This window comes from Rhodococcus sp. 06-1460-1B (assembly GCF_002258475.1).
Classification (GTDB): domain Bacteria; phylum Actinomycetota; class Actinomycetes; order Mycobacteriales; family Mycobacteriaceae; genus Rhodococcoides; species Rhodococcoides fascians.
This window is the reverse complement of record NZ_NOYS01000041.1, coordinates 229,437-284,391: the sequence shown is the minus strand read 5'-3', so window position 1 is coordinate 284,391 and position 54,955 is coordinate 229,437. Positions and strand designations below refer to the sequence as shown.

The following is a 54,955-nucleotide window of genomic DNA, read 5'->3' as shown; positions in this document are numbered from 1 at the left end:
GAGCATCTTCGGAGTTGCTGCCTACTCCTACCTGATCTTCACCCCGAATCTTCCGTGGACCCACGTGGTGCAAGCGATTCAAATGGTCATCCTGCTGGCGGTCGCAGTGCTGCTGTTCACGCCTCGTGTGCGGGCCTACTTCGCGGGCGCGTCGGTGGACTAGATTGGCCCCGTGCACAACATCTTCACCACCGCTTTCGTGACGGTCCATCGGCTCTACATCAACAAGGTCGAGCGAAAGGGCCGCACTGCAGCGGAGGTCGACGAGATCGTCCGGTGGTTCACCGGATTCGACCAAGCCACCCTGGATCGACATCTCGAGGCCGAGACGACATTCGAGGACTTCTTCGCGGCGGCGAACCTGAACCCGAACGCGATACTGATCACCGGAGTTGTCTGCGGCATCCGCGTCGAGAATGTCGAAGATCCCCTGATGAAGAAAATCCGATTGCTGGACAAGCTGATCGACGAGTTGGCCAAGGGCAAGAAGATGGAGAAAATTCTGCGTGGGTGATCCCGTTAGAATCACGCTGAATCGAACTGTGGTCATTGCTTCGACGCGGGACTTCACTGTGCGTCATGACAACTACCGAAAATCGTGCACTCGCCAAGAACTGGCCCGACGCTCCGACCACTGCCGCCGGATGGATTTCCCGCGCAGGTGAGGTAGCGCAGCTTCTCGCTGTCGACGCCGTTGCCCGTGACAAGGGTCGTGAGCTTCCGTCCGCAGAGGTTCAGTTGCTCAAGGACGCCGGGCTCGTCACGCTGCTCGGTCCCGTCGAGCACGGTGGCGGCGGCCAGGATTGGCCCACGGCCTACCAGGTGATTCGCACCGTCTCGAAGGCCGATGGCTCGATCGGTCAGCTGCTGGGCTACCACCTTCTCTGGTTCTGGGCCGCGCGTCTGGTCGGTACCCCCGAGCAGATCGAGGCCGTCGAAGCCGATGCCACGAAGAACAAGTGGTTCTTCGGCGGTGCTGTCAATCCCCGCGACAACGACGTGTCGGTCACCGACGAGGGCGACACCATCGTGTTCGACGGTTCCAAGACGTTCTCCACCGGCAGTCGTGTCTCGGACGTGACCGTGCTCGAAGGTGCGCTCGAGGGCAGCACCGATCACGTGTTCGCAATCGTGCCGTCGAACATCGAGGGTCTGTCCTTCCATGACGATTGGGACAACATCGGCCAGCGTCAGACCGAAAGTGGCAGTGTCACGATCGACAAGGTTCGCGTCGACTGGGCAAGTGCAGCGGGGTTCGTGGACAAGGTGTTTCAGCCCCGCGTCTACAACACCCTCAACGTGCCGACCATTCAGTTGGTGTTCGTCAACTTCTACCTCGGAATCGCGAGGGGTGCTCTCGAGGAGGCCGCGTCGTACACCAAGGACAAGACTCGCGCGTGGCTGCACAGCACGGTGGACAAGGCCGTCGACGAGCCGTACATCATCGACATCTACGGCGATCTGACTGCCAAACTGTGGGCCGTCGAAGCGCTGGCCGACGCAGTGGCGTTGGAAGGCCAGAAGATTCACGACAACGCGTGGAACGTCACCGCCGAGGAGCGCGGTGACCACGAGGTCCGGGTGGCCGCAGTCAAGGCTCGCGCCACCGACGTCTCGCTCGAGATCACCTCGACCGTGTTCGAGGCCCTCGGTGCCCGCGCCACGGCCAGCAAGTACGGGTTCGATCGCTTCTGGCGCAACGTCCGTACCCACACCCTGCACGATCCGGTTGCCTACAAGCGACGCGAAGTCGGCCGCTGGGTGCTCACCGGTGAGCTGCCCGAGCCCACCTGGTACTCGTAATCCCGACATTTTCGGCCCCGATCCGACCCCCGATTTCCGGATGAATGTGCCATCCACGCCATCTGAGTGCGTGGGTGGCACATTCATCCGACAAAGGATGACGCACACATGAGCACCGAAAAAATCGCCGACGCAATCAAGTTCGCATACTGGGTTCCCAATGTTTCGGGTGGCCTGGTCACCAGTACCATCGAGCAACGGACCAGTTGGGACTACGAGTACAACAAGAAGCTGGCGCAGACCGCCGAGAACAACGGCTTCGAGTATGCCCTCAGTCAGGTCCGTTACGAGGCGAGCTACGGGGCCGAGTTCCAGCACGAGTCGACGAGCTTCTCGCTCGCGTTGCTGTTGGCCACCGAACGTCTGAAAGTCATTGCCGCCGTGCATCCCGGGCTCTGGCAGCCTGCCGTGTTGGCCAAGCTGGGAGCGACGGCAGACCACCTCTCGAACGGCCGTTTTGCGGTCAACGTCGTCAGTGGCTGGTTCAAGGACGAATTCACCCACCTCGGTGAGCCGTGGCTCGAGCACGACGAAAGATACCGTCGCAGCGCCGAATTCCTGCAGGTGCTGCGCAAGATCTGGACCGAGGACGACGTGGATTTCCGGGGCGACTTCTATCGGATCCACGATTTCACGCTCAAGCCCAAGCCGCTCAACACCCCGGAACGGCCCAATCCTGAACTCTTCCAGGGTGGTAACTCGTCCGCCGCGCAGGAGAATGCCGGCCGGTACTCGGATTGGTACTTCAGTAACGGCAAGGATTTCGACGGCGTCACCGAGCAGCTCGACAACCTGCGTCGGGTCGCGCGCGATCACCGACGTGAGGTCAAGTTCGGGCTCAACGGCTTCATCATCGCGCGAGACAGCGAGAAGGAAGCGCGAGATACGTTGCGAGAGATCATCGACAAGGCCAACAAGCGTGCCGTCGAGGGTTTCAGAGGTGCGGTGCAGCAGGCGGGCAATTCGACGGCCGACAAGAAGGGGATGTGGGCCGACTCGACGTTCGAGGACCTCGTTCAGTACAACGACGGGTTCAAGACGCAGTTGATCGGCACCCCGGAGCAGGTTGCCGAACGCATCGTCGCCTACCGACGCCTCGGCGTCGACCTCGTTCTCGGTGGCTTCCTGCACTTTCAGGAGGAAATCGAATACTTCGGAGCGAAGGTGCTGCCGCTGGTGCGGGAGCTCGAAGCGGCCGAATCGAACGACCACGAGTTGGTCACGTCCCACTGACCTGGAGTTCCTCGAGCGGTCGGGTCCGTGCAGTAGCGTGAGATCTCGGACCCGACCGACCTGGGTACGGCACTATCAGGATGAGGAGACGCGATGACCTACTCGCCCGGCAGCCCTGACAACGGGGGCTCCAACTCTGGTGGCTACGGCGGAGGCGGACCGTCCTACGGCCCCCCGTCCACGCCGAATCAGTCCACGCCGAATCAGCCGTCGTCGGGTGCCTACCCCCAGTCGGGTCAGAACCAGCCGTTCCACCAGCCGTCGGTATCCAACCCGTTCGGCCCGCCCGTGCCAGGAACCTCCGCACCGAGCGGGTCCGCGCCGGGCACGTCCGGGCACTCGACGAAGTCGTCCGGTGCCGGGCTCGCACAACTGCCGAAGATCCTGACCTTCGTGGTGCTCGGTCTCGGTATCGTCAACTTCCTGCTCGGCCTGCTCGATTTCGTCACCGCCGAAGTGTCGTCGTCCGAGCAACTGCCCAGCGGCATCCAGACCTCGTTCAGCACCAACTTCTTCGAGTCCGGCGGAAGTGCGGCGTCGATCGCGTTCCTGCTCGCCGCCGGTCTGATCGCAGGTGCGTCGCTGCTGCAGAAAGACGCCCGGAACCAGGCCGTGATCGCGGCACTGGCCATCGCCGGATTCCTGGTGCTCGTCTTCCAGTCGTTCAGCCTGCCCAGTGCCGAGGGCAACGAGTTCGCCAGCACCAGCAGTTCGCTCGGAATCGGCGCGATCCTGGTACTCGTGTTGGGCTTCGTGCAGGCAGCGGCCGCTGTGGTTGCGCTGCTGCTCGATGCAGGCATCGTCAAGGCCCCGGCACCCAAGCAGTCCGGCTTCGGGAACCAGGGTCAGCAGTCCGGTTACGGCCAGCAGAATCCGTACAACGCGCCGACGACGTCGTTCGGTGGACCGTCCGGACCGCAGAACTACAGCAACCCGCCGGCCTACGGTCAGGCCCCGTCGAACACGGCAGGCTCGTCGAATTTCGGACAGGCGCCGAGTGGACAGGCGTCCGGCCAGCATTCCTACGGTCCCGGCGCACAATCGCCGTACGGCAATCAGCCTGCGCCCAACACCGCACCGCAGGGCGGCTACTCACCGCCGCCGTACACCGGTCCGAGCGGTCCGCCCGCCGGCCAGGCGTACCCGCCGAACCAGTACCCGTACGGCGGCCAGCCGTCCGGCTACGGTCAGCCGTCGAGCACACCCGACGAGTCCGAATCGGGCGCACAGTCGACGCCGTACGGCGCGCCGACTCAGTCGTTCGGTGCCACTCCCGCGGAAGACGACAACAAGCGCGACTGATTTCGCACGTCACACTCGACTTCGCGGCGCGCCTGACCGGCGTGCCGCGTCGTTGATGCGAATCTCGTAGTGATGAGCGATCTATTGAACCGAGATACTCGACGCGCGGCCGCACGCAGTTCCCGTGTGAGCACCGGGCCTACGCCCGATCAGTCACGAACGCTCGCTGCAGTGGCCTTCAAAACCTCCGGGTTGGTGGTGGTCATCGCCACGACGCTGGTCCTGATCACCCTTGTCTCGGTCAACAGTGATCTCACCGGAACCCTCGGTGCCATCGCCGGTTCCTGGTTCGCGGTGCACCTGGTGCCGCTGAGTATCGGTGGCACGTCGATGGGCGTCGCCCCGATGCTTCCCACCCTCGTCGTCGCCTGGTCCGTCGCACGCACGGTTCACCACGCGGTGGACGAGACCACCGACCGTCGCATGGTCAGGTGGGTGTTCGCCGCGTCGATGGCCGGACCCCTCGCCGTCACGGCCATCGCTCTGGCCGTCGCCAAGGATGCGTCGACGGTTATCGGATTGTCGAGCCCCAACGCACTCGTTGCTTTCTCGTGGGTGGCCGGAGTACACGCAGCGGCTTCGGGCACCGGCTTGGTCCTGGCTCGCTGGGACACTCTGGTGATCGATCGACACCTGCCCGACTGGGTACGCGCACTCGTCGCACCACTCGTGCGGTCCGTTGCGGTGCTGACGGCAGGCGGCTCCGCCATCGTGCTGCTGGCTCTGCTCGCCTCCTGGGACACCGCCGGTTCGCTGCTCGACAACGGACGCACCCTCGTCGGCATGCTGGGACTGACCGTGCTGTCGGTGCTGTACCTGCCGAACATCGTCCTCGGTGCCCTCGCCGTCGCGACGGGGTCCTCGGCGAGCTTCGGAGACGCAACGGTCAGCCTGTTCTCGACGACGGGCGGGCCGCTCCCGCCGCTTCCGATCCTCGCCGTCCTCCCCGAAGGATCCGCGCAGACGATCTGGATCGTCATGCTCGTCGTTCCCATCGCAGCCGGGCTACTCCTGGGACGCGACTGCGCGATCCGAAGCGTGGACGTCCAGGTCGCGGTCTCCTCGGTGTGGGCCGTCGCTGCAGTCATGGGAGCCCTCGCCGCGGTGTTCGGCTACGCCGCAGGCGGGAACCTGGGCACGTTCGGCACAGTCGAAGTCACCGTGTGGAGCTTCGCACTGCTGACCTTCGCCTGGCTCGGCGTCGTCGGATCCGCCTCGGCGGCCCTCGTCGTGTGGCGTCGAGCAGACCCGGAACCCGACCACGAACCCCACGACCGATCCGGTACCGAGCAGCCCGTGCCGGCGACCGTGCCCGCAGCAGAACTGGCCATTCGAGCGCCTGCGTCGGAGCCGGACGAGGCTGTCGCGGACACCGTCGTCGAGGCCGAGGTCGTCGACGAGAAGCCGGTCGCGACAGTGGAAGCAGACGATCCGATCGCGGCAGACGCCGAATCCGAGGAACCGCTCGAGGCCGAGATCGTCGCTCCGCCCCCGGCCCAGGACGACGCGTCGAGCACTGCGGAGGACGGACCTGCCCGGTAGGGGCGCGGGTCGGAGCGACTAGGCTTTCTGCTGGCTCGAACGATCCCCTCGATACCTCAGGAGTAGTGCGCTGACTGCCTTGCGTGAGACACCCGCGCGGGTCGTCGTCCTCGCGTCGGGGACCGGCTCGCTCCTGCAGTCGCTCGTCGCCGCGACAACTGCCGAGGACTACCCGGCACGCATCGTGGCCGTCGGAGTCGATCGAGAGTGCGCGGCCGCTCGTCATGCCGACGATGCCGCGATCCCACATTTTCGTATCGGCTTGCGAGACTTCGTCGATCGGTCGGCCTGGGATGCGGCGCTCACCGACGCTGCACTGGGGTTCGAGCCCGATCTGATCGTCACCGCAGGGTTCATGAAGATCCTCGGCCCTCGATTTCTCGACGCGTTCGCCGGCCGGATAGTCAACACGCACCCCGCGCTGTTGCCGTCGTTCCCGGGTGCGCACGCCGTTCGCGACGCGCTGGACCACGGCGTCAAACTGACCGGTTCGACGGTGCATCTGGTCGATTCCGGCGTCGACACCGGGCCGATCCTGGCTCAGGAAGCCGTGCCCGTTCTCGACGGCGACGACGAAGCGGCATTGCACGAACGCATCAAGACTGTGGAACGACGGTTGCTGGTCGACGTGATCGCAGCGGTCGCAGCCAAAGGTGTCACCTCCGATGGACGAAAGGCTCAGATAATCCGATGAGTGAACGTAAAGCGGTGCGCCGCGCACTGGTCAGTGTCTACGACAAGACCGGACTGATCGAACTTGCGACCGGTTTGCACGCCGCGGGCGTCGCTCTGGTGTCCACCGGATCGACGGCGAGCAAGATCGCCGACGCCGGAATCCCGGTCACCAAGGTCGAGGACCTCACCGGATTCCCCGAAACCCTCGAGGGCCGCGTCAAGACGCTGCATCCTCGCGTCCATGCCGGGGTCCTTGCCGACACCCGCAAGCCCGAGCACCTGGCTCAGCTGGATGAGCTGGGCATCGAGGCGTTCGAGCTCGTCGTGGTCAACCTGTACCCGTTCACCGAGACCGTCGCCAGTGGTGCGACACCCGACGAATGTGTCGAGCAGATCGATATCGGTGGCCCCTCGATGGTGCGCGCCGCAGCCAAGAATCACCCGTCGGTCGCGGTTGTCGTCGACCCGAGCCGGTACGACGACGTACTCTCCGCTGTCTCCGGTGGCGGATTCACGCTCGCCGAGCGCACATCTCTTGCCGCGCAGGCATTTCAGCACACCGCGGCGTACGACGTCGCAGTGGCGTCGTGGATGTCGAGCGTCCTGACCCCCGACACCGAGACGGTATTTCCCGAGTGGATTGGCGGCACCTGGGACCGCTCCGCAGTACTTCGGTACGGCGAGAACCCGCACCAGAAGGCCGCCCTGTACGTCGACTCCTCCGCTGCTGCCGGCATCGCGCAGGCTAAGCAGCTGCACGGAAAAGAGATGTCGTACAACAACTTCACCGATTCGGATGCGGCCTGGCGGGCAGCGTTCGATCACTCGGAGCCCACCGTCGCGATCATCAAGCACGCCAACCCGTGCGGAATCGCCGTCGGCACCGACATCGCCGAGGCGCACCGAAAGGCGCATGCGTGCGATCCGGTGAGCGCCTACGGCGGCGTCATCGCGGCCAACCGTGAGGTCACCGTCGAGATGGCCGAGCAAGTCGCCGAGATCTTCACCGAGGTCATCATCGCGCCCTCCTACGCCGACGGTGCACTGGGAGTGCTGCAGCGCAAGAAGAACATTCGAGTTCTGCTCGCAGAAGCGCCGCCCACCGCGGGTGTCGAACTCAAGCCGATCTCCGGCGGGGCACTGCTGCAGCAGCGCGACGTCATCGACGCCGACGGCGACGATCCGGCCAACTGGACCCTGGCCGCCGGCGAACCCGCCGACGAGCAGACCCTCAAGGATCTCGAATTCGCTTGGCGCGCAGGACGAGCCGTCAAGTCCAACGCAATTCTGCTCGCTCACGACGGCGCGTCGGTCGGCGTCGGAATGGGCCAGGTCAACCGCGTCGACGCCGCCCACCTCGCTGTCCAGCGTGCCGGGGATCGCGTCGTCGGTTCGGTCGCGTCCTCCGATGCCTTCTTCCCGTTCCCTGACGGCTTGCAGGTCCTCATGACCGCGGGTGTCAAAGCCGTTGTGCAGCCCGGTGGTTCGGTCCGCGACAACGAAGTGATCGCGGCAGCCCAGGATGCGGGCGTGACGCTGTATCTGACGGGTTCGCGGCACTTCGCCCACTAGCTGCTCCGTCGAGATCGCAGTTGTGCAGCCTTTTACACCATTTCCGCTCGCATAATTGCGATCTCGACGATCTGTGGATGAACGAAACCATAATCCACAGATTGGCCTGCCGGCCGTTTCGAGGAGCTCGACCCTGCCAGGGTTGAGCGATGGGGATCGAGTCAGGACCGTTTCGTGGGTCGGTTGCAGTGCAGTCGGGAGCACTGAGTCGTCATCGACTGAGCCGCGACTATGTACGAGTGTTCCGTGACACGTATGTGCCCGCGGGAACCACCATGGATGCGCGGACCCTGGCTGTGGCGGCATCTGTGTGCGTCGGCAACAGCGCAATTGTCGCGGGTACTTCGGCGGCCGCCATACATGGCGCGCGATGGGTCGACGCCTCGGTGCCGCCCACTGTGCTTGCGCCGAAAAAATCACATCGAATACCAGGGCTGATCCTCCGGCGCGACTCGATCGAGCCCGCCGATGTGCTCGTTGTCGGCGGGGTGGCGGTGACCAACCCCGTACGAACCGCGTTCGATATCGGGCGATGGGTTTCGCCACCGCAGTCCGTGATCTTCCTCGATTCACTCATGGCCGCGACCGGCCTCGAGCGGGATGCGGTGAGTGCATTCGCGTCAGTGCGTCCGAGGTGTCGGGGTATCCGGGTGCTGCTCGACGCCCTCGGTCGTGTGGATGGAGGCGCGGAATCGCCGCAGGAGACGCGCACACGCCTGTTGCTGATCGATGCTGGACTCCCGAAACCCACCACCCAGATCGACATTCGAGATGCGCGTGGTCGATTTGTCGCGCGGATCGACATGGGGTGGGAGAGGTGGCGTGTCGGGGTGGAATACGAGGGCGTGCAGCACAGGCTCGACGAGCGTCAGCGAACTCGAGACATCGAAAGGTACGAGGACTTGCAGCAGTGCGATTGGCATATCGTTCGAGTCAATTCCGAACAACTCCGCCGTCGTCCCGACGAAGTCGTCCGTCGAGTTCGGGCCAAGCTTCGTAAGGCAGGAGCACCGGTCTAGCGAGATCGCAGTTGTGCAGGGGAATTGTCCAGTTTGGGTGGCATAAGTGCGAACTCGACGGAACCACAACGGACCACTAGATGGCAGCAATCGTCAAACGCTCGTAGCGTGGAGAAGTGACCTCCACCAAACCTGGCATCTCCACTCTCGGCGAACTCAAGGCATCCGGACATCGGCAGCGGTCGATCAAGGAAGAGCTCCGCGAAAATCTTTTGACGGCGTTGCGTGACGGCGAAGATCCGTGGCCGGGGATCGTCGGCTTCGGGTCGACGGTGCTGCCGCAATTCGAGCGCGCAATTCTGGCCGGTCATGACGTCGTTCTGTTGGGTGAGCGTGGGCAGGGCAAGACGCGTCTGCTGCGTACCCTCAACCTGCTGCTCGACGAGTGGGTGCCGGTGATCGCCGGTGCCGAACTGGGCGAGCATCCGTACGAGCCCATCACCCCTGAGAGCATTCGTAGAGCGAAGGAACTGGGCGACGACCTGCCCATCGAGTGGCGGCACCGCAGCGAGCGGTACGCCGAGAAGCTTGCGACCCCGGATACTTCGGTCGCTGACCTCGTCGGCGATGTCGATCCGGTGAAGGTCGCCGAGGGCCGCAGCTTGGGCGACCCGGAGACCATTCACTTCGGTCTCGTTCCTCGGAGTCACCGTGGCATCGTGGCCATCAACGAACTTCCCGACCTCGCTGAGCGCATTCAGGTGTCGCTGCTCAACGTCATGGAGGAGCGCGACATTCAGGTCCGCGGCTACACCCTGCGGCTCCCGCTCGACGTCATGTTGGTGGCCAGTGCCAACCCCGAGGACTACACCAATCGCGGACGCATCATCACCCCGCTCAAGGACCGCTTCGGTGCCGAGATCAGGACGCACTACCCGCTCGAGCTGGACGACGAGGTAGCCGTCATCGATCAGGAAGCAGACCTGCAGGCCGAGGTCCCGGCATACCTGCTCGAGGTGCTCGCTCGATTCACTCGACTGCTGCGCGAATCGCCGTCGGTCGACCAGCGCTCCGGCGTCTCGGCACGATTCGCGATCGCCGCTGCCGAAACGATCGCTGCCGCAGCGGTTCACCGCGCCGCGATACTCGGCGAAGCGGACGCCGTGGCGCGGCCGGTGGACCTGGGCACGATCATCGAGGTGCTGCGCGGCAAGGTCGAGTTCGAGTCGGGCGAAGAAGGCCGCGAAATCGAGGTCCTCGAACACATGCTGCGACGCGCGACGGCCGATACCGTCCGGGCACACCTGGGCGGCCTGAACCTCGCGGCGTTGGTGACGGCCGTGGAAACCGGCGAACCGATCGTCACCGGCGATCGCATCACCGCAAAGGCTCTGCTCGACGAGCTGCCCGACGTGGCCGTGATCGGCGACATCACCGAGCGGTTGAAGGCGACCTCGGACGGCGAGAAAGCAGCCGCCGTCGAACTGGCACTCGAAGGTCTCTACCTCGCGCGGCGAATCTCGAAGGATCCCGACGACGACGGCCAGACGGTGTACAGCTGATGCGTCGCTCCAGGTACGGGCGCTATCACGAGGGCCCGGATCCACTGGCTCCTCCCGTCGATCTGCGGGAGGCGTTGGATGCGATCGGCGAGGACGTCCTCGAGGGGGCGTCGCCTCGCCGGGCGTTGCAGGAGATGCTGCGGCGCGGAACGAAGAACATGCGCGGGCTCGACGACCTCGCGGCCCAGGCTGCCAAGCGTCGCCGAGATCTGTTGAAGCAGAACAACCTCGACGGCACGCTGCAGGAAGTGCGTGAGCTGCTGGACAAGGCGGTGCTCGAGGAGCGTAAGGCGTTGGCGCGTGCCCTTGACGACGATGCGAGGTTCCAGGAGATGCAGATCGGCGATCTGTCTCCGTCCACCGCCCAAGCGGTGCAGGAGCTCTCGGATTACGACTGGCGTTCGTCGGAGGGGCGCGAGAACTACGAGAAGATCAAGGATCTGCTCGGCCGCGAGATGCTCGATCAGCGATTCGCCGGCATGAAGCAGGCTCTCGAAGGTGCCACCGAGCAGGATCGTCAGGCCATCAGCGAGATGCTGAAGGACCTCAACGAACTGCTCGACGCCCACAACAAGGGCGAGAACACCGACGAGCAGTTCGACGAGTTCATGAACAAGCACGGTCAGCATTTTCCGGAGAATCCGAAGAATGTCGACGAGCTACTCGATTCACTCGCCCAGCGGGCTGCCGCCGCGCAGCGACTACGCAACTCTCTGACTCCCGAGCAGCGAGCCGAGTTGGATGCGTTGGCGCAGCAGGCCTTCGGTGATTCGAACCTGCTGGATCAGCTCGATCAACTGGATCAGAATCTGCAGCAGGCCCGGCCCGGTGAGGATTGGGACGGTTCGCAGAACTTCCGCGGCGAGAACGGAATGGGCCTCGGTGACGGTACCGGGGCACTGCAGGACATTGCCGATCTCGAGAATCTGGGCAATCAGCTCTCGCAGCAGTACAACGGGGCGGCGCTGGACGATATCGACGCCGATGCCCTGCTGAAACAACTCGGACCGGAGGCTGCGGCCGATGCCCGGATGCTCTCCGAGCTCGAAAAGGCACTGCAGCAGCAAGGTTTCATGGACAAGGGTGCCGACGGTCAGTGGCGTCTGTCGCCGAAGGCAATGCGTCAGCTGGGGCAGTCGGCGCTGAAGGATGTCGCGGGAAAGCTGTCTCGACGCGGCGGCGAGCGAGATACTCGCAAGGCCGGCGCAATGGGTGAGCCGACGGGAGCGTCGCGCACCTGGGAATTCGGCGACACCGAACCGTGGGACGTGACGCGCACGGTCAACAACGCCGTCTTGCGTACGGCTGCACAGGGATCGGGCTTTCCGGTGCAGCTGCAGGTGACGGATGTGGAGATCAGCGAGACCGAGACTCGAACGCAGGCTGCGGTGGCGTTGCTGGTCGACACGTCGTTCTCGATGGTGATGGACGGCCGCTGGGTGCCGATGAAGCGCACCGCATTGGCTCTCAATCACCTGGTGAGTACTCGTTTTCGCGGGGACGACCTACAACTCATCGGATTCGGCAGGCACGCACAGACATTGACGGCCTCGGAGCTCGCCGGCCTGGACGGTGCCTACGATCAGGGCACCAATCTGCATCACGCGTTGATGCTCGCAGTGCGGCATCTGCGTCGGCATCCCAATGCGCAGCCGGTGGTCTTGATCGTCACCGACGGTGAGCCGACGGCTCATCTGGAGCCGGACGGCCATGCATATTTCGATTACCCGCCGTCGTCGAAGACGTTGGGGTTGACGGTGCGTGAGCTCGATACCGTCGCGAAACTCGGTGCGCAGGTGACGATTTTCCGTCTCGGCGACGATCCCGGTCTGGCCCGGGTGGTCGACAAGATGGCCGAACGGGTCGGCGGCAGGGTCATCGCGCCGGATCTGGACGGATTGGGTGCTGCAGTGGTGAGCGACTACCTCAAGCGTCGACGGTCGTAGTCACTTCTCTGCTGCCTTGATGTCCACCGAGACTCCGCCCCAGAAGGCGAGTCCGGTGATGACCACTCGGGGCGCACCGGGGTGCGTGGCGCTGACGTGCTCGAATCCGCCCATGATCCCGGTGCCGCGGACCTCGACGCCGATGCCGGGCGGCACGGTGATCTCGATGCCGCCCATGATCGCGACGCAGTTGATGGTGGTTTCCTGGGCCGAGAACGTCGCTCGGCGTAGGTCGAGTTCCACTCCGCCCCAGAAGGCGAGGGCGTCGATGCGTGCGGCGACGGTCCATTCGCCTTTGCGAACCGAGCCGCTCATGATCGCGATGGCCCGATCGGTCTGGGGCGCACCGGTCTGCGTTGTCTGCGGAGGTGGGGTGAGGGCCAGATCGTCGGTCAACAGGTCCAAGTCGCCGTAGGTCTTCGCTCGGTACGCCGCGGCCGTCCGCTCGTCGTACTCGGTGACGGTCAGTTGACCGTTGGCGAACGCGTCGCTCAGCAGCTGCGCCACGAGGTTGCGATCGGCATCGGCAGCGCGCACCGTACTTCGATTTCGGTCGGGTCGTTGGTCGCTCACCGGTCGGACATTACCGGCGACCGGGTCAGGCCGCATTCAGGATTGCGCGATGACCCAGCGGCGACGCCAGCGTGATCTGCATGGTGGCGTAGACGGCAACCATGATGCAGGACTTGTCCTCGGCGTCCGGTCTGGTCCCGGTACGCAGTTCGATCGTGACGGCCGTATCGGTCTCGGTCACCGTCGCGTCGGCTCCATAGCACTCGGGCGTGCCGGTGACGAAGTGCACCGCGATGGTGTTGGGGGAGACCTGGCTCCACGACTCGAACGGAGTGGTCGTCGCGCGGATCAGATCAGGGGTCGACTCGAACATCGTGCCGACGTCGCCGACGGGAACCTCGTGGGGGACGGGCGGCGCGCTGGGTTGCTGGACGAACCCGATGGGGGTGGTGGAGTTCGTTGTCGGCGTCGTCTCGTCGTCGTCACCGGCGGCGGTGCTGCAGCCGGCCAAGAGCAGGCACAGCATGACACCTGCAGCGAGAAACCTCATGAACCCAAAGTAGCGCTGGGAGCTGAGGAGAACCTTTGTGTTCGTCTCATGCCAGCAGCACCGTGACGAGTGCGATGACGGGAATCGAGACCAGGGTCGTGACGAATGCCGTGTCGCGGGCCAGAACGACCCCTCGCTGGTAGCGGCTCGCGAAGACGAAGACGTTCTGCGCTGTGGGCAGTGCCGAGACGACGACGATGGCGAACAGGTCGTGCCCGTCGAGGCCGAAGACGAATCGGGCCATCAGATACCCGAGCAGGGGCTGCAGCGCCATCTTGAACAGGGTCGCCAGAGCCACGTCTCGTCGCGGGCTGATGCCCTTCTGCAGCACCCGCGCGCCGTACAGCGACAGTCCGAACGCGAGCAGTGCACCCGGAACGGACAGGTTGCCGACGAGTTGGAACGGCTGCATGAGCGCCTCGGGGAGCTCGAATCCGGTGATCGACAGTACGAGACCCGCTGCCCCGGCCAGCACGATCGGGTTTCGGAACGGCGTCGTGACCGTCTTGAACAGAGGGACCTCGTCGATTTTGGTGGAGATGTCGAGGACGGTCACCGCGATCGGCGTGTAGATCATGATCTGGAACAGCAGCAGGGGTGCGACGAAGTTGGCGTCGCCCAGAACGAACACGGCGATCGGGATACCGAGGTTCGCGGCATTGACGTAGGAGCTCGCGAGTGCGCCGACGGTCGCGTCGGGCACGGCGCGTTTCAGCGCGAGCTTCGCGATGAAGAAGTAGATGGCCCCGACGAGCAGTGCGGTGGAACCGGCGACGGCAAGAACGGGGGACAGGATGACCGACAGGTCCGACTTGGCCAACGTGACGAACAGCAGCGACGGCGTCGCCACGAAGAAGACCAGTCGGCTCAGAACGAATTGGCCGTGTTCGCCGAGGATTTTCAGATGGGCGAGCAGGTAGCCCAGTGCGATGACGACGAAGATGACGGTGAAGCCTTCGAGAACGCCGGACATCGTAGAACTGCTCGTTTCTTGCTGGGAACGACAGAAAGGCCACGTAGCCCAGGGCTACGTGGCCTTTCTCGAAAGCTGATTCAGCGGCTGGTGAACGGCAGCAATGCCATTTCACGAGCGTTCTTCACTGCGACAGCGACCTGGCGCTGCTGCTGCGGGGTGAGCCCGGTGACCCGGCGGCTACGGATCTTGCCGCGGTCGGAAATGAACTGACGAAGAAGGTTGATGTCCTTGTAGTCCACCGTGGTGACCTTGGCGGCGTTCAACGGGTTCTTCTTCGGTCGACGACCCGCCTCTGCGCGGACCTTCTTCGACGGTGCTCTCTTGACTGCCATCTCTACCTTTTCCCTTACCAGCTCGACTTGTGGACGCCTGGCAGCTCCCCGCGGTGAGCCATCTCGCGCATCTTCACGCGGGACAGCCCGAATTTCCGTAGGTAACCGCGCGGACGTCCATCCGCAGCGTCACGATTGCGCAATCGTACCGGACTCGAATCGCGTGGCAGACGCTGCAGTGCCGCCTGGGCCTGTGCGCGCTCGGAATCGCTGCTCGAGGGCTTGCGAATGATCTCTTTGAGCTCAGTGCGACGCGTTGCCCAGCGAGCGACGACGACCTTGCGTTGCTCGTTCTTCGCGATCTTCGATTTCTTGGCCACCGGTCAGCGCTCCTCTCGGAAATCGACGTGCTTGCGGACGACCGGGTCGTACTTCTTCATCACGAGTCGGTCGGGATCGTTGCGACGGTTCTTGCGGGTGACGTAGGTGTAGCCGGTGCCGGCGGTCGACTTGAGTTTGACGATGGGGCGGACGTCGGTGCTCTTGCCCATCAGACCTTCTCCCCACGTGCGCGGATCTTGGCCACCACGGCGTCGATGCCGTCGCGGTCGATGGTCTTGATGCCCTTGGCCGAGAGCGTGAGGGTGACGCGGCGTCCGAGGCTGGGGGCGTAGTAGGTCTTGCGCTGGATGTTGGGATCCCACCTGCGGCTGGTGCGCACGTGGGAGTGCGAGACCGACTTTCCGAAGCTGGGGGTGCGGCCGGTGACTTGGCAGTGCGCTGACATGAGCACTCCTTTCTTGCCGTTATGACAATCGTTTTCGACAAAGCGTTCAAGCGAATGTAGCGTGCATCCTCAGAGAATGACAATCGTTGTCGAGAAGAAAGGCGCTCGTGAACACATCACCGGACGATCGAACCCCGATGGTCCTCGTCTCCGGCTGGACCGGAGCCATGGACGCTGTCGTGACATCGCTGCTCGCGCCGGGAACTGTCGCAGTCCGCCACGACCTGAGCCGCGTCACTGAGGGCGTCGTACGCCGAACGTTGTTCGTCCTGGGTGAGAACCCGCGCGAGACGATCTTGGAACTGGCGCACGGCTGTGTCTCCTGCACGCTGCGCGAGGACCTGCTGCCGCTGCTACGTGCACTGTCGAGTCGCAGCAGTGTCGATCGCATCGTGCTCGTTCTGGACCCCGCGCTCGAGCCCGAGGCGTTGTGCTGGGCGGTGGACAACGTCATCGTCGCCGACGTGGTGGGGCAGATCGACGGACCGGCCTCGAGGGACGTACGTATCGAGGCCGTGATCGGCTGCCTCGACGCCGCAACCTGGTTGGCCGACGCCACCGGCGACGACACCTTGGCAGACCGAGGCATCGTCGCGAGTGGGGATGACGATCGAACCGTCGCGCAGTTGGTAGTAGGCCAGGTGGACTACTCCGACGCGCTCGTCGTCACCGCAGGTCCCGATGTCGACGCGTGGGAGCGCGCCAGGCTCGCGGCTGTCCTCGTTCGGTTGGCGCCGAACGCACCCGTCGTCTGGGTTTCTCAGGACTCGATGGTCGACGGCCCAGCAGTTCTCGCGTCCGTTCCCTTCGATGCCCGGCGCGGTGAGATCACCGACGCTCACTCGCCGCTGTTGCGGGGCCAGCCGCCCTTGTCCGTCGACTGCGGAGTCGCACTTGTGGAGTTCACTGCAACTCGGCCGTTCCATCCCGAACGACTGCACGAGGCCATCGATGTGTTGCTCGACGGCGTCGTCACCGCTCGCGGACGGGCATGGGTCGCTACGCAACCCGACGAAGCGCTGTGGATCGAATCGGCCGGCGGCGGTCTACGGGTGGCGAGCGCCGGAAAGTGGCTTGCGGCAATGACTCCGGTGGAACAGGATCGCGTCGACACCACCAGGCGAGCGATGGCTGCGCTGCGGTGGGACGAGCACTTCGGTGATCGAGACACGTCGTTGGTGATTTTGGTACATCAGGCCGACCCCACCGAGATCGACCGAACTCTGCAGTGGGCGTTGGTGTCCGACGACGAGATGACCGATCCCGCTCAGTGGGCCACGTGGACCGACCCGTTCGGCCAGTGGCACGAAGACCCCTGCGAGAGCAGCGAATCCCCGTACGCAGACCAGTCACGAGAGGCAACAGAATGAAGCCAGGCATCCACCCCGATTACCACCCGGTGGTGTTCCAGGACTCGAGCACCGGGAACAAGTTCCTCACTCGATCCACCGTCACGTCCGCCCGCGAGACCGAGTGGGAAGACGGCAACACCTACCCCCTGATCGTCGTCGACGTCTCGTCCGAATCGCATCCCTTCTGGACCGGGGCGACACGCGTCATGGACACCCAGGGACGCGTCGAGAAGTTCGAGAAGCGCTACGGCCGTCGAAGCCGAAAGGAGGCGTGAGACATGGCTGTTCCGAAGAGAAAGATGTCGCGTTCCAACACGCGTAGCCGACGGGCACAGTGGAAAGCCGTCGCCCCGGATCTGGTGACGGTGCGTTTTCAGGGTCGAGAGTTCCGAGTGCCGCGCAGGTTGGTCAAAGCGGTTCAGGCCGGCGTCTACGACCCGAGCTGACCCCCGCTCGTGCGCGTTGTGCGCCCTTCCAGGTACGCACAACGCGCACGAGGGCGGAGCCCGGTACGTTTGCTCGATGGACGGAACGGAACCTTCGTCGAAGGACGTCAAGCGATGGCGGCAGTACCTCGCCGACGAGCGGGCCGAGGCTGCCGTCTATCGCGACCTGGCGGGTAGGCGCAGCGGTGAGGAACGCGACATTCTGCTCGAGTTGGCCGACGCGGAAGGTCGCCACGAACAGCATTGGCGCAATCTGCTCGGCGATCGCGTCGGGATGCCGCTCAAAGGTGACATCCGTACCCGGATCCTCGGCGTGCTGGCGCGCCGCTTCGGATCGGTGTTCGTGCTCGCCCTCGCGCAACGCGCCGAGACCCGCTCGCCCTACGCGACCGACGCCGACGCAACGGACGCAATGACGGCCGACGAGCAAATTCACGCCGAGGTGATCCGGGCACTGGCTGCCCGTGGCCGAAATCGACTCTCGGGAACCTTCCGGGCCGCGGTGTTCGGTGCCAACGACGGATTGGTCAGCAACCTCGCCCTGGTGCTCGGCATCAGCGGATCCGGAGTGTCCAACCAGATCGTGTTGGTCACCGGACTCGCCGGCCTGCTTGCCGGTGCGCTGTCGATGGGAGCAGGCGAATACGTCTCGGTGCGCTCACAACGCGAACTGCTCGAGGCATCGTCGCCCGACAGCGCAGCGAATGAGGCCGTTCAACACCTCGACGTCGACGCCAACGAACTCGCACTCGTCTACCGCGCTCGCGGAATGACCCACGAGGAAGCCGACGCGAAAGCCGCGGACATCATCCGACTGCTCCCCGCCGTCGAAGAACCGGCCACTGACATCGACGAGCACGAATCCATCGGAACCGGACTCGGTGCCGCCGCAGCGAGCTTCTGCTTCTTCGCCTCGGGTGCGGTCATCCCGGTGTTGCCGTACCTGTTCGGTCTCGAAGGCTATGTGGCCCTTGCCGTTGCAGCAGTGCTCGTCGGACTGGCGCTGATCTGTACGGGCCTGATCGTCGGACTGCTCAGCGGCGGCCCGCCCGTCAAACGTGCACTGCGCCAACTCGCCATCGGATACGGCGCGGCCGGGGCGACGTATCTACTGGGACTCGTATTCGGTGGAAGAGTGTAGGTTCCGCTTCTTGGGCCGGAATGCACAATAGCGACGCACATCGACGGGATCCCGTCCGAGCGGCGTACTTCCGTGCATTCTGTCCCGTCTCTCGTCTTCGCCGGTCGAATCAATTCGTTCGCGTCGGCGACTTTTCGTTCGATAGGGTCATTGCCATGCGTGCTACTGCTCGGCCTTGTGCGGCTCTCTACTCGAGAGCCAGTCTGGGCATTGTGCTGCGCGCATATTCATCTGAGCTGTGTGCTGCTCTCACCGGCAAACAGCGACCCATCGAATAGCTCTCTCTCGACGAGGGGGCAGAAAGGAACATCATGCCCCCGAACAAGGTGGGCTTACGGCTGCTCAACTGGGCGTCACAGCTCGAGGACAAGACGCTCGAGCAGGCTCGCGAAACAGCATCGATGCCGTTCGTGCATCCGCACGTCGCGCTGATGCCCGACGCGCACAGCGGCATGGGTAGTGCTGTAGGAACAGTCATTCCGACGTTGGGTGCCGTGATTCCGGCTGCCGTCGGTGTCGACATCGGTTGCGGAATGATCGGTGTCCGAACGGAATTCACCCTCGATGACCTCGACGGACGGAACCTGAAGGATTTGCGACTCGCCATCGAGGCCAGCATCCCCCTCTCGCCCGGCAACTACAACGTCGGTGTCGATCGATGGCAGTTCACTGCGCCAAAGCTGCTCGAACTCGATGAGTTGGCGGCCAGGGACGGTGTAGAGCTGAACCACTCACCGCAGTGGCGGGAGCAGCTCGGTTCGTTAGGCGGCGGCAATCACTTTGCCGAGTTGTGCCTCGACGAGACCGATCGGGTGTGGCTGTTTCTGCACAGTGGGTCGAGGGGCGTGGGGAACAAGATCGCGAAGAAGCACATCGCGATTGCGCAGCGTCTGTGTGCGCAGTGGTGGATCTCGTTGCCCAACAAGGACTTGGCGTACCTCCCCGAGAGCTCTCGTGAATTCGGGCAGTACATCAGAGATCTGAGGTGGGCGCAGCGGTTCGCGTACCTGAACCGGGCAGAGATGATGGACCGGTTCGGCGCGGTGTTCGCCGAATGGATGGGAACGGATGACCATCGCGAGGTCGAGCGGATCAATTGCCATCACAATTACACGGTGAAGGAAACGCACTTCGGCAAGGACGTGTGGCTCACCCGTAAGGGTGCAGTGGACGCACACGAGGGTGTGAAGGCGATCATTCCCGGATCAATGGGAACGCGCTCGTACGTGGTGGTCGGAAAGGGTTCCAAGGCCGGCCTGTGCTCGGCTCCTCACGGTGCCGGTCGGCAGTTCTCTCGGACCGAGGCCAGGAAGCGGTTCACCCACGAGAACCTGCAGGAGCGGATGAAGGGGATCGAGTTCCGGGACAGTGCCGACTTCATCGACGAAATTCCCGATGCCTACAAGTCCATCGATGTCGTGATGGAGGACGCGCGCGACCTGGTGAGCGTCGAGCACGAGCTACGCCAGATTCTCAACGTCAAGGGGACCTGAGGGTGCAGGGCCTGAACCTGCTGAACGACGAAGGACGCGCACCGAGATCACTCTCGGTGCGCGTCCTTCGTCGTTCAGGGGAGGAGAAGACTCACTCCTCTTCGGGGCACGAGAAGGTGATGGTCACGTTGCTGCGGTCGATGGGCGCGAAGTACACCGAGCGCAGGGCCGTCGCTGTGCGATCTGCGTCGTCGCACCCGTTGATGGGTCCATCGCGCTTGATCAGCATCAGGTTGCCGCTGTCCTTGATGATTGCTCGCGCGGCGGAGATCGACTTGCCCTCGATCTTGTCCTTGAAATCGGGCACGTCGGCGGCCTGCGCCAGCGGGGCGAATCCGACCGCACAGGCAATGGACAGTGCAGCTACGGTCAACGACTTCTTCAGCATGACATCTCCTCGGTTTTCAACTGTTGGCTCCCGTTGACTGGCTGCAGCCACGGGGGCGCGTGCAATCACCGGAGGTGTATAACTCACGTCGAACTTCAGCCAACGGGCGCTGACCTCAAGTTTCGTGATCAGAGTAACAGCGGATCCCGCGGGCGGCGGGGCAGTTGGCCTCGAACTGGACGTGTTCGTGGCCGCGAACGTCTGTTTCGGTTGGACGAGCACACCGACATGCGTTCGATTGCTTGTGTTTCGCCCAAACTTTTTCCGTGGTCGGCCCCGATACCCGCACCACCGCTCGATGGCCGGCGCGGGGCTTTCCTCCCCGACGGGATTGTCCACGTTCGTCCCGTTGTGCCTCGGTGTTCTCCACTTGTTCACCTGAAGTGCTCCGTTCCGTTCAGCGCCCGAGGGGCCTTCACGGTCACCATCGATTCATGACGCTCAATCCCGCAGGCGAGACCGTCGCGACCGGAATTCCGGGGACGCTCGCCGAGAACATGACGATGGCCGAGCAGCACGACTGGCATCGGTCGTTCCTGCGGCGACACCCGGTGAGTCGACGCAACTTTCTGGTGGGTGCCGCGGCGACGGCAGCCGCGGTGGGCGTCGGTAATTCGGCGTTCACGCGCACCGCCTATGCGCAGGACGCGCCGCTGGCGGTGGCCGGTCGACACATGGGCTTCGGCAACGACCCGGCGACGCAGTTGCGATTCTCCGCTCAGCTTTCCCGTAATCCCGGCATCACCGGTGTCTTTCTCGATCACGGCCCGACGCCTGCACTGGGAGCGACGACCTCCGCCGAGGTGCGCAACCTCGTCAGCCAAGTCCCGCAGACCGATGGCGGCATTCTGTCGGCCGAGCAGTACTACGTGCACGTGCCCGTCGACGATCTGACGCCCAAGCTGCCGCACTATTACCGATGGCGTACCGCAGACGGTTTCGTCAGCGACATTCGCAGTGCATCGCCGGCGCTGCCGACCGGACGCATCGCTCCGTTCCGCTTCACCATGATGGGGGACCAGGGCGTCGACGAAACCCCCTCGCAGCCAGCGGGTCTGGTGGCCGGTGACTACGACGACCTGTACTACAAGGCCGACAACGAACCGTCGGTCAAGCACGCGCGCAACATCAATCGCCAGATCGAGGCGTCGCGTCCGGACTTCCACATCCTTGCCGGCGATATCGCCTACGCGGATCCGTCGGGTGCCGGTCTGCCACCGCAGTTCGCCGGCCACGGCAAGACGCCGCCGAAGGGGTTCGACAAGTTCAATCCCTTCGTCTGGGATGGCTACTTTCAGGCGATCGAGGGAAGCGCGTCGACGGCACCGTGGTTGTTCGCCACCGGCAATCACGACATGGAGGCGCTGTACAGCCCCAACGGATACGGTGGCCACGCGGCACGTCTCGATCAGCCCAGTACTGGCCCGAAGGGGTGCCCGTCGGCGTATTCGTTCGTGTACGGCAACACTGCGGTGCTCTCGCTCGACGCCAACGACGTCAGTTACGAGATCAAGGCCAACACCGGCTACAGCGGCGGAGCCCAGAACACCTGGGTGGAGCAGACTCTCGCCAAGTATCGGGCAGACCCGAACATCGACTTCATCGTCTGCTTCTTTCATCACTGCGCCTACTCGACCACGTCGACGCACGCGAGCGACGGCGGCGTACGTGACGCGTGGGTATCGCTGTTCGACAAGTACGAGGTCGACGTGGTGCTCCAGGCGCACAACCACGTGTTCGAGCGCACCGATCCGATTCGCGCCAACCGTGCGACACGGGTCGCCGGCGACAACGCCACGGTTCGCGGAAAGACCGACGGCACCGTGTATTACACCGTCGGCGGGGGTGGTCGTCCGCGGTACACGTTCCAGGACGGCGAGGGCGTCAGCTACCGGGGCCACGAGTTGCCGGACACGGCTGTTCCGAACAGCTATGTCTGGGCACCCGACGGCAGCAAGTCGGCGGAGTCGATCACCTGGTCGCGCGTGAGATTCCTGAACTACTCGTTCGTCAGAGTCGATGTGGTGCCGGGTATTCCGGGTATCAAGGCCAGCACGATGTCCATCGGAGCGATCGACGAATACGGCAACGAATTCGATCGCCTCACCTTCGAGCGCGACATCCCGGTGGGCCCGATATTCGGTTCCTCCTGAGTGCCCATGTGAGTGGAACTTCGACCCCTGCTACGAACTTCCACTCACGTGCGGCGCAGCCGCTCTACAGCCACTTCTGACGTTTGAACACCACATAGAGCGCGCTGGAGCAGATCACCATGGCGACCAGCGCCAGTGGATAACCCAAGTGCCACTTCAGTTCCGGCATGTCCTCGAAGTTCATGCCGTAGATCGCGGCGATGAGCGACGGCGCGAACAGGATTGCACCCCAGGACGAGATTCGTTTGACCTGTTCGTTCTGCTCGAGGCTGACCTGCGTCATGTTCCGCATCTCTTCGTTCTGCTGCTGCGCCACCATGGTGGAGTGCACCGTCATCGCGTTCTGCAGGTTGGATCGGAACGATTCGATGCGGTCGGAGATGCGAATTGCGTGGTCCAACACGTCACGAAGGTTTCGCTGCAGTTCGACATCGACGTGATACTTGTCGGACCCGCGCTTGAGGGATTCGATCATCTCCACCAGAGGCTTTGCCGCACGGTCGAATTCGGATACCTCACGCAGCAGTGAGTAGATACGCCGCGATACGCTGGGATCACCCGTGAACAGCTGATCCTCGATTTCGTCGATGTCGGTCTGCAGTCCCTTCACCACCGGGACGTACTCGTCGACCACTTGGTCGAGGATTCCATACAGGATGGCTTCGGGCCCGAGCGCGAGCAACTCGGGCAATTCCTCCAGCCGGTGGCGGACGAGGCCGAGTTCGGGTGATTCGGCATGACGGATCGTGACGACGAAATCGGCTCCGAGAAAGATGTGCAATTCACCGAATTCGACCTTTTCGGTCTCGTCGATGTATCGGGCGGGCCGCAGCACGACGAACAGTTGCTCGGCGTAGCGTTCGAGCTTCGGTCGCTGATGCGCCGCGATGGCATCCTCGACGGCAAGTCGGTGGAGTCCGAATTCCGTAGCCACCGCGTTGATTTCGCTGATCTCGGGACGGTAGAGGCCGATCCACGCCATGCCGTGGCGGTCACGCATGCACTCGAACGTGATGTCGAGACTCTCCGGATTCGCGGTCCGCTTTCCCTCGACGTAGACGGCATTGTCGACGATCGGCACTTCGGGTCACCTCGGTTCGAGAACTTCGAATGTGCCGGACGGCACCCGATCGAGACTATCGCCTGAAACAATGGGGCGATGCAGCAGCAAGTTCATTTCACCACTCTGGCCACTGCGGATCTCGATGCAGCCCGGTCGTTCTACTGCGACGGGCTGGGGTGGACGCCGTTGCTCGACGTTCCTGGCGAAATCCTGTTCTTCCAGATCGGGCCCGGTGCGGTGCTCGGTCTGTACGACGCCACCGCGTTCGACGGAGATCTGGGACGGCCGCCGCGCGAGCACGACCTCGGCTCGGTCACGTTGGCGCACAACGTCGACGACGCAGCAGCCGTCGACGCGATGTTCGCCGCCACTCTCGCGGCGGGCGCGACATCGATCAAGACACCTCAGCGAACATCGTTCGGTGGCTATCACGCCCACATCGCCGACCCCAACGGAGTCATCTGGGAAATCTGCCACAACCCCGGTTGGAGCATCGACGACGACGGGACGGTCCGGCTGTCTTAGCCGGCACCGACTATCAGTAGGAGGGCGGCGTTCTCGCTGACCTTGTTGCCGGCCTGAAAGTTGGTTCCGACAACCGTCGCGTCGGGACGGTCGTAGTCGGAGCTGACGTCGGAGAAGCCTGCATCCGACAATGCCTGCACCGCGTCCGATTCGGTCATTCCGGCCACTGCGGGCAGCGTCGCGCGGTCGGGTGCTGCGTCGGCGATAGCGCCGCCGCCGAGGGTCAGTGCCCCAGCCACCGCGAGGGTGGCGATCGTCTTCTTGAATCCGATACCCATGTCTTCGTCCTTACTCGTCGGCGCTCTCTGACAACGCAACCGTGCTCCCGGAGGCTGTGACAGCGTTTCGATGTTGCTGTGAAGCAGCTGTCAGTCGCATGACATGCTCGTTCGGTGCTTCTCGACCTCCTCGGATACATCGGTATCGCTGTCTTCGCGGCGTCGGGTGCACTGGTCGGGGTATATCGACGACTCGACCTGTTCGGGGTTTGCGTCGTCGGAATCACGACGGGCATCGGGGGCGGCATCGTTCGCGATCTGCTGCTCGGTATCCATCCGCCGACGTCGCTGGACACCTGGCCGAACGTCACCGTCGGGTTCTTCGCCTCGCTCGTGGTGTTCGTCGCGCATCGGCAGATGGGCAAGGTGCGCCGAGGCGTGCTCGTGCTCGACGCATTTGGGATGGGCCTGTTCGCCTCGACCGGCGCGACGATCGCCCTGAGTGTCGGCGGTAGCTCCCTGTCCGGAGCGCTGATCGGGACGACGACGGCCGTAGCCGGTGGCGTGATCCGGGACGTCCTCGTCAACGACGTGCCCCTGCTGCTGCACCGCGACCTGTATGCCCTACCTGCGCTGCTCGGCGCGACGGCCGTTGTGGTGGCCGAGGCGCTCACCCTGCCGGAGAACGTCGGGTTGGTCGCGGGGACGGTACTGGCGACCGGCCTGCGATTGCTGGCTCTGTGGCGTAAATGGAATCTGCCGCAGGCTCGGAACCTACCCACGCTGTGAGCTCCGACTGCCGGAGCGCGTACCGACCGACCACCCCTCTCAGCCGTGTCTCAGTCGACCAGGACAAACTGTACCGATGCGGATACTGGTGGTCGACGACGATCGAGCGGTGCGCGAATCGCTGCGCAGGTCGCTCACGTTCAACGGGTACACCGTGGACCTGGCGGTCGACGGCCTCGATGCCCTGGAACAGGTAGCTGCGGCGCGTCCCGATGCGTTGGTGCTCGATGTGATGATGCCGCGTCTCGACGGCCTCGAGGTGTGTCGGCGATTGCGCAGCGTGGGCGACGACCTGCCGATCCTGGTGCTGACGGCACGTGATTCGGTGTCCGAGCGCGTAGCCGGTCTCGACGCCGGCGCCGACGACTACCTGCCCAAGCCGTTCGCGCTCGAGGAGCTCCTGGCTCGGCTGCGGGCATTGTTGCGGCGCACAGCGATGGAAGCCGGCATCGACTCGGAGACCATGACGTTCGCGGACCTGTCGTTGGACCCGGTCACCCGTGAGGTCTCGCGCGGCGAGCGTTCGATCAGCCTCACCAGGACCGAGTTCTCGTTGCTCGAGATGCTCATGACCAATCCGCGCCGAGTGCTCACCAGAAGTCGCATTCTCGAAGAGGTGTGGGGCTACGACTTCCCGACTTCCGGCAACGCGCTCGAGGTGTACGTCGGGTATCTGCGGCGCAAGACCGAGGCCGAAGGGGAGTCGCGGCTGATCCATACCGTTCGCGGTGTCGGATACGTCCTGCGCGAGACGCCCCCGTGATAGGCAGTTCGTTCGGGCGCAAGACGCCCGACGGTGTTCCACCTCCGCCGGCACCGATGCGGCCACCGACGCCGTTGACGAGATCGGTGTCGTTACGGTGGCGGGTGACGCTGTTGGCTGCGTCCGTCGTGGCGATCGCGGTGGCCGTCATGGCCATCGCTGCCTACACCGTGGTCTCGCGCGCGCTGTACGGCGACGTGGACACGCAGTTGCGTTCTCGCGCATCGGCATTGGCTGAATCGGACCTGGTGTCCTACGACCCACGGTTCGTGGCCGGTGCCACGTTGTACAGCACCGACGTCAGTGTGGCGTTGATCTACCCCGACATGACCAGCTACAACCCGCCCGGACCCAAGGTGCCCGTCGGCGATTCGGAACTTGCTGTGGTGCGCGGAGAGCAGGCTTCGTCGCTGCGCACACTCGACGATCAGCGAGTGCTCGCACTGCGTACCAAGGACGGCAGCACTCTGATCGTGGCGCAGCGACTGCTGCCCACCGGAGAAGTGCTGGATCGTTTGGCGTGGGTTCTGCTGATCGTCGGTGCGTGCGGTGTCGTGCTGGCGGCGGGTGCCGGCATGGCCGTGGCGCGCACCGGTTTACGGCCTATCGCACGATTGACTGCGGCCGCAGAGCGAGTGGCGCGTACCGACGATCTGACGCCGATTCCGGTGACGGGCGACGACGAATTAGCCCGGTTGACCGAGAGTTTCAACACGATGCTCCGCGCGCTGGCCGAATCTCGGGGCAGGCAGAGCAGATTGGTCGCCGACGCCGGGCACGAACTTCGGACGCCGTTGACGTCGCTGCGCACCAACATGGAACTGTTGATCGCGGCCGGGCGTCCGGGCGCACCGTCCATTCCCGACGAGGACATGGCCGAGCTGCGAACCGACGTGGTGGCGCAAATCCAGGAATTGTCCACGCTGGTGGGTGATCTGGTGGACCTTGCACGCGAGGATGCACCCGAGACGGTGTTCGAGCGGGTCGACCTGGCCGATGCCGTCGAGCGCAGCCTCGAACGAGCTCGCAGGCGTCGCAACGAGATCGACTTCGATGCCACGCTCATGCCGTGGTTCGTCTACGGAGATCAGGCGGGCCTGTCGAGGGCAGTGCTCAATGTGCTCGACAACGCGGCCAAGTGGAGCCCCAGCGGCGGAGAAGTGCGAATTGCCATGCGGCAGATCGGTGAAGGCCTGCTCGAGCTGACAGTGGACGATGCGGGCCCCGGCATTCCGGAGGAAGACCGCGAACTCGTCTTCGAGCGTTTCTATCGCTCGACGGCATCGCGTTCGATGCCCGGATCCGGTCTGGGACTTGCCATCGTGCGACAGGTGGTCGTCAAACACGGCGGCACGATTGCCGTCGAGGTGTCCGAGCGGGGTGGAGCGCTCATTCGAATCGTGTTGCCCGGTGAGGGTGCCGCGGACCACGAGACACTCTCGGCAAACTGATAGGCGAGTCTCAGCGCGCTCTCAGTACCGCCCTGCACAGTGAGTAGCAAGAAGGCGGGCGACCTCGAAGCCGAGGTCTCTATCGAAGGAAGCAACAGCGATGAGCGACGACCGTAACGAACCAGAACAGCCCGGACGGGATGCCGGTGCACAGCATCATCCCGCGGACCGGGCTTCACACGGCGGCGAGCACGATCCCTCGACTCAGCACCAGCCCACCCAGCAGCAGCCGGCTCAGCAGCCCAGCCAGCAGAATCCCACGCAGCAGTTCCCACCCCAGCAGGCGCATCCCCAGCAGAGCTACCCCCAGCAGTACGCGGGCTACGGGCAGAATCAGTACCAGCCCGGCTACGGCCCCTACGGTCAGCACGGCGACTCGCAGGCCGGTCAGCACAACCCCGGTCAGCACAACCCCGGTCAGCACAACCCGGGCCAGCATGCGCAGCCCCAACAGGTTGCGCCGCAACCGCATTCGACGTCCGGCACCGTCAAGTCCCGACCGGGTCGTTCCGCTCTGGTGGCCGGAGCGATTGCCCTTGTCCTCGTGGGCGGCGGAATCGGCGGCGCGGTCGGTGCCATCGCGACCAACAACGCCAACGGCAACAACGCCGGTGTCACCAATTCGCTGAATTCACCGATCACCGCCGCTCAGCCGGCCGCCAATTTCCCTGACGGTTCCGTTCAGGCCGTCGCGAACAAGGTGCTGCCGAGTGTCGTGCAGATTCAGGTGAAGGGCTCGCAGCAGGAAGGTGAGGGCTCCGGCGTCATCCTCAGCAGCGACGGACTGATCCTGACGAACAACCACGTCGCCACCGGCGCCGGTGCCAACGGCAAGCTCTCCGTGGCCTTCGCGGATGGATCCGTGGCCGACGCCACCATCGTCGGTGCCGACTCCGTCTCGGACATGGCCGTCATCAAGGCCGAAGGAAAGACGAATCTGACGCCGATCGAGTTGGGCAGTTCGTCCAACCTCGAGGTCGGCCAGCAGGTCGTCGCCATCGGTTCGCCTCTGGGCCTGGCCGGTACCGTGACCACCGGCATCGTTTCCTCGCTCAACCGCCCGGTATCGACGTCCGGTGAGTCCGGCAACCAGAACTCGGTGATCGACGCCATTCAGACCGACGCTGCCATCAACCCCGGTAACTCCGGCGGCGCTCTGGTCAACACCGATGGCCAGTTGATCGGCATCAACACCGCCATCGCCACGCTCGGCGGCAGTGAGGGCTCCGGCGCGCAGAGCGGATCGATCGGTCTCGGATTCGCGATCCCGGTCGATCAGGCCAAGCGGATCGCCGACGAGCTGACCACCACCGGCAAGGCCACCCAAGCGATGATCGGTGTGCAGGTGCCGTCCAAGGACGATGCCAACGGCGCAACCGTCGTCGAGGTCACCGAGGGTGGCCCGGCTGCGGCGGCAGGTATTCCGAAGGGCGCGGTCATCACCAAGGTCGACGATCGGATCGTCGCCAGCGGTGACGCGTTGATCGCCGCAGTGCGTTCGCACGCACCCGGCGATTCGGTGAAGATCACCTACACGGACGGTGGCAGCGAGAAGACCGTCGACGTGACGCTGGGCACGGCCGAGCCGGCTGCGGCACCCGCCGCGCAGGTCCCGTCACTGCAGATCCCGTCGTTCCCGGGCGGTCGCTGATGCTCAGGGAAGCCGGTAGGCACGGAACCATTGCAACTATTTACGCACAGCGTGAGCCGGGTACGGGCCTTACTACTACGGTGAGCGGTATGGAACTCGACGCACCTTTGGCCGGCCGCGCGTTGGTCGTCATCGTGGACGACCGCACTGCTCACAGCAACGAGAAGGATTCGACGGGTCCGCTGGTGACCGAACTGTTGACCGAGGCCGGTTTCTTGGTCGACGGTGTGGTGGCAGTGACGGCCGACGAAGTGGACGTGCGGAATGCGCTGAACACTGCGGTGATCGGCGGTGTCGACCTTGTGGTGTCCGTCGGCGGCACGGGTGTCTCGCCTCGCGACGTCACTCCCGACGTGACGGCCGAGGTGCTCGATCGCGAGATACCGGGAATCAGTGAGGCACTGCGCTCTTCCGGCCTGGCAGCCGGATCGTTGGACGCGGGCCTGTCGCGGGGACTGGTCGGAGTATCGGGCAGCACGCTGGTGGTCAACCTTGCGTCGTCCCGTGCGGCCATCCGCGACGGCATGGCGACATTGACGCCACTGGCGAGTCAGGTCATTGCCGAGCTGTCGGGACTGGACGCGTAGTCACTGCGATGAACGACGAGCCGATCGAGAATCGACCGGACGACGAAGCGAGCCGGGCCCGAGCAGAACGGGCCCGGCTCGCTCGTATCTTCGGAGACGTGCTGCCGGAGACCACGGGAGACGACCGGGCCGACGGGCCCGATGGCGACTCTTTGTCGGTCGATTGGTTGAAGCAGCAGCGACCACCCCATTACTTTTAGTGTGATCCACAACACATTTTACTGGCTGGAATGACAGCTCTGTTAGTTAGTCGTTTACCTGTCGTTAGCGACCTACCCGGCGGTAGTGCCGGGCGAAGCCGCCGAAAACGGACACCACAGGCGGGGTGTGGAACGGTCCAATCGTTCAATCCGGACAGGACTCCCGCTGCGTCTTCCCATATCAGGGTCGTTTTACTCCTGATCGGCACCTGTAACGGTTTCCACTTCTCGGGAGATGCTGTGACGCAGGTTATCGCTAACACGGGTGTGAAAGATGTTCACGTCGACGAAACACATCACGAGATGGCAACGTTTGGGCGTCGATCGTAGGGATTGTCACGGTCAGGCATCTCCTCTAATGTTCCCCTCAGCTTCCAAGGGATCAGGGCGTGGGACCAACCGGTGCCGCGCCCTTCATCTCGGAACTGAACAAACGAGGATGTGGCCTTCAGGCTCCATCCGGCTCGGGCTCGCACACACTGACGCGTGCGATTCAGTTCGAGGGTGAAAGCCACAAGCTTCCCCGTGCGACACCGCGCTGGGACTGAACATGATGAGGAATAAATGACGGAGATCCAGAAGTCGCGGCGCAGCCGGGGACTCAAGTCCATGAGCGTCGCAGTTGCTGCCAGCGCTTCGGTAGTCGGCCTGGTGCTCGGTACCGGAACCGCTTCTGCCGCTGTCGACAGCGCGAAGTCCATCGTCGACGCCGATGGCAACACCGTGACGTTGACGCTGTCCGACTCCTTCGTCAGCGGCGTTGCGCCTCTCGACGGAAACCCGCTCACCCGTGAGTGGTTCTACGACGGCCGCGCATCCTTCGACGTTCAGGGCCCCACGGCTGACGACTTCGAGGGCACCCTCACCGCCGGCCTGCAGATCGGCTACCCGTTGAGCCTCGACGGCGGCGTCTCGGTCGAGTGGGCTTCGCCTTCGGCCAACCTGGGCATCAGCAGTGGCAACGATTCGTCGGTCGGCTTCGAGGGCGAGCTGGGAGATCTCCTCCCCGGTGCCGATGGTGAGCTCCCGGACTTCGGTTCGCTCCCCATCTCCAGCAAGGCCACCTCGGGCAGCGGCCTCGACGTCGGCGTTCAGCTGATCCCGCAGGCAACTGCGACCATCGATCTCGCTCCCGGCGGCGGCGTCGTTCAGTCCGAGAGTGCAATCGCCACCTTCAACGAAGAGGCGAACATCTCCAAGACCGAGGGTGACGCTGCAGGCGCTCAGGGCTCCATCCAGCTCGCCGGCGTCCACGGCACCGCTACGGGCATCCTGGGCAACGTCACGGTTCGTCCGTACGTCACCCTGCTCAGTGCAAAGGGTGACTCGATCACCACGTACGGCCCGGCAACTCGCCTCAACTGATCTCGATCGGTTGATTCTGGTTTCCTAGTTCTTCCGGTTCAGGCCCGCACGGATTCTCCGTGCGGGCCTGAACTATGTTCGGCTCGAACGTAGTTCGACATGTAGAGAGGCGCAGAAGCAGTGACCTACCCGAAAGCCCGTTTCACAGTGTTCGCCGCCGGAGCCGTCGTTGCTCTCGGGTTGCTCACCGGTTGTAGTGGTGGTGACGACTCGGCGGCCACCGGTCAGAACACCGACGTGTGCAACTCTTTCGCCGCCGACCACAATGCGTTCGTCGGTCTGGTCAAGGCGGGCCCGGGGTCGGCAGCCAACATCGAGCAGTGGACTGCGGACAAGCAGGCGGCCGTCGACAAGGTGAAGTCACTGTCCGGCACCGCGTCCGGTGACGTCGCCAGCGCGATGACGACGTTCGCGGACGCCATTCCGGCTGACACGCTCGAACTGTCTGAACCCGACAGCGAGTCGGGCAAGGCGTTCGTCGACAACGGCGCAGCAGTGAAGTCCGCCTGCGAGGCGGATGGCACCTCGATCACGCTCGACGAGCTACCGCTGACCACGTTCACCAACTGATCGCCTGACGGGCCCTCCCGGCCTGTCGCACGCCCCACAACGAATGAATGCGCCATTCACGCCGTCTGACAGCGTGAATGGCGCATTCATTCGTCGAAGCAGACCGGTGTCAGTCCTTCGAGTGCTTGCCGAGGTCGGGGGAGGCGGAATCGATTGCTTCGCCGCTGCCGCCGGTGGTGTCGGCCGCGGTCGAAAGCTTCTGTCCTGCAGTGGTTCCACCCGCGAGAATGTCGCGGATCTGCACCAGCACGTCGACGTCGCTCAGTTCCTTCTCCGGCTGGCTGACGAAACGCTTCTTCGCGGTGTTCACCGGCAGGATCAGCACGAAATACACGACCGCCGCGATGATGATGAAGTTGATGATGGCGGTGATGACTGCGCCGACGTTGACGAACGATTCGGGGGACGACGTGATGTTGAAGCCGAAGCCGTACTCGTTGGATCCGCCGATGGCCGCAACCAACGGGTTGATGATGTTGGACGTGAACGCGGTGACGATTGCCGTGAATGCTGCGCCGACGACGACCGCGACCGCGAGGTCGACCACGTTGCCTCGCAACAGAAAGTCCTTGAATCCCTTCAGCATGAGCCGCTCTCCGATCTCTAGGTATGTTTCGGTCTCGCCAGACGTTAACCCAGATCGATCGACTTCGGACCCCGTGAATCGCCCGGGCACCGACTCAATGCAATGTCACCGTCAAGGCGCTCACCAGCGACGCGGCTGCCACCGTCGTCGCATCCTCGGTCGGTAGGGCCAGCAGCACCACGCGATCTCGTTGACGACCTCCACCGGCCTCGGCGGAGACGAGCACCACCATCGCCCCCGATGCCAGTATCCGAGCCGCAGGTGTGGCGTCGGGATTCTCCTGAGTCTCGACGGTCAGGACGTCCACCCGATCGCCTTCTCTGAGTAGGTCGGTCACGCCCGCGTCCGCGAGATGCACCGGTACGACGCGTGCCTCGGCCCCCAGCGCCGCGGTGGCGGTTCGGGAGCCCAACAGCCGGACATCGGTGAGCAGTTCACCTGCTCGAACCGGTCCGGTCAGTGTCCGTCCGTCCACGTCGGCGGAATCGAGCACTGCGCCGTCGGGCACCGTGGCCGAATCCCATTCGGCGACGGCAACATCGGCCGGCGTCAGTATCGTTCCCGGCGTCAGGTCGCGGCCGGCCGTGACGACGCGGACGCGATCGTCGCCTGCGGCGTCGTCGACGAACAGCAGGACTGCGACGGCCACCAGAATGCCCGCGGCGATGCGTCGAACTTTCACCGATCCCACCCACGCGGGACGCTGAGCGAAGCGGTCGAGCAGCGTCGAGTCCAGTCGGTTCTTGCGGGCAGCCATGACCGGAACGGTAGCGGTCCCAACTGGCCTGAATAGACCGAAAAGGCCGGCCTGTGGATAACAGACCGGCCTGTGGATGGATCCGAAAACTACTGGCTGGCAGCAGCTTTCGTGGTGGAGGACGAGGAGGAGCTGCTCGACGAGGACGAATCCGGTGACTTCTTCTCAGCAGGCTTCGAGTCGCTCTTGGTCTCCGACTTCGTGGCCGCGGCGTCGGACTTCTTCTCGCTCGCGCCTTCGCTGGCGGTGCCGGAGTTGCCCCGACTATCGGTGCGGTAGAAGCCGCTGCCCTTGAAGACGATGCCGACCGAATTGAACAACTTTCGCAGCTTGCCGGAGCAGGCCGGGCACACCGTCAACGTGTCGTCGGTGAAGGACTGGACGATGTCGAAGCGGTTGTCGCACTCGGTGCAGGCGTATGAGTAGGTGGGCATCGTGTTTCCTCCGCGCTGGTCACCGAGGAGGTTCGCGCTCTGCTGGCCGAGGCCGAACACCGCCGGTGTCTTGTCTGTTCGTCGAAACTGGGGAGAGCATTAGCACTCTACAGTCAGGAGTGCCAACGAATCGAATCGTAGCGTTATTCCGTACCCAAGCGTACGAGCCCGCCGCCGGGAGTCAGCGCGTGCGTCACGCGGCGGTCGTGCGGTTCGGCCGGTAGCCGGGAGAGCAGCTCCTCGTCGCGCACGATGGCGACCAGCATGGCCTCGGGGCTGCACAGGTCGAGAGTCCGGTCGTAGAACCCGGCTCCACGGCCCAGCCGGACGCCACGTCGATCGACGGCCAGCGCAGGGAGCAGCACCACCGAGCATTGCCCGACGGCGTCGGGCTCGAGTAGTGAACCCGACGGCTCGAGTAGCCCGTACGGTGCCCGCACCAACGCATCGCGACCCTCGTAACGCGCCCACTTCAGCGGCCCCGGCTCATGGGCACTCGGTAGCAGGACCGTGGCTCCGGCCGCGGCCATCGCGTCGAGCATCTCGATCGACCCCGGCTCCCGGCCGATCGGAACGTACGCCGCCACGACCGAGTGTTCGGCCGCCAATTCGCCGGCGGCATGGCAGAGTGCGGAGGACTCCATCGCGCGTTGCGCATCGTCGAGCAGTCGGCGTTCGGCGAGGACATGCTCCCGCCACAGATCCTTCGGCGTGTTCTCCGAAAATTCGGGAACGCTCACAACGGTTCACTCTCCCTCTCGTGCTGTCGTTCAACGATATGCACTCGGGGGTCGAACGGGGCACACGCCGAGCCAATCTCCAGAAACCACGGATAGGGTGAGCACCATGACAGAAGCCGCTTCAGCGACGACCGCCGCCACGCCTGTGCACTTCCGCACGGCCATCGTCCCCGCCGCAGGCATGGGTACCCGGTTCCTGCCGGCCACGAAAACCGTTCCGAAGGAACTACTTCCGGTCGTCGACACTCCCGGTATCGAGCTCGTCGCCGGAGAAGCGGCAGATTCCGGTGCACAACGGTTGGTCATCGTCACCTCTCCCGGCAAGGACGGCGTCGTCGCCCACTTCGTCGAGGACCTCGTTCTGGAAAAGAAGCTCGAAGCGAGCGGAAAGCTCGAAATGCTCGAGAAGGTACGCGTCGCCCCCAAGCTTCTGGACGTGCAATCGGTCATTCAGCACGAACCGCTCGGACTCGGTCACGCCGTCGCATGTGCCGAGGAAGCACTCGACGACGACGAGGATTCGGTCGCGGTGCTGCTGCCCGACGATCTGGTGATGCCGCGCGGTGTGCTCGACGTCATGGCCCGGGTGCGCGCCAAGCGCGGCGGCTCGGTGCTGTGCGCCATCGAGGTTCCCGACGACAAGGTCTCGTCCTACGGCGTCTTCTCCGTCGAAATCGTGCCCGATGCCGTCAATCCCAACGTCCTCAAAGTCACCGGCATGGTCGAAAAGCCCAAGAAGGAAGAGGCACCGTCCAACTTGGCTGCCGCGGGCCGCTATCTGCTCGACCGCGCGATCTTCGACGCGTTGCGACGGATCGAGCCCGGTGCCGGCGGCGAATTGCAGCTGACCGACGCCATCGCACTTCTGATCGAGGAGGGCCATCCCGTTCACGTGGTGGTGCATCGTGGATCGAGACACGACCTCGGAAATCCCGGGGGATACCTACGCGCTGCGGTTGACTTTGCTTTGCAGCGCGACGACTACGGTCCCGCGCTGCGTGAATGGCTGAACGAACGCTTGAGCGACAGCTGGGCACCGGAACTGACGACGTACGAATAGCATCGCGGGTCGATGCCATAGAGGAAGGGCCAGATGCGCTCGGTCGAAGATCAACAGACCAGGGTGACCGCAGCGGCGGTGGCTCCACGGCCTGTTCGGGTCGCCATCTCGGAAGCGCAGGGTCTGCTCTGTGCCGAGGAAGTGGTCACCGAGCGTCCCCTTCCCGGCTTCGACCAAGCCGCGATCGACGGTTACGCCGTACGCAGTGTCGACGTCGCCTCCGCAGGTACCGACCTGCGTAACGAGGAAGACGAGCGCATCGACCTGACGCTGCCCGTCGTCGGCGAAGTCTCCGCGGGTTCGCGTCAGCCCATCCGCCTGCAGCCGCGTCAGGCCGTGCGGGTCGATACCGGCGCGCCACTGCCCACGTTGGCCGACGCAGTCCTGCCGCTGGATCGCACCGACAACGGCCGCGCCCGGGTCAAGGTGTTCCGTCCGGTGCGCTCCGGCGACTACGTGCGCAAGATCGGCGACGACGTCCAACCCGGCGACGTCGCCGTGCGTGCGGGAACGATCATCGGTGCCGCGCAGGTCGGCTTGTTGGCCGCCGTCGGCCGCGACAAGGTGCTGGTGCACCCGCGTCCGCGACTGTCGGTCATCTCGGTGGGCGGGGAGTTGGTCGATACCGATCGGACCCCCGGGCCCGGTCAGGTGTACGACGTCAACTCCTACGCGCTCGCTGCTGCAGCGCGCGATGCCGGAGCCGACGTGAACCGCGTCGGCATCGTGAGCACCGACCCCAAGCGACTGCGTGAAGTGGTCGAAGGCCAGTTGATCCGCTCCGAGATCGTCGTCATCGCAGGCGCGGTCGGCGGCGGCGCGTCCGATGGCGTCCGTGAGGCGCTCGGCGAACTCGGCGACATGGAAGTCGAGCGGGTAGCCATGCACCCCGGCTCGGTGCAGGGATTCGGCCAGCTCGGACGCGACGAGGTGCCCACGTTCCTGTTGCCTGCCAACCCCGTCAGCGCGCTCGTGGTGTTCGAGGTGATGGTCCGCCCGCTCATTCGCATTGCACTCGGCCGTCGCCAGCCGCTGCGCCGGACCGTCACCGCGCGGACCGTCGCACCCATCACGTCGATCGAGGACCGCAAGGGATTCCTACGAGGACAGCTGATGCGCGACGAGGGCACCGGCGAATATCTCGTGCAGGCTCTCGGCGGTGCACCTGGCTCGTCGTCGCACCTGCTCGCGACGCTCGCGGAGGCGAACTGCCTGGTCGTGATCGACCCCGACGTCACCGAGATCCGCACCGGCGAAGAAGTGAAGGTCTCGTTCCTCGCTCAGCGCGGCTGACGCACGCGCTCACGCGCGCAGCGCATACGATCGACGGATGCCGCGAACGTGGTCGAGCCACCCGGGTTGGCCGGCGAAATTGGGTCCAGTGCGAGTGGCCGGGGGAACGGTGACGGTCCGGCCCGTCCGCATGCGCGACGCAGCCTCCTGGAGTCGAATCCGCACCCAGGACCGCGCACACCTCGAGCCGTGGGAGCCGAGCGGTGAGGGCAGTTGGAATTCCCGACACCACATCTCCTCGTGGCCCACACTGTGCTCGGGCCTGAAGTCCGAGGCACGCAAGGGACACATGCTGCCGATGGTGATCGAGGTCGACGGCGAATTCTGCGGGCAGATCACCACCGGAAACATCGTGCGCGGCGCGCTCCGGTCGGCGTGGATCGGGTACTGGGTGTCCAAGGAAGTCAACGGCAAAGGTGTCGCCACCGCGGCGCTGGCGCTCGGACTCGATCATTGTTTCGGACCGGTCGGGTTGCACCGCGTCGAGGCAACGGTGCGTCCGGAGAACCTCGCCAGCCAGGCCGTGCTGCGCAACGTCGGTTTCCGCGAAGAGGGCCTGCTCTACAAGTACCTCGACGTCGACGGCGAGTGGCGCGACCACAAACTCGTCGCGATCACATCGGGAGAGGTGCAGGGATCGGTCGTCGATCGATTGGTCCGCGCGGGCAGGGCTACGTGGGCATAGCACTCACTCCACAGTGTTCGGTTGCAGATGTTGTCAAAGTGACAGGAGTGTAATTCGAGTCGGCGCGTCTGCGGGGTTCTCGCACCTGCTCCACATAACCTGAGGGCGTCTCGACTGTCGCTGTCGCCTGAGGAAGGAGAACATCGCCGATGCCGAACTCGATCATCTGGATCGGTCTCGTGGCCGTCTGGCTCTTCGTTCTTCTTCCCATGCTGATGACCAAGCGTCCGCAGATCATGCAGACCACGGACGCAGCACTCGCCACGCGCGTGTTGCATCGGGGTGGCACCAAGCGCAAGCAGCGCGGCCCCGCGACCGGCCACCGCAGTGATCCCGACTGGCGGCCGGAGGACGACCTGCGGGTCTCCGCGCCCGCCAGCGAGATCTTCGGCCCGAAATTTGCGTCGATTCGTTCGGACTCACCCGATCTACCCGGTACCGCGGAGGACCCCATGGACACTCACGCAGAAGAAGAAAACGACCTCGAACGCGACGAACCGGTCCACGACGCACCTCGCGCGAGCTCTCCCGCACACGAGCCGGGAGTCGTCGACGACGACTTCGTGCCTCGCCGACGCGGACGCGGCGGATTCGATCCCGAGGCCGACGCCATCGCCCGGGCCGCCCGATACGCCTTCCGTCAGCGCGCGGTTCTCGGCCTGGTGTTCGCCGCCATCACGACCGCGGCACTGGCGTTCATCATCTCCCCGACGGTGTGGTGGCTGTGCGGACTGTCCGTCGCAGTCCTCGTCGGATACCTGTACTACCTGCGCAGGCAGGTGCAGATCGAAGAAGAGATTCGTCGACGACGACTCACCCGCATGGGTCGCTCGCGCCTCGGTGTGGAATCGGAGACCGACGAAGAGCTCGAACTCGTGCCGCAGCGTCTGCGTCGACCCGGAGCTGTGGTGCTCGAGATCGACGACGAGGATCCGGAGTTCGAGCATCTCGATCATTACGAGGAGCCGTTCCAGGCACGCCGCGCTGATGACGGCGATTTCCGTCGGGCACAGGGCGCGTAACTGCGGTCCCGAGGGGCTTTGCTAGAGTTGCCCAGCCGGTCGAGACGACGGCAAACGGGGCTGTGGCGCAGTTGGTAGCGCGTCTCGTTCGCATCGAGAAGGTCAGGGGTTCGATTCCCCTCAGCTCCACCCGAAACGAAAGCCGCCACTCACCTCGAGTGGCGGCTTTCGTTGTGAATCAAGGCAATACAGAGCTCAGAGTGGCGTTACGTCGCCGGCGCTTGTGTCACACTTCATACGGTGACCAGCCAGATGACCGTGCATGTCGAGCACACCGAGGCTCACCGGATTGCGGCCCGGATAGTGATGCCTCTCGGCAAAGAGGCTGTGGTGACGACCGCGTCGAATTACGAGTTGTACCATTCGGCGACTCCGTGGCTTCCGCCGATGCTGGTAGCGGGGATGCGAAAGAACTGGAGTATCAAATTCGACAGCCCGGTGGATTCGACGGCACTTCGAGGCGCTCCCGAGGCGCAGAGAGTGTTTCTCGACTGGTATCCCAGACGGTTTCATGGGATATCGGTATCGGCTGAACCTTCCGATGCATTGTCCGACGGCCGAGGGGTGGGTTGCTTCTTCAGTGGAGGCGTGGACAGCTTCTATTCGGCAATCACCCAATCCGATCGCATCACCCATTTGATATTCGTTCACGGTTTCGACATCTCCGCCGGGAACGAGGAATTGGCGGGTCGAGCACTGGCCAGTGCCCGAGACGCGGCCGCGGAGCTCGGCAAGCCGCTGATCGAGGTCAAGACCACGTTGAGGTCGGCGTTCGGAGACCGGTTGCCGCTCGATTGGGGATACGACCTTCACGGAGCCGCCTTGGCCCATGTCGGGCTGGCGTTGTCCGGTCACCTGAGCACCGTCATGATTCCGTCGTCCAACAGTCGCTGGGATCTGCTGCCGTGGGGTTCGCATCCCGATCTGGACCCGCTGTGGTCGAGTAGCAGTGTCACGTTCGATCACCACGAGTTGGAGGTGAGTCGGCTCGGCAAGCTCCGGCGGATAGGCCTGGACGAGACGGCGATGAAGCATCTACGGGTGTGCTGGGAGAATCGCGACGGTCGATTCAACTGCGGAGTGTGCTTCAAGTGCATCAGGACGAAGATCGGGTTGGCCGCTGCAGGTGCGGAGAGCGAGGCCCTTCCTGGACCCATCGATCTCCATGCGGTCAGGTCCTTGACGTTGACGAACCGTCAGTGCCACCACCTGCGAAACGGGCTTGCTGCCATGGAAGAGGCAGGCGTGACCGACGATGGTGTGGTTGCGGCAGTAGACACGGCGATCCGCCGAAGACACTGGCGACAGGCTGCGTCGTATTTACGACGAGCGCGATCGATATCCATCGGCCTCATACGTCGTCGCGTGAGCTGAGGCATTTCCGGCAATATGGCGTATTCGGACAACATTCGATCATTAACGGGAATCGAATTCTTTCGAACGTCTTATGAGCACCATTGACCTGAAACGGTCTTTTGGATTGCTTAGCGCCTGTAACCGCGTCACGCTGCAGTTTTCGGTGCTCTGAGCTGGGGCTGCTTCTTCGGCTGACTTTAGTGTTCGCGTGGCTGATGTCGTATCTTTATACGCGTGCCTGCGCGTTCGGTAGGTGTCGAATTCAATCAGGGGATCGAAATGAACACTCTCAGTGTGGTAATTCCGGTGCTCGACGAGGTCGACCACATCGGCGAATGCTTGAATCTGCTGCTCGATCAGGGAAACTACATTGACCGTATCGTCGTGGTGGACAACGGCTCGACCGACGGGACGCTCGATCTGGTCGAGACCCTGCGCGAAGTCAATGACAAGGTCCAGTTGGTGCACGAGCCGAATCGGGGCGTCGTGCATGCCCGGAACACAGGCTTCGATCTCGTGCAGTCGTCCATCATCGGCCGCATAGACGCCGATACGCGCGTCCGGCCCGGGTGGGCCCGCTCCATCATCGAATTCTTCGGAGAGCACTCCACGGTTGCGGCAGCGGGCGGGCGAACCTACTTGTACGAGTCGCCGTGGGCCCGGCCTCTGGCGTGGCAACATGCACGAGCGGAGCAGCGTGACCCGTCGGTGCGCAGCGCCTTGGCGGTATCGGGCAACAATTTCGCGATCCGCGCATCTGCCTGGCACCAGGTTCGGGATGTGGTCAGCGACAAGACCTGCGTGCACGAGGACATCGATCTGTGCTTGTCGTTGGTCGGCAAGAAGTTGCCGCTTGCTCTGAACGGCCGTATGAAGGCTGCGGTATCCGGCCGGCGATCGGCTACGTCTCCGGTGAAGTACGTGAACTACGCGATCGCGGGCTACCGTTCCTACAAGGAGCATGGGCTCGCATCGGCCAAGCTGGCCCGGATCGTTGCGATGGATTGGCTCCTGCACACGCTGCGCTGGCCCATCTCGAGAATGTTCTCGGCGGTGCCCTCGCGCGCACTGCCCGTCGACGACCGTGCGCTGTCTGACGAACGGATGCGAGAGGCCGCGTGAACCTGCGCTCCCTGATCCCGACCTGGGCGAGCGACTCATCGAACGTCAAGTGGGCCCTCTTTCAAATGCGTCAGGCAACCCTCGTGTCGGTGGCGAACCTGCCGTTCGTTCCGGCGGTACTGCGGGCGACCTTGCTGCGGCCGGCGGGGGTCCGGACGGACGGGCCGTGCTTGATATACGGCGGCGCGATGATCCAGGGTCGCGGGTCGGTACGGATGGGCACCGGGGTCTTCGTGAATTTCGGGTGCCACTTCGACACTGTTGCCGACATCGTGATCGGTGACGATGTGTTCCTGGCGGACCACGTTCGGATCATCACCAGTACCCATGACGTCGGACCGTCGTGGCGACGGGCAGGCTTGCTGAGGGGCGAGTCGGTCACCATCGGGCGAGGCACGTGGATCGGGTCCGGTGTGGTGATCATGCCCGGGGTCCGCATCGGTGAGGGATGCATCATCGGGGCGAACTCGCTGGTGACCAAGGATTGCGAACCGGACGCGGTGTACGTCGGCAGCCCAGCCGCTCGTCGCCGGGAGTTGAACGATCTACCCGACGCGCGAGCCATAGCGGGCGCGACGCCTGATTTCGAGAGCAATACTCTGACGAACGATCGATAAAGCACTTGCCGATATCGACAAAAGACTATTATCGATCCGAAATTGGACGACTTATTTCGTCTAATTGATGATGTAGCATCATCAGCGTCAGAGGCTCGGCTCTCTTTGCATTCGCTTCGGAAATTGTCGAGCTACGCATTGCCAAAAAGGTGTCAGGGGTTGGCGTTGTGAACACTCTTTCTGTTGTTGTGCCCGCATTCGACGAACAGGCGCATTTGGGTGGATGCCTGGACGCTTTATTGGCGCAACGTGAACACATTCACGAAATAATCGTGGTGGACAACAATTCCACCGACGATACCGCCGGCGTGGTAGCGAGCTACAGCCGACGGTTTCCGGAGATAGTTCTGGTCCGGGAGTCGAAGCGAGGCGTCGTTCATGCGCGCAACGCCGGTTTCGATCGGGCCGAAGGATCCATCATCGGACGTATCGATGCGGACACTCGGGTAGCTCCGGATTGGGCCGAGTCGATTCTGGATTTCTTCGACCGCAGACTGGACTACGCGGCGGTGACCGGGCCGATCTACCTGTACGACTCCCCGTGGGCTGCACCGTACGGCGCGTACGTGGACTACTCCACCAAGCGCAAACCCGACGAGTTACGGGTCTCGGCGGCCTCGGGTAACAACTTCGCCATTCGCCGCTCCGCTTGGGAAGCCGCCCGCGACCGCGTGAGTCTGCGTACCGACCTGCACGAGGATATCGATCTCTCGCTGTGCCTGTACCGCGTCGGTCTACAGATCGCTCTGATCAAAACGATGTGCGTCGAGGTGTCCGGTCGGCGGCTGCTGACTCCGCCCCTCGAATATCGTCATTATGTGCTGAGTTCCTACCGAACATGGGCCCACCACGATTTGGCGAACAAGGCGCTGCGTCGACTGTTGATCGCGGACATGATTCTGCATACCGTGCATTGGCCGTTGACTCGAATTTTGTCCGGATGCGAGTCGCGAATTCTGCCGGTGTCGCATTCGAACGAGGGCGTGACATCGCAACAATATTCGTCACCTGTTCGCGATGGCGAATATGCCACCACGGCGTCGGCCGAGTAAATTCACGGCTGATTCGAGCGGTACGCGACAATTGTCCGATCGGTAGCGCCGATCTACTCCTTGTATCTGCTGCCGCCCCCGGAACCGGTCCCACGGTTCCGATACAGGCCCGCGTGATCGCCGACGCGGTGTTACTGTCTCGTAGTTCTTCGACCCGCGGGCATCCGAGAGTCGAGTCGGGGTGGGCCGGTCGGGCGGCCGTGTAGCAGGCGGGGGCGTGTCGTGCGCTTCGATGTTCGGACGTTCGTCGTCGGTCTTGCCGTGTCTCTGCTGACGGGACAGCTCGTCGGGACAGCGTCGGCGGACGTCGTCGTCGACAACCCCGTCCACTACGTCGCTCTGGGCGACTCCAGGGCTGCCGGGCCCGCGTGGTTGTCCTATGCCGGCGGAGACGGTTGTGGACGATCCGACGCGGCGTATCCGGCCATGATCGCGAGCGCACTGCACCCTGTGTCCTTCGCCGGCGTGGCGTGCAGTGGGGCGACGAGCGCACACGTCGTGTCCACGCCGCAGAGCACGTACACGCCACTGCCTCGTCGTGTCCCGGTTCAGATCGATGCGCTGCGGCCTCATGCGACGCTGGTGACCCTCTCGATAGGCGGCAACGACCTGAATTGGGCGCAGTTGATCGGGCCGTGCCTGCAACCTGTGCCGCAGGAAGATCCTCGGTGCCGGAACAACCCCGTGGTCCTCCAGGAGATCGATCAGAGGCTCGGGCAGCTGGGGCCGGTGTTGGACGGGGTACTCGACGCCATTACGCAGCGTTCACCACTCGCCGTCGTCGTGCTGGTCGGTCACGGTGGTTACTTCGACCATCAGGGCTGTTTCCCGGACTCGAATCTGCACGGTGCCGACGCGGCGTTCGTGCAGGATTTCTTCGTCCGGTTCGATTCCGTGCTTCGAGACAGTGCCGTCAGGCATGGGGCGACGTTCGTCGATGTGGCGGGGCCGGCCGTCGGCCACGACGCATGCGCACCGATTTCCGAGCGCTGGTTCACGGGCTCGATGACGTTCGGTCCGACACCGTTCTTGCATCCGACCCCGCTGGGCAGCGCTGCGATGGCGGGATTGGTGCTCGACGCAATCGGTCGGTGATGTCGCGTCGTCGGTGACAATGCGCGGGGACAACGCCCGGTGACACATCCTGTTGAACAAACGATCATCTGCGTACCGGTCGGCCCGGTAGATTGACGGGTTATATCGTGAACCGACGATCCGAGCGCTGGATCTGCCCCTGCAACTTCCATACGGAGTGTGAATGTCGTTCGAGATCGTCGACCTCCCCGAAACGTGGGTCGCCGGTCTCCCCGTTCGCAGTCCCAAACGAGCACTCGGGCGGTTGAACGATCCTGCCCTCAACCAGGCGTGGTCCGCAGTGCTCAATCAGGAGACTGCCGGACCGCTTGCGTCGATCTACACGGACTTCGCCCCTGGAATCGGATCGTACAATACACAGATAGTCGGTTACCAGTGCTCGTCGCTCGGGCAGGTGACGCGTGGGCATTTGATCGCAAAAGTGCCGTCTGCAAAATATGCCCGATTCTCCGCGGTGGGTTATTTTCCCGACGTTCTCACTCGATTGTGGAATCAGATCGATCACGCCGAGGAGAACGGGGAGATAGTGCGATCGTTCACCGGTGATTACGAGTGCTACCCGCACGCCTACAAAGTCGACCTGTATTTGGCCATCACGCAGCCCGGCGGTTCGTGATGAGCTTTCGGATCACCGCGCGCAGTGCCGAATTGTTCGGTGGGTTGGTGGCACCGCGGGTGGAGCCCGGTGCCGAGGCCAGTTGCAGCGAATGGATGGGATTCCTCCGAGATCGTGTGCGCGAGAAGAACATCGACGCCACGGAGGTGACCACCGTGTATGTCCCCGATGCGCACGGCACCGTCAATGCACTCGTCGGTGTCCCGCTGGACTCGCCGAGTGACGTCGCTGTGGGAGATGTGTTCGTATCCATACCGACTGGTGTGTTTGCAGTGTTCGTGCCCAGTGGTGGTCTCGCGGATCCGATCGAAGACGTCTGGGCGCAAGTCGACGAGTGCGTTCGATCCGGGACGCTATTCCGTGCTTACGCCGAGGAAGTAGAAGTCGTTACGAATGCTGGAGAAGTGGAACTTTTCGTTTCGATCGTTTTGTAAACGAGGTCTTCTTCATGTTTTTGTCACTTTCGAATCACAAAATCGCCGACGAACCGGTTACTATTGGCAAGCGCTGACAAGCCCGTATAGGGAACGTGAATTCGAGTTCGTGGGTTCAGCACCCGGGAGCCAGCGCGGACCACAAGGTGTCGATGTCATCGCACGATCGACTGAGCAGGGGTGTAGCAACATGGTGAGACAACTCAGGGCAGAAGCCACTCGCGCGGCGGCGCTGCGCGCTGCAGCAGATCTCTTCCTCGACGTCGGGCATGCCAATGCCACGCTGAGTCAGGTGTCGGCGCAGTCCGGCGTGACCAAGGGCGCGCTGTACTTCCATTTCGCGTCCAAGGAAGAACTCGCTCGCGCCATCGTCGACGAAGGTCACGAGCGCGTGTCCACGGCCTGCGCGGGGCTGGTGGACAGCCGCAGCCCAGCCCTCGAGTCCGTCATCGGAATCTCGTACTCGGTTCTCGAACTGGCAGCGTCGGATCCGCTCGTTCGTGTGATGTACCGGTTGCAGATGGAGATCGACGGGTCCGACACCGCTCGCGGAAGCGTGTTCGGCACCTGGGGCAACATCTTCGAGCATCTTTTCGAGCGGGCCATCGAGCACGGCGACGTCGCCGACCACCTGGACGCCGGCAACGCGGCACTGCTGGTGTGCGAAATGCTGGCCGGGGTTCTGATGGTGTCCGAGGCGCAGTCGCGTCTGGAGGATGCGCCGTCTCGTATGGAGAAGGTGTGGAACACCGTGCTGCCGTCGTTGGTGCCTGCCGACAAGCTGGCTTACTTCCGAGAATTCGCAGCTCGCAGCCTCTCGAGCTTCGTGCGCGAGAACATCGATTCGAGCTCGGTCACCGTCTGACGTTCTCGTCGCCCGGGGTGCTTGCTGCGCGCCGACGTGAGGCGCACACTATGTGACATGGAACACAGAATGTCGGACAACGAGCTCCGGAAAGCGATCGGCACTCTGCAGCACCGCGCGGACGACGCGCGAAAGCGAGGTGCCGACGACGAGGCGACGCGTATCGAGAACACCGTCGCCGATTACCGAGACGAGATGTCGCAGAGATTGTGACGGCCCTGTCGGTCGTCACCGCGTAGGGTCGAAATCGACCTGACACGTGGCAACCGGTGGGGGAACAAGCTTCGATGGCTACATACGATCTGCGCGGCAAGAAGACGTTGATCACGGGAGCGGGCAGCGGAATCGGCCGGGCGACGGCCATCGCGGCTGCAGCTGTGGGAGCTGAACTGTTCCTGACCGACATCAATGCCTCCGGGCTTGCCGAGACCGTGGACCTGGTCGGTCGAGCGGGCGGCACGGTCAGTCACTCCTTGCCCTTCGACGTCTCCGATTTCGACGCGGTCACCGCCTTCGCGGACGATATTCACGCTGAGTTCGGCAGCCTCGACGTCGTGATGAACGTCGCGGGCATCTCGGCGTGGGGCACCGTCGAGAATCTGGAGCATCGGCATTGGAAGTCCATGGTCGATGTCAATCTCATGGGTCCCATCCATGTCATCGAGAAATTCCTCCCGCCGATGATCGAGGCGGGCCGCGGTGGGCATCTGGTCAACGTCTCGTCCGCGGCGGGATTGATTCCTCTGCCTTGGCACGCTGCGTACAGCGCCAGCAAGTACGGCCTTCGTGGCGTGTCCGAAGTTCTTCGATACGACCTCAAACGTCACGGAATCGGCGTCAGCCTCGTCGTACCCGGTGGGGTCAAGACCGGCCTGGTGCAGACGCTGCAGATCGCCGGTATCGATCGAGACGATCCTCGGGTGCAGAAGCTGCAGCACCGGTTCGAGAAGCGTGCTGTCGAACCGTCGGTCGTGGCCGATGCGATTCTCGCCGGTATCGCCAAACGCAAGTACCTCGTGTACTCCTCCAACGACATTCGCTTCGGTTACTGGATCTCGCGAAAGTTCGCGCCACCGTACGAGTTCGTGCTGCAACGAGCGAACGATCAGTTCTCCAAACTGCTCGAGCCGCGTCGCACCGACGGGGCGTCGAAGTCGACGTCCAGTGTGCGGGCACCGGGGCCGGAGTAGGAGAGCCGGTCGTGCGGGTTGGCCAGAGCGCAGCCGGCCAACGACAGACAACCACAGCCGATGCACCCGGTCAGATCGTCCCGTAAGCGAACCAACTGCTCGATACGCGAGTCCAGTTCGCGATGCCACCGCGTCGACAGCCTGGCCCAGTCCTCGCGGGTGGGCGTTCGCTCGTCCGGAAGTTCGCTCAACGCCTGACGGATGGTCGCGAGAGGGATTCCCACCTTCTGCGAGATACGAATGAACGCCACTCTGCGCAAAGTCTCGCGGTGAAACCTGCGCTGGTTGCCCGATGTTCGTCGACTGCTGATCAAGCCCTGCTTCTCGTAGAAATGCAACGCGGACACGGCGACGCCGCTGCGCTCCGACAGCTGGCCTGGAGTCAGTTCACGGACGTTCCACTCGGGCATCGGCACGACCTCGACATTACTTCAGGTCCGGATGCCAGCGCTGAACGACGAATGGGTTTACCGTTCGTTCATGAGCGTCGACTCCGCTGCGGGCCCGTTGGGAGCCAATTCCGAGGTAGGTGTGCTCCGCACTGTGATGCTGCACCGCCCGGGCGACGAGCTGCGGCGCCTGACTCCGAGAAACAACGACCAATTGCTGTTCGACGGATTGCCGTGGGTGGACCGGGCACAGGACGAGCACGATGCGTTCGCGGAGCTGCTGCGCAGCCGCGGCGTGACGGTGCTGCTGCTGGGCGAACTCCTCACCGAAGCGATGACGGTCAGCGGTGCCGCTCGGATGCAGGGCATCTCGGCTGCCGTCGACGCTCGGCGGCTCGGACGGGCTCTCGCCGAGGATCTCGCCCAGTACCTGCGCGGTATCCCGGCAGCCGAACTGGCTCAGATCCTGATGGCGGGCATGACGTTCGACGAGTTGCTCGAAGCCGAGTCCGGTGAGGCCGAGCCCAGTGGTGCCTCGCTGGTTCGCCGCATGCATCACGGGGGCGACTTCGTCATCGATCCGCTGCCCAATCTGCTGTTCACCCGTGACTCGTCGTTCTGGATCGACAACCGAGTGGCGATCACCTCCCTCGCCTTGCCTGCGCGAGTACGGGAAACGTCGCTGACCGACTTGATCTACGCATTCCATCCCATGTTCAAAGGCGTGCGACGTGCGTACGAATCCCGTACCGCTCCGGTCGAAGGCGGTGACGTGTTGCTGCTCGCTCCTGGAGTGGTCGCGGTGGGTGTGGGGGAGCGCACCACCCCTGCGGGCGCAGAAGCGTTGGCACGCAGTCTCTTCGAGGACGATCTGGCGCACAGCGTGTTGGTGGTGCCGATCGCGCAGGAGCGTGCGTCCATGCATCTGGACACCGTCTGCACCATGGTCGACACCGACGCGGTCGTGATGTATCCGGCTATTCAGGACACGTTGTCCGCGTTCACGATTCACCGCGAGGATGCGGGCGTCAGTATTCGCGGTGCCGACCCGTTCCTCGAAGCCGCCGCCGATGCGATGGGAATCGGCAAACTCCGGTTGATCGACACCGGACTCGATCATGTGACCGCCGAACGCGAGCAATGGGACGACGGCAACAACACCCTCGCGATCTCCCCGGGGGTGGTCGTTGCCTACGAGCGCAACGTCGAGACCAATGCGCGGCTCGAGGCGTCGGGCATCGAGGTGTTGCGAATCTCCGGGTCCGAGTTGGGCTCGGGCCGGGGTGGCCCTCGGTGTATGTCGTGCCCGGTGTCTCGCGAAAGGCTTTGACGGACAGGCGTTTCTACAGGACGGCGAGGACCTTGTCGGCGGGGCGCGCCAACACGGTTCCCTTGTCGGTGACCACGATCGGGCGTTCGATCAGAATGGGGTGCGCCGCCATCGCCGCGATCAAGGTCTCGTCGTCGGCCTCCGCCAGTTCGAGTTCTTTGTAGATGCTCTCGCGGGTTCGAACAGCCTGACGTGGTGCGAGTCCCGCGTCGGCGAGCAGCGTGCGGAGTTCGTCTTCGGTCGGCGGCGTCTCGAGGTACTTGACGACCTGGGGGACGATGCCTGCATCCTCGATCATCTTCAGAACGGTGCGGGAGGTGTTGCAGCGTGGGTTGTGATAGATGGTTGCGGCCCGGGTCATGTTTGCAATCCTGTCACGCGGGTAGCCAACGCGACAGATCACGCCAGGAACGGGAGTAGTCGCATGACCGACAAGCGCATTGTCATTGCAGGTGGGCACGGCCAGATCGCCCAACATCTCACGCAGGTTCTCACGGCGCACGGTGACCGCGCTGTGTCGCTCATCCGCAACAGCGATCACGTCGATGCCGTCACGGCCCTCGGTGCGCTGCCGCAGGTCATCGATCTGGAGTCTGCGTCCGTCGACGAGTTGGCCGACGTTCTCTCCGGTGCCGACGCAGTGGTGTTCGCGGCCGGTGCAGGTCCCAACAGCGGTCCCGAGCGCAAGGACACCGTCGACCGGGCCGGTGCGGTGTTGTTGGCCGATGCCGCCGAGAAGGCCGGCGTTCGCCGCTACGTGCTGATCAGTTCCTTCGGGGCCGGTGAGCCGGTCGCGGACGACCTCGACGAGGGATGGAAAGCATACATCCGGGCCAAAACTGCTGCGGAAGAAGATGTTTCGTCCCGCGCGGGCTTGGACTGGACCGTTCTCCGTCCCGGCAAGCTGACCGACGAGGATGCGACGGATTCGGTTTCGCTCACCGAGCCTCCACTCGACCCGGGCGAGGTGACCCGTGCCGACGTGGCAGCGGTCGTCGCCCGTCTGATCGACACCGGCAGTGCTATCGGCAAAACGCTGATGCTCACGTCCGGATCGACGTCCATCGCCGACGCTGTCGACGCTGTTCGATGAGGCGATCGTGCGCGTAAGCATCGATCCGTCGAACACGACCCCGGTGTTCGAGCAATTGCGGATGCAGATTCTGGGATTGGTGCGGTCCGGGGATCTCATCGCTGGCACAAAGATCCCCACGGTTCGCGGGCTTGCCGAAGAGTTGAAGATCGCGCCGAACACGGTGGCGAAGACCTACCGGGAGCTCGAACAGCAGGGAATCATCGAGACGCGGGGTAGGTCCGGATCGTTCGTGGCGTCCGGCGGTGATCCGTCACGAGATATTGCAGCCAGGGCCGCAACGGAATTCGTCCGGGCCGTCAGATCTATCGGTCTCGACGACGACCAGGCGCGAACGTTTCTCGAAGCTGCTCTGAAAGGGGCAGGCGACCGGTAAGTTGACGCTTCAACCTCCTTCTGTCAGGGTGGTGCTGCCCATTCAGCCGCGCCAGAAGGATGCCTATCAATGAACTCAACACTCGTCCGTGACGCCGTCGCCCTCGTAGCCCGTATCGGCCTGGGAGTCGTCTTCATCGCCCACGGGTGGCAGAAGCTCAACACCTTCGGCCTCGACGGCACTGCTGCCAGCTTCGAGGCGATGAACATTCCGGTACCCACGGCGTCTGCCTACTTCGCAACGTTCGTCGAGCTCATCGGCGGCGGCGCATTGGTCCTCGGCATCTTCACTCCGATCGCCGGTCTGCTGCTGTTCGCCGATATGTTGGGAGCTGCATTCCTCGTCCACTTCGAGAACGGGGTGTTCGCCACCGAAAACGGCTACGAGCTCGTCGTCGCTCTCGGCGTCGGCGCACTGATGCTCGCGGCGTTCGGTGCCGGTCGCATCAGCATCGACGGAATCACCAAGGGCAAGACCGCAATTCTGCAGTAGTCGGTAGCGAGCCGAGTGGGGCGCTCAGCGCCAACTCGGTAACCACAATTGTTCCTGCCACATCTGCGGGGTGATCGGCATCGCGGTGAGGATCGGCCACAGCCACACGAAGTTGGCGATCACCACCGCGATGTACAGGCACACCAGAAGCAGTCCGGTGCCGCGTCTCTCGGCCGAGGCGCTCGCTTTTCCGATGATGTCGCCCAGTACCAGCGCGAAGCCCATCACCATGAACGGCGTGAGCGCCACCGCATAGAAGTAGTACATCTGCCGGTCGAGGGTCGCGAACCAGGGCAACAGTGCGGCACCGTAACCGACGAGAACCGTGGCGTAGCGCCAATCTCGTCGTACGAGAACGGACCACAGCGTCCAGGCGAGCATCGGCAAGGCCAACCACCACATCGCGGGCGTGCCGATCAGCATGATCGCCTTCACGCACGACGACGCCGAGCACCCCGAGACGCTCTCGCCGTCGGCGAAGTAGTACAGCATGGGGCGTAGGCCCATCGGCCACGTCCACGGCTTGGATTCCCACGGGTGCCGATTGCCTGCCGAATTGGTCAGTCCCTCATGGAAATCGAGCACACTGCCGCTGTAGTACCAGAGCGACCGCAGGGCGCCGGGGACGAAGGAGAACGGTCCGCCGAATCCGATTCCGTTGCCCACCTCGTGTCGGTCGACACCGGTCTCGGAGGTGAACCACGCCCAGTACGTCATCAGGTACACGGCGATCGGAACGATCACCAGCGCGTACAGCGCGGGTCCGATGTCGCGCACCGCAGTTCCCCGCCACGGTCGGCGAACCCCGTACGAGCGACGAGCAGCCAGGTCGAACGCCACGCTCAGCAAGCCGAAGAACGCGATGAAATACAGACCCGACCACTTGGTGCCACATGCGAGACCCAGCATGACGCCGGCCCCGAAACGCCACCACCGCACACCCATTCGCGGGCCGAGATCGCTGACGTCCATGCGGCCCTCGGCTCGCACCGTCCACAGTCGCTTTCGCACGTCGTCGCGGTCGACGACCAGGCAACCCAGAGCAGCGGTGACGAACAACGCCAGAAAGATGTCCAGCATGCCGATGCGGCTGCTGACGAACGTCACACCGTCGACGATGAGCAGAATGCCTGCGATCGCACCGATGAGCGTCGAGTGGGTGAGGCGTCGGACGATGCGAATCACCAGCAGTACCAACAGCGTTCCGGCGACCGCGGACGAAAAACGCCATCCCCAACCGTTGTAGCCGAACAACGCCTCGCCGACGGCGATCAGCTGCTTGCCGACCGGCGGGTGCACCACCAGTCCGTAGGCCGGATTGTCCTCGAGCCCGCCGCCGGTGAGCACCTGATAACCCTGCGGTGCGTAGTGCTTCTCGTCGAACACCGGCGTTCCGGCGTCGGTGGGGTACCGCAACATCGTGAAGCGGGTGATCGCACAGATGGCGGTGACGACGAGGGTGACGATCCAGCCGCGTCGTACATCGGTGTCGTGGAACCAGTCGCGCGCGGCAACAGTGGGCCCGGGACTGACCATCGACCGGTCGCCGGAGCGCTCAGAGGTCAGCAAGGTCACGTACCGATCGTAGGCGGTGTTCCGGAGTGGGCGGCAGGCCGCTGCACCGCATGGGAGACACTGGAGACATGCTCATCCTTGCTGCCACCCCGATGGGCGACGTCGGAGATGCCTCGCAGCGCCTGCGTGATGCCCTCGGTAGTGCCGATGTCGTGGCCGCCGAAGACACCCGACGCACCAAACAACTGGCGTCCTCCCTCGGCGTGACGATCGGGGGCAGGGTCGTCAGTTTCTACGACCAGGTCGAAACGGCGCGGCTACCCGCACTGGTCGAGGCCGTCGCCGAGGGAAAGACCGTACTGCTGGTGACCGACGCGGGCATGCCGTCGGTGAGCGATCCGGGCTACCGGTTGGTCGCGGCCTGCGTCGACGCCGACCTGCCGGTGACCTGCCTGCCCGGACCGTCGGCCGTCACGACCGCCCTCGCACTGTCGGGGCTGCCGGTGGAGCGCTTCTGCTTCGACGGATTCGCCCCGCGCAAGCAGGGACAGCGGCGCACGTATTTCCAGTCGGTGCTCGCCGAACCGCGTGCCATCGTCTTCTTCGAGGCCCCGCATCGGCTCGTCGCATGTCTCGAGGACGCGGTGCACGTTCTCGGCCCCGACCGCCGCGCTGCGGTGTGCCGAGAGCTCACCAAGACCTACGAGGAGGTCCGCCGCGGCGGACTGGGGGAGCTGCTCGACTGGGCACGTGACGGAGTCCGCGGTGAGATCACCGTCGTACTCGAAGGAGCGGTCGCCGTCGCCGAGGAGCCCGAGGATCTCGTGGCCGAGGTGGAATCGCTCGTGGCGTCGGGCATGCGATTGAAGGACGCCTGCGCTCAGGTGGCCGTCGCAGGCGTGTCCAAGCGCGAGGTGTACGAGGCCGTTCTCGCCGCCCGCAAGGATCAGTGACGCTCAGCCCACCACGTGCTGGCGTAGCCCTTCGGTCGCTGCCTCGAGAATGGTCTTGGTGCCCTTCTTGACGAGGAAGCCGGGCAGGGGAGCCTTCGGGTCGACGGTCAGCTCGAATTCGACGTGCGTCCCGTTGCCCTTGGGCGTCAACGTGTATCGGCCTTCCTGGGCCTTCTGCTGGGTGCTCTCCACCAAGCTCCACGACACCTCGTTCTCGCTCCAGGTGTACTGGACCAGCTGCTCGTCGTTGATACCGATGATCGAGACCTTCATCTTGACGTGGTTCGGCCGACCGTCGTCGAAGCGGTCGACCACCTCGCACTTCTTGTGCACGGGAGACCACGAGGGGATGCCTTCGACGTCGGCGAGGACGTCGAGAATTGTCGCTGCGTCCGCCTCGATGTCGACGGACTTGTTCACTGTGACTGCCATGGGGAGAAGGTATCTCAGCTTTCTGTACTGGGGCTGACGTTACGGGCGAACTCGCCGATGGCGCGTAGTGCGCGACGCGCTTCGGGAACGAAATCGGCGGCCTGGAACACGTGCACCTGATCCTCGAAGACCTGGAGTTCGCAGTCGACGCCGGCGACGGCGAGGCGCTCCGCCATGAGTTCGGCGTCGGCATAGACCATTTCGGTCGATCCGACCTGGATCAGCACCGGCGGCAGGCCGGCGAGATCACCGTCGACCGGTGAGACCCGTGGGCCGCGTTCACCTTCGATGACGATGCGTGCGTCGACCCGATCGGCGAGGGCGGTCAGTGCGGGAACGGCGTTGGACGGAAACACCGAACACTTCTTGGCGTTCTCGTGGGTGAGCTTGCCGGTGGGATCCATGTCGGTCAGCGGCGACATCGTGAAGATGCCGGCAGGTGCCGGAAGGCCGACGGTACGCAGAGCCAAGGTGACCATGAAAGCGAGATATCCGCCCGCCGAATCCCCGCCCATGATGATCTGGTCCGGGCGATAGCCGGAATCGAGGAGGAAGCGGTAGGCGTCGACCCCGTCCTCGACGGCGTGTGCGATCGGGTTACGCGGCATCATGCGGTAATTCACCGACAGGACTGCGCCGTCGACGCTCTTGGAGACGCGTGACGTCATCCGCCGATGAGTCCGCAGTCCACAGCACACGAAGGCGCCGCCGTGCATGTACAGAACGACACGATCGGTTCCGCTGCCCTCGGCCCGAATCCATTCGGCCTCGCATTCGGAGAGCATGACGCGACTGCGGGTGGTGCCGCTGATCTGGGGGACGAGCAGACCCGCGTAATCGACCAAACCCATCGGCCACGGCAGCGACGGTGCCTGCGCCCACACCGTCAGGAACGGGCGCACGGTGAACTGCAGGTACTTGGACAGGATCTGCGACTGCAGGCTTGCTCCGCGGATATCGCGGCGGCGCGCAGTGGCTGCCGCGTCGGACGTTTTCACTACGGTGAGCGCCGGATTCATAGCCGTCGCCTCCATCCCCGTTGGCTGTTGCAGGGCGCGTGTGCGCCGTGCGTCGGATCCCCGTTCTGTTTGGAACCCCTGGTAACGGACAATAGCGGGTGGGATTTCGTGAGCGCACGTAAGGTCGTGTTCTGAGTCACATTCGGTGCCGTACCGTGACATAAAACAAATGGAAAAAGGACAGCTCATGGCACTCATGCCCATCACCGAATCGATGTTTCTGATCGCCGAATCGCGGGAGCACCCGATGCACGTGGGCGGACTGGAGTTGTTCGTACCGCCCGGCGATCCGCACGAGTTCGCACAGGAAGTGCATCGCAAGTTCACCACTGGTGAAGTGCACGAGCTGTTCCGCAAGCGGCCGGCCCGCCCGGTGCAGATCATGGGAACTCTCGCGTGGGCTTTCGATCAGGACGTCGACTTCGAGTACCACGTCAGGCGCGCTGTCTTGCCCTCGCCGGGACGCATCCGCGAGCTGTTCCAGTTTCTCTCGCTCAATCACAGTGCCCCGCTCGATCGCTACCGGCCGATGTGGGAACTGCACATCATCGAGGGTCTGGCCGACGGCCGAGTTGCGTTGTACAC

64 protein-coding genes and 1 tRNA gene (2 of these 65 only partly in view) are annotated in these 54,955 nt (G+C 63.9%); 46 read left to right on the top strand and 19 right to left on the bottom strand.

Translation table 11 applies throughout. The features are described 5' to 3' along the window. The 11 genes from CH268_RS24285 to CH268_RS24235 all read left to right on the top strand — a co-directional run. Nucleotides 1–163, top strand: partial view of a hypothetical protein gene (locus tag CH268_RS24285; protein WP_094666121.1) — the 3' end only. The gene continues 326 nt to the left of window position 1, outside the view; only the last 163 of its 489 coding nucleotides appear in the window; its start codon lies off the left edge, out of view; the stop codon is at nt 161–163. A 9-nt stretch (nt 164–172) separates the two neighbouring features. Further along, nucleotides 173–514, top strand: a complete 342-nt coding sequence (locus CH268_RS24280) for a DUF2200 domain-containing protein (protein WP_094666120.1) — start codon at nt 173–175, stop codon at nt 512–514. Nucleotides 515–579: 65 nt separating this feature from the next. Next, entirely contained in the window at nt 580–1,803 is a 1,224-nt protein-coding gene (locus CH268_RS24275; protein ID WP_032381723.1) for an acyl-CoA dehydrogenase family protein, read from the top strand. A 108-nt stretch (nt 1,804–1,911) separates the two neighbouring features. After that, on the top strand, nt 1,912–3,036 hold the full coding sequence (gene sfnG, locus CH268_RS24270; protein ID WP_094666119.1) for a dimethylsulfone monooxygenase SfnG: 1,125 nt from the start codon (nt 1,912–1,914) through the stop codon (nt 3,034–3,036). Between the two features lie 93 nt (nt 3,037–3,129). Then, nucleotides 3,130–4,338 (top strand): DUF5336 domain-containing protein, encoded by a 1,209-nt coding sequence (locus CH268_RS24265; protein ID WP_094666118.1) that lies wholly within the window; start codon nt 3,130–3,132, stop codon nt 4,336–4,338. Between the two features lie 72 nt (nt 4,339–4,410). After that, the gene (locus CH268_RS24260; RefSeq protein ID WP_176458047.1) at nt 4,411–5,880 is read left to right on the top strand and encodes a cell division protein PerM; all 1,470 of its coding nucleotides are present in this window, start codon (nt 4,411–4,413) and stop codon (nt 5,878–5,880) included. 79 nt (nt 5,881–5,959) lie between these two features. Beyond that, entirely contained in the window at nt 5,960–6,574 is a 615-nt protein-coding gene (gene purN, locus CH268_RS24255) for a phosphoribosylglycinamide formyltransferase (protein WP_094666116.1), read from the top strand. After that, nucleotides 6,571–8,127 (top strand): bifunctional phosphoribosylaminoimidazolecarboxamide formyltransferase/IMP cyclohydrolase, encoded by a 1,557-nt coding sequence (gene purH / locus CH268_RS24250; RefSeq protein ID WP_094666115.1) that lies wholly within the window; start codon nt 6,571–6,573, stop codon nt 8,125–8,127. Before purN ends, purH begins: the two co-directional genes overlap by 4 nt. Nucleotides 8,128–8,276: 149 nt before the next feature. Then, nucleotides 8,277–9,146 carry an endonuclease domain-containing protein gene (locus CH268_RS24245; RefSeq protein ID WP_094666114.1) on the top strand — a complete coding sequence of 290 codons (870 nt, stop codon included), beginning with the start codon at nt 8,277–8,279 and terminating at the stop codon, nt 9,144–9,146. 116 nt (nt 9,147–9,262) lie between these two features. Beyond that, complete coding sequence (locus tag CH268_RS24240) at nt 9,263–10,648, top strand: sigma 54-interacting transcriptional regulator (RefSeq protein WP_094666113.1); 1,386 nt, start codon at nt 9,263–9,265, stop codon at nt 10,646–10,648. Next, on the top strand, nt 10,648–12,594 hold the full coding sequence (locus CH268_RS24235) for a vWA domain-containing protein (RefSeq protein WP_032371243.1): 1,947 nt from the start codon (nt 10,648–10,650) through the stop codon (nt 12,592–12,594). Before CH268_RS24240 ends, CH268_RS24235 begins: the two co-directional genes overlap by 1 nt. Here the strand turns inward: CH268_RS24235 and CH268_RS24230 are convergent, their stop codons facing one another. The 7 genes from CH268_RS24230 to rpmB all read right to left on the bottom strand — a co-directional run bounded on the left by CH268_RS24230 (nt 12,595) and on the right by rpmB (nt 15,692). Continuing rightward, entirely contained in the window at nt 12,595–13,167 is a 573-nt protein-coding gene (locus CH268_RS24230; RefSeq protein WP_094666112.1) for a DUF1707 SHOCT-like domain-containing protein, read from the bottom strand. A gap of 25 nt (nt 13,168–13,192) precedes the next feature. Then, entirely contained in the window at nt 13,193–13,657 is a 465-nt protein-coding gene (locus CH268_RS24225) for a hypothetical protein (RefSeq protein ID WP_027496026.1), read from the bottom strand. Between the two features lie 46 nt (nt 13,658–13,703). Beyond that, a complete protein-coding gene (locus CH268_RS24220; RefSeq protein WP_094666111.1) occupies nt 13,704–14,630 on the bottom strand; it encodes an AEC family transporter in 927 nt (308 codons plus the stop codon). 80 nt (nt 14,631–14,710) lie between these two features. Next, nucleotides 14,711–14,965, bottom strand: coding sequence for a 30S ribosomal protein S18 (gene rpsR / locus CH268_RS24215; protein WP_008719028.1), 255 nt, complete (start codon nt 14,963–14,965; stop codon nt 14,711–14,713). A 14-nt stretch (nt 14,966–14,979) separates the two neighbouring features. Next, nucleotides 14,980–15,285, bottom strand: coding sequence for a 30S ribosomal protein S14 (rpsN, locus tag CH268_RS24210; protein WP_094666110.1), 306 nt, complete (start codon nt 15,283–15,285; stop codon nt 14,980–14,982). A 3-nt stretch (nt 15,286–15,288) separates the two neighbouring features. Next, complete coding sequence (rpmG, locus tag CH268_RS24205; RefSeq protein WP_170944568.1) at nt 15,289–15,459, bottom strand: 50S ribosomal protein L33; 171 nt, start codon at nt 15,457–15,459, stop codon at nt 15,289–15,291. Further along, nucleotides 15,456–15,692 carry a 50S ribosomal protein L28 gene (gene rpmB / locus CH268_RS24200; RefSeq protein ID WP_027496030.1) on the bottom strand — a complete coding sequence of 79 codons (237 nt, stop codon included), beginning with the start codon at nt 15,690–15,692 and terminating at the stop codon, nt 15,456–15,458. The genes rpmG and rpmB overlap by 4 nt, the downstream gene beginning before the upstream one ends. Before the next feature lie 137 nt (nt 15,693–15,829). Between rpmB and mrf the strand changes: the two genes are divergently transcribed. The 5 genes from mrf to CH268_RS24175 all read left to right on the top strand — a co-directional run bounded on the left by mrf (nt 15,830) and on the right by CH268_RS24175 (nt 20,124). Continuing rightward, nucleotides 15,830–17,062, top strand: coding sequence for a ribosome hibernation factor-recruiting GTPase MRF (gene mrf / locus CH268_RS24195; protein WP_094666109.1), 1,233 nt, complete (start codon nt 15,830–15,832; stop codon nt 17,060–17,062). Continuing rightward, the gene (locus CH268_RS24190) at nt 17,059–17,319 is read left to right on the top strand and encodes a type B 50S ribosomal protein L31 (protein ID WP_032365913.1); all 261 of its coding nucleotides are present in this window, start codon (nt 17,059–17,061) and stop codon (nt 17,317–17,319) included. The genes mrf and CH268_RS24190 overlap by 4 nt, the downstream gene beginning before the upstream one ends. A gap of 3 nt (nt 17,320–17,322) precedes the next feature. Further along, nucleotides 17,323–17,490 carry a 50S ribosomal protein L32 gene (gene rpmF / locus CH268_RS24185; RefSeq protein ID WP_027496033.1) on the top strand — a complete coding sequence of 56 codons (168 nt, stop codon included), beginning with the start codon at nt 17,323–17,325 and terminating at the stop codon, nt 17,488–17,490. Between the two features lie 76 nt (nt 17,491–17,566). Further along, nucleotides 17,567–18,631, top strand: a complete 1,065-nt coding sequence (locus tag CH268_RS24180; RefSeq protein WP_094666108.1) for a VIT1/CCC1 transporter family protein — start codon at nt 17,567–17,569, stop codon at nt 18,629–18,631. Nucleotides 18,632–18,942: 311 nt separating this feature from the next. Continuing rightward, nucleotides 18,943–20,124 carry an RtcB family protein gene (locus CH268_RS24175; RefSeq protein WP_094666107.1) on the top strand — a complete coding sequence of 394 codons (1,182 nt, stop codon included), beginning with the start codon at nt 18,943–18,945 and terminating at the stop codon, nt 20,122–20,124. Between the two features lie 91 nt (nt 20,125–20,215). On the opposite strand, the gene CH268_RS24170 is transcribed toward CH268_RS24175, so the two are convergent. After that, a complete protein-coding gene (locus CH268_RS24170) occupies nt 20,216–20,512 on the bottom strand; it encodes a hypothetical protein (RefSeq protein ID WP_032381732.1) in 297 nt (98 codons plus the stop codon). Nucleotides 20,513–20,946: 434 nt separating this feature from the next. Here CH268_RS24170 and CH268_RS24165 point away from each other — a divergent pair, with 434 nt between their 5' ends. Next, a complete protein-coding gene (locus CH268_RS24165; protein WP_094666106.1) occupies nt 20,947–22,665 on the top strand; it encodes a metallophosphoesterase in 1,719 nt (572 codons plus the stop codon). A 64-nt stretch (nt 22,666–22,729) separates the two neighbouring features. On the opposite strand, the gene CH268_RS24160 is transcribed toward CH268_RS24165, so the two are convergent. Further along, nucleotides 22,730–23,746, bottom strand: coding sequence for a magnesium and cobalt transport protein CorA (locus CH268_RS24160; protein WP_032399835.1), 1,017 nt, complete (start codon nt 23,744–23,746; stop codon nt 22,730–22,732). Between the two features lie 78 nt (nt 23,747–23,824). Between CH268_RS24160 and CH268_RS24155 the strand changes: the two genes are divergently transcribed. Continuing rightward, complete coding sequence (locus CH268_RS24155) at nt 23,825–24,253, top strand: VOC family protein (RefSeq protein WP_094666105.1); 429 nt, start codon at nt 23,825–23,827, stop codon at nt 24,251–24,253. Here the strand turns inward: CH268_RS24155 and CH268_RS24150 are convergent. Continuing rightward, entirely contained in the window at nt 24,250–24,531 is a 282-nt protein-coding gene (locus CH268_RS24150) for a PASTA domain-containing protein (protein ID WP_048319439.1), read from the bottom strand. The genes CH268_RS24155 and CH268_RS24150 overlap by 4 nt on opposite strands. Nucleotides 24,532–24,645: 114 nt before the next feature. Here CH268_RS24150 and CH268_RS24145 point away from each other — a divergent pair, with 114 nt between their 5' ends. The 7 genes from CH268_RS24145 (at nt 24,646) to CH268_RS24110 (ending at nt 31,847) form a co-directional block, all read left to right on the top strand. Then, on the top strand, nt 24,646–25,260 hold the full coding sequence (locus tag CH268_RS24145; RefSeq protein ID WP_094666104.1) for a trimeric intracellular cation channel family protein: 615 nt from the start codon (nt 24,646–24,648) through the stop codon (nt 25,258–25,260). Nucleotides 25,261–25,336: 76 nt separating this feature from the next. Further along, complete coding sequence (locus tag CH268_RS24140) at nt 25,337–26,023, top strand: response regulator transcription factor (RefSeq protein ID WP_027496041.1); 687 nt, start codon at nt 25,337–25,339, stop codon at nt 26,021–26,023. A 56-nt stretch (nt 26,024–26,079) separates the two neighbouring features. Next, the gene (locus tag CH268_RS24135; RefSeq protein WP_094666207.1) at nt 26,080–27,474 is read left to right on the top strand and encodes a HAMP domain-containing sensor histidine kinase; all 1,395 of its coding nucleotides are present in this window, start codon (nt 26,080–26,082) and stop codon (nt 27,472–27,474) included. Nucleotides 27,475–27,574: 100 nt separating this feature from the next. Then, a complete protein-coding gene (locus CH268_RS24130; protein ID WP_094666103.1) occupies nt 27,575–29,125 on the top strand; it encodes a S1C family serine protease in 1,551 nt (516 codons plus the stop codon). Between the two features lie 89 nt (nt 29,126–29,214). Next, nucleotides 29,215–29,712 carry a MogA/MoaB family molybdenum cofactor biosynthesis protein gene (locus tag CH268_RS24125; RefSeq protein WP_197077495.1) on the top strand — a complete coding sequence of 166 codons (498 nt, stop codon included), beginning with the start codon at nt 29,215–29,217 and terminating at the stop codon, nt 29,710–29,712. A 764-nt stretch (nt 29,713–30,476) separates the two neighbouring features. Then, nucleotides 30,477–31,277: an MspA family porin gene (locus CH268_RS24115; RefSeq protein WP_032371232.1), complete on the top strand. Its 801-nt coding sequence runs from the start codon at nt 30,477–30,479 to the stop codon at nt 31,275–31,277. Between the two features lie 120 nt (nt 31,278–31,397). Beyond that, entirely contained in the window at nt 31,398–31,847 is a 450-nt protein-coding gene (locus CH268_RS24110) for a hypothetical protein (protein ID WP_032385680.1), read from the top strand. A gap of 109 nt (nt 31,848–31,956) precedes the next feature. On the opposite strand, the gene mscL is transcribed toward CH268_RS24110, so the two are convergent. The 4 genes from mscL to CH268_RS24090 all read right to left on the bottom strand — a co-directional run bounded on the left by mscL (nt 31,957) and on the right by CH268_RS24090 (nt 34,364). Beyond that, complete coding sequence (gene mscL, locus CH268_RS24105; RefSeq protein WP_094666102.1) at nt 31,957–32,433, bottom strand: large conductance mechanosensitive channel protein MscL; 477 nt, start codon at nt 32,431–32,433, stop codon at nt 31,957–31,959. A 94-nt stretch (nt 32,434–32,527) separates the two neighbouring features. After that, the gene (gene cpaB / locus CH268_RS24100; protein ID WP_094666101.1) at nt 32,528–33,190 is read right to left on the bottom strand and encodes a Flp pilus assembly protein CpaB; all 663 of its coding nucleotides are present in this window, start codon (nt 33,188–33,190) and stop codon (nt 32,528–32,530) included. Between the two features lie 89 nt (nt 33,191–33,279). Next, a complete protein-coding gene (locus CH268_RS24095; protein WP_094666206.1) occupies nt 33,280–33,624 on the bottom strand; it encodes an FmdB family zinc ribbon protein in 345 nt (114 codons plus the stop codon). A gap of 143 nt (nt 33,625–33,767) precedes the next feature. Beyond that, entirely contained in the window at nt 33,768–34,364 is a 597-nt protein-coding gene (locus tag CH268_RS24090) for a 5-formyltetrahydrofolate cyclo-ligase (RefSeq protein ID WP_094666100.1), read from the bottom strand. A 106-nt stretch (nt 34,365–34,470) separates the two neighbouring features. On the opposite strand from CH268_RS24090, the gene CH268_RS24085 reads away from it, so the two are divergent. The 15 genes from CH268_RS24085 to CH268_RS24020 all read left to right on the top strand — a co-directional run bounded on the left by CH268_RS24085 (nt 34,471) and on the right by CH268_RS24020 (nt 46,771). After that, nucleotides 34,471–35,424, top strand: coding sequence for a UTP--glucose-1-phosphate uridylyltransferase (locus CH268_RS24085; RefSeq protein ID WP_027496052.1), 954 nt, complete (start codon nt 34,471–34,473; stop codon nt 35,422–35,424). Between the two features lie 33 nt (nt 35,425–35,457). Beyond that, on the top strand, nt 35,458–36,717 hold the full coding sequence (gene glp, locus CH268_RS24080; protein WP_027496053.1) for a molybdotransferase-like divisome protein Glp: 1,260 nt from the start codon (nt 35,458–35,460) through the stop codon (nt 36,715–36,717). A 37-nt stretch (nt 36,718–36,754) separates the two neighbouring features. Beyond that, nucleotides 36,755–37,402 carry a GNAT family N-acetyltransferase gene (locus tag CH268_RS24075; protein WP_094666099.1) on the top strand — a complete coding sequence of 216 codons (648 nt, stop codon included), beginning with the start codon at nt 36,755–36,757 and terminating at the stop codon, nt 37,400–37,402. A gap of 149 nt (nt 37,403–37,551) precedes the next feature. Continuing rightward, entirely contained in the window at nt 37,552–38,424 is an 873-nt protein-coding gene (gene sepX / locus CH268_RS24070; RefSeq protein WP_094666098.1) for a divisome protein SepX/GlpR, read from the top strand. A 56-nt stretch (nt 38,425–38,480) separates the two neighbouring features. Next, nucleotides 38,481–38,553: transfer RNA gene (locus CH268_RS24065), tRNA-Ala, on the top strand. Between the two features lie 111 nt (nt 38,554–38,664). Continuing rightward, entirely contained in the window at nt 38,665–39,798 is a 1,134-nt protein-coding gene (locus CH268_RS24060; protein WP_176458046.1) for a hypothetical protein, read from the top strand. A 261-nt stretch (nt 39,799–40,059) separates the two neighbouring features. Continuing rightward, the gene (locus CH268_RS24055; RefSeq protein WP_141215190.1) at nt 40,060–40,902 is read left to right on the top strand and encodes a glycosyltransferase family 2 protein; all 843 of its coding nucleotides are present in this window, start codon (nt 40,060–40,062) and stop codon (nt 40,900–40,902) included. Then, a complete protein-coding gene (locus tag CH268_RS24050; protein ID WP_235580006.1) occupies nt 40,899–41,519 on the top strand; it encodes an acyltransferase in 621 nt (206 codons plus the stop codon). The genes CH268_RS24055 and CH268_RS24050 overlap by 4 nt, the downstream gene beginning before the upstream one ends. A gap of 149 nt (nt 41,520–41,668) precedes the next feature. Continuing rightward, the gene (locus CH268_RS24045; RefSeq protein ID WP_308436819.1) at nt 41,669–42,571 is read left to right on the top strand and encodes a glycosyltransferase family 2 protein; all 903 of its coding nucleotides are present in this window, start codon (nt 41,669–41,671) and stop codon (nt 42,569–42,571) included. 222 nt (nt 42,572–42,793) lie between these two features. Next, entirely contained in the window at nt 42,794–43,666 is an 873-nt protein-coding gene (locus tag CH268_RS24040; RefSeq protein ID WP_176458044.1) for an SGNH/GDSL hydrolase family protein, read from the top strand. A gap of 163 nt (nt 43,667–43,829) precedes the next feature. Continuing rightward, nucleotides 43,830–44,282: a GyrI-like domain-containing protein gene (locus CH268_RS24035; protein WP_027496057.1), complete on the top strand. Its 453-nt coding sequence runs from the start codon at nt 43,830–43,832 to the stop codon at nt 44,280–44,282. A gap of 116 nt (nt 44,283–44,398) precedes the next feature. Next, the gene (locus CH268_RS24030; protein WP_228139163.1) at nt 44,399–44,716 is read left to right on the top strand and encodes a GyrI-like domain-containing protein; all 318 of its coding nucleotides are present in this window, start codon (nt 44,399–44,401) and stop codon (nt 44,714–44,716) included. A 190-nt stretch (nt 44,717–44,906) separates the two neighbouring features. Next, on the top strand, nt 44,907–45,581 hold the full coding sequence (locus CH268_RS24025; RefSeq protein WP_027496059.1) for a ScbR family autoregulator-binding transcription factor: 675 nt from the start codon (nt 44,907–44,909) through the stop codon (nt 45,579–45,581). Between the two features lie 57 nt (nt 45,582–45,638). After that, nucleotides 45,639–45,794 carry a hypothetical protein gene (locus CH268_RS28005; protein WP_167329154.1) on the top strand — a complete coding sequence of 52 codons (156 nt, stop codon included), beginning with the start codon at nt 45,639–45,641 and terminating at the stop codon, nt 45,792–45,794. A gap of 74 nt (nt 45,795–45,868) precedes the next feature. Further along, the gene (locus CH268_RS24020) at nt 45,869–46,771 is read left to right on the top strand and encodes an SDR family oxidoreductase (RefSeq protein WP_032371544.1); all 903 of its coding nucleotides are present in this window, start codon (nt 45,869–45,871) and stop codon (nt 46,769–46,771) included. On the opposite strand, the gene soxR is transcribed toward CH268_RS24020, so the two are convergent. Beyond that, nucleotides 46,687–47,187, bottom strand: coding sequence for a redox-sensitive transcriptional activator SoxR (gene soxR / locus CH268_RS24015; RefSeq protein WP_027496060.1), 501 nt, complete (start codon nt 47,185–47,187; stop codon nt 46,687–46,689). The two genes, CH268_RS24020 and soxR, sit on opposite strands and share 85 nt — an antisense overlap. Before the next feature lie 64 nt (nt 47,188–47,251). Here soxR and CH268_RS24010 point away from each other — a divergent pair, with 64 nt between their 5' ends. Continuing rightward, nucleotides 47,252–48,490 (top strand): arginine deiminase, encoded by a 1,239-nt coding sequence (locus CH268_RS24010; protein WP_027496061.1) that lies wholly within the window; start codon nt 47,252–47,254, stop codon nt 48,488–48,490. A gap of 13 nt (nt 48,491–48,503) precedes the next feature. On the opposite strand, the gene arsC is transcribed toward CH268_RS24010, so the two are convergent. Further along, nucleotides 48,504–48,851: an arsenate reductase (glutaredoxin) gene (gene arsC / locus CH268_RS24005; protein WP_094666095.1), complete on the bottom strand. Its 348-nt coding sequence runs from the start codon at nt 48,849–48,851 to the stop codon at nt 48,504–48,506. Between the two features lie 63 nt (nt 48,852–48,914). Between arsC and CH268_RS24000 the strand changes: the two genes are divergently transcribed. From CH268_RS24000 to CH268_RS23990, 3 genes are all read left to right on the top strand, one after another. Then, a complete protein-coding gene (locus CH268_RS24000; RefSeq protein ID WP_027496063.1) occupies nt 48,915–49,583 on the top strand; it encodes an SDR family oxidoreductase in 669 nt (222 codons plus the stop codon). Nucleotides 49,584–49,590: 7 nt separating this feature from the next. After that, the gene (locus tag CH268_RS23995) at nt 49,591–49,959 is read left to right on the top strand and encodes a GntR family transcriptional regulator (protein WP_094666094.1); all 369 of its coding nucleotides are present in this window, start codon (nt 49,591–49,593) and stop codon (nt 49,957–49,959) included. A 69-nt stretch (nt 49,960–50,028) separates the two neighbouring features. Next, complete coding sequence (locus CH268_RS23990; protein ID WP_027496065.1) at nt 50,029–50,451, top strand: DoxX family protein; 423 nt, start codon at nt 50,029–50,031, stop codon at nt 50,449–50,451. Between the two features lie 24 nt (nt 50,452–50,475). Here CH268_RS23990 and CH268_RS23985 read toward each other — a convergent pair whose 3' ends face one another. Next, on the bottom strand, nt 50,476–51,987 hold the full coding sequence (locus CH268_RS23985) for a dolichyl-phosphate-mannose--protein mannosyltransferase (protein ID WP_094666205.1): 1,512 nt from the start codon (nt 51,985–51,987) through the stop codon (nt 50,476–50,478). A 107-nt stretch (nt 51,988–52,094) separates the two neighbouring features. On the opposite strand from CH268_RS23985, the gene rsmI reads away from it, so the two are divergent. Then, on the top strand, nt 52,095–52,919 hold the full coding sequence (gene rsmI / locus CH268_RS23980) for a 16S rRNA (cytidine(1402)-2'-O)-methyltransferase (RefSeq protein ID WP_027496067.1): 825 nt from the start codon (nt 52,095–52,097) through the stop codon (nt 52,917–52,919). A 3-nt stretch (nt 52,920–52,922) separates the two neighbouring features. Here the strand turns inward: rsmI and CH268_RS23975 are convergent, their stop codons facing one another. Then, a complete protein-coding gene (locus tag CH268_RS23975; RefSeq protein WP_027496068.1) occupies nt 52,923–53,351 on the bottom strand; it encodes an SRPBCC family protein in 429 nt (142 codons plus the stop codon). Between the two features lie 14 nt (nt 53,352–53,365). Further along, nucleotides 53,366–54,370 (bottom strand): alpha/beta hydrolase, encoded by a 1,005-nt coding sequence (locus CH268_RS23970; RefSeq protein ID WP_048319455.1) that lies wholly within the window; start codon nt 54,368–54,370, stop codon nt 53,366–53,368. A 187-nt stretch (nt 54,371–54,557) separates the two neighbouring features. Between CH268_RS23970 and CH268_RS23965 the strand changes: the two genes are divergently transcribed. Beyond that, nucleotides 54,558–54,955, top strand: the 5' portion of a protein-coding gene (locus CH268_RS23965; protein ID WP_027496070.1) for a WS/DGAT/MGAT family O-acyltransferase. It continues 982 nt past the right edge of the window; 398 of the gene's 1,380 nt are visible here — the first part of the coding sequence; the start codon lies at nt 54,558–54,560; its stop codon lies beyond the right edge, outside the window.

What these genes read in the sequence shown, in the direction of transcription:
- CH268_RS24275 (WP_032381723.1), top strand. Translation starts at nt 580, where the DNA reads ATGACAACTACCGAAAATCGTGCACTCGCCAAGAACTGGCCCGACGCT.
- sfnG (WP_094666119.1), top strand. Translation starts at nt 1,912, where the DNA reads ATGAGCACCGAAAAAATCGCCGACGCAATCAAGTTCGCATACTGGGTT.
- CH268_RS24265 (WP_094666118.1), top strand. Translation starts at nt 3,130, where the DNA reads ATGACCTACTCGCCCGGCAGCCCTGACAACGGGGGCTCCAACTCTGGT.
- CH268_RS24260 (WP_176458047.1), top strand. Translation starts at nt 4,411, where the DNA reads ATGAGCGATCTATTGAACCGAGATACTCGACGCGCGGCCGCACGCAGT.
- purH (WP_094666115.1), top strand. Translation starts at nt 6,571, where the DNA reads ATGAGTGAACGTAAAGCGGTGCGCCGCGCACTGGTCAGTGTCTACGAC.
- CH268_RS24245 (WP_094666114.1), top strand. Translation starts at nt 8,277, where the DNA reads ATGGGGATCGAGTCAGGACCGTTTCGTGGGTCGGTTGCAGTGCAGTCG.
- CH268_RS24235 (WP_032371243.1), top strand. Translation starts at nt 10,648, where the DNA reads ATGCGTCGCTCCAGGTACGGGCGCTATCACGAGGGCCCGGATCCACTG.
- CH268_RS24225 (WP_027496026.1), bottom strand. Translation starts at nt 13,657, where the DNA reads ATGAGGTTTCTCGCTGCAGGTGTCATGCTGTGCCTGCTCTTGGCCGGC.
- CH268_RS24220 (WP_094666111.1), bottom strand. Translation starts at nt 14,630, where the DNA reads ATGTCCGGCGTTCTCGAAGGCTTCACCGTCATCTTCGTCGTCATCGCA.
- rpsR (WP_008719028.1), bottom strand. Translation starts at nt 14,965, where the DNA reads ATGGCAGTCAAGAGAGCACCGTCGAAGAAGGTCCGCGCAGAGGCGGGT.
- rpmB (WP_027496030.1), bottom strand. Translation starts at nt 15,692, where the DNA reads ATGTCAGCGCACTGCCAAGTCACCGGCCGCACCCCCAGCTTCGGAAAG.
- mrf (WP_094666109.1), top strand. Translation starts at nt 15,830, where the DNA reads ATGGTCCTCGTCTCCGGCTGGACCGGAGCCATGGACGCTGTCGTGACA.
- CH268_RS24190 (WP_032365913.1), top strand. Translation starts at nt 17,059, where the DNA reads ATGAAGCCAGGCATCCACCCCGATTACCACCCGGTGGTGTTCCAGGAC.
- rpmF (WP_027496033.1), top strand. Translation starts at nt 17,323, where the DNA reads ATGGCTGTTCCGAAGAGAAAGATGTCGCGTTCCAACACGCGTAGCCGA.
- CH268_RS24180 (WP_094666108.1), top strand. Translation starts at nt 17,567, where the DNA reads ATGGACGGAACGGAACCTTCGTCGAAGGACGTCAAGCGATGGCGGCAG.
- CH268_RS24175 (WP_094666107.1), top strand. Translation starts at nt 18,943, where the DNA reads ATGCCCCCGAACAAGGTGGGCTTACGGCTGCTCAACTGGGCGTCACAG.
- CH268_RS24170 (WP_032381732.1), bottom strand. Translation starts at nt 20,512, where the DNA reads ATGCTGAAGAAGTCGTTGACCGTAGCTGCACTGTCCATTGCCTGTGCG.
- CH268_RS24165 (WP_094666106.1), top strand. Translation starts at nt 20,947, where the DNA reads ATGACGCTCAATCCCGCAGGCGAGACCGTCGCGACCGGAATTCCGGGG.
- CH268_RS24155 (WP_094666105.1), top strand. Translation starts at nt 23,825, where the DNA reads ATGCAGCAGCAAGTTCATTTCACCACTCTGGCCACTGCGGATCTCGAT.
- CH268_RS24150 (WP_048319439.1), bottom strand. Translation starts at nt 24,531, where the DNA reads ATGGGTATCGGATTCAAGAAGACGATCGCCACCCTCGCGGTGGCTGGG.
- CH268_RS24140 (WP_027496041.1), top strand. Translation starts at nt 25,337, where the DNA reads ATGCGGATACTGGTGGTCGACGACGATCGAGCGGTGCGCGAATCGCTG.
- CH268_RS24135 (WP_094666207.1), top strand. Translation starts at nt 26,080, where the DNA reads ATGCGGCCACCGACGCCGTTGACGAGATCGGTGTCGTTACGGTGGCGG.
- CH268_RS24130 (WP_094666103.1), top strand. Translation starts at nt 27,575, where the DNA reads ATGAGCGACGACCGTAACGAACCAGAACAGCCCGGACGGGATGCCGGT.
- CH268_RS24125 (WP_197077495.1), top strand. Translation starts at nt 29,215, where the DNA reads ATGGAACTCGACGCACCTTTGGCCGGCCGCGCGTTGGTCGTCATCGTG.
- CH268_RS24115 (WP_032371232.1), top strand. Translation starts at nt 30,477, where the DNA reads ATGACGGAGATCCAGAAGTCGCGGCGCAGCCGGGGACTCAAGTCCATG.
- mscL (WP_094666102.1), bottom strand. Translation starts at nt 32,433, where the DNA reads ATGCTGAAGGGATTCAAGGACTTTCTGTTGCGAGGCAACGTGGTCGAC.
- cpaB (WP_094666101.1), bottom strand. Translation starts at nt 33,190, where the DNA reads ATGGCTGCCCGCAAGAACCGACTGGACTCGACGCTGCTCGACCGCTTC.
- CH268_RS24095 (WP_094666206.1), bottom strand. Translation starts at nt 33,624, where the DNA reads ATGCCCACCTACTCATACGCCTGCACCGAGTGCGACAACCGCTTCGAC.
- CH268_RS24085 (WP_027496052.1), top strand. Translation starts at nt 34,471, where the DNA reads ATGACAGAAGCCGCTTCAGCGACGACCGCCGCCACGCCTGTGCACTTC.
- glp (WP_027496053.1), top strand. Translation starts at nt 35,458, where the DNA reads ATGCGCTCGGTCGAAGATCAACAGACCAGGGTGACCGCAGCGGCGGTG.
- CH268_RS24075 (WP_094666099.1), top strand. Translation starts at nt 36,755, where the DNA reads ATGCCGCGAACGTGGTCGAGCCACCCGGGTTGGCCGGCGAAATTGGGT.
- sepX (WP_094666098.1), top strand. Translation starts at nt 37,552, where the DNA reads ATGCCGAACTCGATCATCTGGATCGGTCTCGTGGCCGTCTGGCTCTTC.
- CH268_RS24055 (WP_141215190.1), top strand. Translation starts at nt 40,060, where the DNA reads ATGAACACTCTCAGTGTGGTAATTCCGGTGCTCGACGAGGTCGACCAC.
- CH268_RS24035 (WP_027496057.1), top strand. Translation starts at nt 43,830, where the DNA reads ATGTCGTTCGAGATCGTCGACCTCCCCGAAACGTGGGTCGCCGGTCTC.
- CH268_RS24025 (WP_027496059.1), top strand. Translation starts at nt 44,907, where the DNA reads ATGGTGAGACAACTCAGGGCAGAAGCCACTCGCGCGGCGGCGCTGCGC.
- CH268_RS28005 (WP_167329154.1), top strand. Translation starts at nt 45,639, where the DNA reads ATGGAACACAGAATGTCGGACAACGAGCTCCGGAAAGCGATCGGCACT.
- CH268_RS24020 (WP_032371544.1), top strand. Translation starts at nt 45,869, where the DNA reads ATGGCTACATACGATCTGCGCGGCAAGAAGACGTTGATCACGGGAGCG.
- CH268_RS24010 (WP_027496061.1), top strand. Translation starts at nt 47,252, where the DNA reads ATGAGCGTCGACTCCGCTGCGGGCCCGTTGGGAGCCAATTCCGAGGTA.
- arsC (WP_094666095.1), bottom strand. Translation starts at nt 48,851, where the DNA reads ATGACCCGGGCCGCAACCATCTATCACAACCCACGCTGCAACACCTCC.
- CH268_RS24000 (WP_027496063.1), top strand. Translation starts at nt 48,915, where the DNA reads ATGACCGACAAGCGCATTGTCATTGCAGGTGGGCACGGCCAGATCGCC.
- CH268_RS23990 (WP_027496065.1), top strand. Translation starts at nt 50,029, where the DNA reads ATGAACTCAACACTCGTCCGTGACGCCGTCGCCCTCGTAGCCCGTATC.
- CH268_RS23985 (WP_094666205.1), bottom strand. Translation starts at nt 51,987, where the DNA reads ATGGTCAGTCCCGGGCCCACTGTTGCCGCGCGCGACTGGTTCCACGAC.
- rsmI (WP_027496067.1), top strand. Translation starts at nt 52,095, where the DNA reads ATGCTCATCCTTGCTGCCACCCCGATGGGCGACGTCGGAGATGCCTCG.
- CH268_RS23975 (WP_027496068.1), bottom strand. Translation starts at nt 53,351, where the DNA reads ATGGCAGTCACAGTGAACAAGTCCGTCGACATCGAGGCGGACGCAGCG.
- CH268_RS23970 (WP_048319455.1), bottom strand. Translation starts at nt 54,370, where the DNA reads ATGAATCCGGCGCTCACCGTAGTGAAAACGTCCGACGCGGCAGCCACT.